We start from the raw sequence: 56,349 nt of genomic DNA on the forward strand, positions 1-56,349 counted from the left end.
TTCTCCGTATTTAAGTCGGGAACGTGTCAACGCTATTCAGGACGGGTCACCGGAATTGAAAAAGCCGCCAGAAACGAAGGCGGCTTTTTTTCGATAGCTTTCAGATGCTGAAACTACTTCTCTTCGTTAAACACCTGACCAATCTGCCGACGCACTTCATCCATTGCCGCCAGCGTATCAATAGACGCAGAGAGCGGGCGAACCGGCGACTCGGTTTTACCCTGTCCCACGCACCAGGCAAAGTGAACGGCTTCATGGAACAGCTGGTCGTAGCGGTTACGCGGCTCATCGAAGTGCAGTACTTTTCCACCTTGGCTTGAGGTGAGGGTAAACGGCCCCGGCGCGTAGAAGGATGCACCGCCGATCTCCAGCGTGGCATCACGTCCGGCAATCACCGCCGCGCACGGCGTATTACTGAACAGGGTGGTATTCAGCACAGAATGCATGCCGTTGTTGTGGGTCAGCAGCATTGAGGTCTGACCGTTCACACCGCCCGGCACCTGCTGTCCGGTGGCGTGGATGGACACCGGCGCACCGGCGACTTTCACGCTGAAGCCGATCAGATAGCTGCCGAGATCCATCATCGGCCCGCCCGCTAAATCTGCGTTGAAAATACGGTGATCGGGGGTGAAAAATTCACCGTGGTCGGCAAGCAGGGTATGCAAATCGCCCAGTGCACCATCCTCCAGCAGCTGGGTGATAATGTCGTATTTTGGCAGGAAGTCGCACCACATCGCTTCCATACACAGCAAACCTTTAGCTTTTGCCAATTCGGCCAGGCCGCGCGCCTGCTGCGCGTTGAGCGCCAGCGGTTTTTCAATCAATACGTGCTTACCGGCGTTCAGCGCCTGTAGTCCGTCGGGATAGTGATGGTTATGCGGTGTAGCGATGTATACCGCATCAATATCCGGTGAGGCCAGCAGCTCGGCGGCACTGCCAAAAGCCTGAGGAATGCCCATTTTGCTGGCGAAGGCGCTGGCCCTGTCCTGCGAACGGGAGGCTATCGCCACCAGCTGCTGTGAGGTGAATTCTTTCAGCGCGCGGGCAAAGCGTTCGGCAATCCAGCCCGGACCGATAATGCCCCAGCGCAGCGAGGGAACGGCGTGGGGATCGAGCGTACGGGCCTTGGGTAATGAAGACGGAAACATGGCAGCTCCTGATTATTAGGTGTAGGGCATCAAGCGGATTGAGTGGCCGCCGGGCGGCGCTATTTCACTATAGTCAGCGGATTTTACGGAGGAAACCGCTTTTATGATGGAAATCCATCAATCTGCTCAGGGAACCAACAATCAATAATCTTCAAGCAAAAACAGCGCATTGCGCGCTGTTTCGGGATGGAAAGTGAACGGTTGAATTCAAATCAGATTGAATCGGTCATCAGGTTTAAGCGGCGGCGGTAGCGCTTCATTGTTCATATCGCGCAGGGTGCGTTCGATGGTATTGCAAATGGCATTCAACGGCAGATCGTTGGAATCGACGCCAAACGGGTCTTCCAGCTCTTCCGCCAGCGATTCCAGCGACAGGAAGGTGTAGGAGATAAACATCGACACTACCGGCGTCATATAGTGCAGGTCGGTGACCAGCGCAAAGGGCAGCAGGGTACAGAACAGATACACCGTGCGCTGAAGTATCAGGCTGTAGGCAAACGGAATCGGCGTGTTGCTGATGCGCTCGCAGCCGCCCAGCACCTGCGACAGGGTATTCAGATTATGGTCAATGCCGTTATACAGTAGGTCGGAGATCGCACCGCGATCGCGCTGCTGCGCCAGCCACTCGCCGAGGGCGAGCAGCAGCCGGTTAGCGCGAAATGGGCTGTTGAGCACCTCATTTTGCCAATCGGCAGGGAGCAGACGCCGGATATCGTCACTGCTGTCCGTGCCGCGCAGCTGATGTTTCAGCGCCCAGCTGAAGGCCAGCAGCAGGGCGGTAAATTCGGCCACCGCCGCCGGATCGCGACGCAGCGCGCCTTTAGCCTGACGCAGCAGCGAGCGGCTGGTAATCAATAGCGTTCCCCACAGCGTGCGTGCTTCAACGAATCGGGCATAGCTGGCGCTGTTGCGAAAACCGAGGAAGATCGCAATCGCCACACCCAGCAGGCTGAACGGCGCAGTGGTCAGATGCACGCCCAGCGTTTCGTACCATTGCAGGCTGATTACCGCAATAATCGACATCAGCAGATTCAGGCCAAGGCGAAACATAATTTTGGACAGCACCGCGCCGCGCCAGGAAAACAGACGGCGGAACCAGTGCTGATGAGGACGAACGATCATGGCAATATTTCCAGTGAGTTAGACACAAAGCGGCAATGCAAAGCCAATATTGATATTTAAATCTGCGGCAATTTTATGGAAATCTGAAGGCATATCTTATTACCACGGATTACCACGGAGTTAGCTTATGAGCCAGATTGCACGCCGGATTAAACTCGGCCTGATGTTACAGGGAGCAGGTGGTCATATGAATGCCTGGCGGCACCATAACGTACCTGCTGACGCCAGCGTCAATGTTAACTGGTATCACCAGCTGGCGCATCAGGCAGAAGACGCCGGACTGGTTTTTTTATTCGTTGCCGACGGTCTGCACATTAATGAGAAGTCGCTACCGCACTTCCTTAACCGCTTCGAACCGATAGCCCTGCTGTCCTCGCTGGCCTCGGTGACACACCGCATTGGCCTGGCCGGAACCATTTCCACTTCGTACAGCGATCCCTTCACCGTTGCACGGCAGGTGGCATCGCTCGATCTGCTCAGCGGCGGTCGCGCGGGCTGGAACGTGGTGACCTCACCGCTGGAAGGATCGGGCCGCAACTTTGGCCGCGCGCATCCGCAGCATTCAGAGCGCTATCGCATTGCCGAAGAGTATTTACAGGTGGTGCAGGGGCTGTGGGACTCGTGGGAAGACGACGCCTTTATTCGCGACAAGCAGAGCGGCGTGTTCTTTGATGCCTCAAAACTGCACGCGTTGAATCATAAAGGCGAATACTTCTCGGTGGCCGGGCCGCTGAACATTCAGCGTTCGCCGCAGGGACAACCGGTCATTTTCCAGGCCGGTGCCTCCGATACCGGTATTGCTCTGGCGGCCAAAACCGCCGATGCGGTGTTTACTAACGCCCGCACGCTGGAAGAAGCGGAAAGCTATGCGCACAAGCTGGACGCTGAAGCCCGCGCTCAGCAGAAACCGACCCCGGGAATTTTCCCCGGCATCACGCCGATTGTCGGCAAAACGGAAGCCGAGGCGGAAGAAAAATATCGCTATCTGCTGTCGCTGCTGTCGCTGGACGATGCCCTCAGCTATCTGGGGCGCTTCTTCGATCATCATGACTTCAGCCAGTACGATCCTGACGGTCCGTTCCCGGAACTGGGCACGCTGGGAGAAAATACCTTCCGTTCAACCACCGATCAGATCAAACGGCTGGCGAAAGAGGAACAGCTGACTGTGCGTGAAGTGGCCTATCGCACCACACTGCCGAAGGGGGAATTCTTTGGTACGCCGGAGCAGGTGGCGGACACCTTTATTCGCTGGGTGGAGCAGGGCGGAGCCAGCGGTTTCATCATCTGTGGTCCGGTACTGAACGAGGCGCTGGAAGACGTGACCCGTTACGTGCTGCCAATTCTGGCCGAACGCGGCTACTGGCAGCAGGACGACCGCACCACGCTGCGCGAGAGGCTGGATTTACCGGTGCGGGAAAACCGTTATGCGGGAAGCACCGAACAGCAACTGACTCACGCAGGCTGATTTTTTAACCCGCGCAGCAGTTCAAGCAGCCAGCGGCAGGCGTCGCGCTGGCTGTTTTTCTGCCAGCTGTAAATTTTGACCGTGTAGCGCAGAATGGCAAACGGCAGCGGATGGATCACGTACTCCACGCTGTGCTGCAAACGCTCTGCGGCATAGCGCGGAATGGTCATCAGCAACGGGCTTTGCGCGATGATAAACGGTGCACCGAGCACCGACGGCATTCGCAGAGCAATATGTCGTTCCAGCCCCAGCAGCGCCAGCTCGCTATCGATATACCCCGTTTCCTCATTCCACGGTGTGACCACCAGATGCCGGGCGGCAATATACTGCGCCAGGTTAACAGGTCGATCCGCGGGGAAAAAACGCGGCGAGGCGATCACCACGTATTCATCTTCCATCCAGTCCATTTCTTCAATGTCCGGCAGCCGGCGATCGTGGATCTCGCTGAATCCTAATGCGAAGTCCACCCGCCCGGCCATCAGTTCGTGCAGCGCCACTTTCTGTTCGCTGTGAATCAACTGAAAGCGAAGCCACGGCGCGAGCTGCTGGACTTTCGCCATCAGCGCAGGGAACAGACTGAAGGTGGTGAAGTCGGTGACCGCAAAGGTGAATTCGTGCTGGCTGGTTGCCGGATCGAAGCGGGGGCGTTTCTGTACGCTCTGGTTAAGCTGCGACAGACTGTTATTGACCGATTCCGCCAGCGCGGTGGCAAAAAGGGTGGGCTGCATTTCGTGGCCCACCCGGTAAAACAGTTCATCGCCAAGATGGCGGCGCAGGCGGCTAAGCGCATGGCTCAGTGCCGAATTACTCAACGCCAGCTCCTCCGCCGCGCGAGCGACCGACTGGTGCCGCCAGACCGCGTCAAATACCAGCAACAGATTGAGGTCGAGGTTACGTAAATTTGGATGCATAAAATTCACTATATACTGATAACAATGCACTTCATTCATCCGAGATTAGCGGGTATTCTGCCCGCCATCAACTCAATGTAAGACGGGAATATCAATGAAACTTGTTATCCGCCGCGCTGAACGCAGCGATGCCGCACTGATCCTCGCGATGATCGCCGAACTGGCCGAATACGAAAAAGCGCTGCATGAAGTGATTGCCACACAGCAGGATATTGAGCAGACGCTGTTTGCTGATGACAGTAAATCGGAAGGGCTGATTTGTGAGATCGATGGTGTCCCGGCGGGCTATGCGGTGTTCTTTACCAGCTACTCTACCTGGCTGGGGAAAAACGGTATTTACCTGGAAGATCTGTATATTTCACCGCGTTTTCGTGGACAAAAGGCCGGGAAGCAGCTGCTGCGCCACATTGCCAAACTGGCGGTAGAGCGGGGCTGCGGTCGTCTGGAGTGGAGCGTGCTGGACTGGAATCAGCCCGCCATCGATTTCTATAAAAGTATCGGTGCTGCACCGCAGGATGAGTGGGTGCGCTACCGCATGGAAGGTGCGGTGCTGACGGACTTCGCCGCCTCCTGATTATCTGCCAATCCTGCCCGGCTGAGGGTAAGCCGCGCGATTGTTCACACGAAGCCAGCCTTGCCGCTGGCTTCGTCGTATTGCTCTATTGCACACTTCAATGACATCGCAACGTTTTCTCAGCGAAAAAGTTCCGCGACAAATTGTAAATAATTATTAATTTGAGATTGATAATGGTTATCATTTATATATGATGTCGCAAAATATAAAGATTCACCTGCAATACCCTTTTAGATTCGTTACACACCCGTTTGTACAGGAAGCCGATGCCGGGCAAATACAAATAAAATAGATCAGGGTATTTGACATGCTCAAATTTTCATCCCGCAGGGGATTGCTGCAGACGTCTCTCGTCATGGGAACGTTTTTTACCGCTGCCGTTAACGCCGCAGAATCGCCTGCTGCGCAAAACGACGTAGCGACCAGCGCTAACACCAGCCAGAAACAGAATCTGGTCAAACCGGTTACAAACAACGAACCGGTAATGACCGTGACCGCCCCGGAGATCAAAAAAGTCGCCGGGACCAAAACCACCATCACCGCTGACGAGCTGCAAAAGCGCGGCAGCAACGATTTCGGATCGGTGATGCGCAACCAGCTGGCGATTAGCGCCACCGGTTCCAGCGGCGGTTCTTCCGACGGTAAAAGCGGCTTCGACCGCGGCGGCTACACCGGCTACAACATTCGCGGCCTGGAAAGCAACCGCGTGGCGCTAGACGTTGACGGCATTCCACAGCCGGATGCGACCGGCCGCAGCTACGCCAGCCGTGCGGGCGTGAACACCTTCGGGATTGGCCGCGACTACATCGATCCTTACGTCTACGGGCAGATCGATATCGTTGCCGGTGCCACCGAAACCTCCTACGCCAACAACGCCATGGGCGGTTCCGTCTCCTTCCAGCCAAAGTCTGCCGATGATTATCTGCAGCCGGGCAAAGACACTTATTTCGGCTATCAGAGCGACTACGATTCTTCCAGCCGCAGCTGGCACAACGGCATTACCGCTGCCGCAGGCGATCAGACCCTGCGCGGCCTGATTGCCTACAGCCGCCGCGACGGTCAGCAAACCCGCAATAACAGCGGCGTGCATGATGCCTACCCGGCTAACTGGCACTCCGACGCGCTGTTAACCTCGGGCATCTGGCAGCCGAACGACGAGCATAAATTTACCGGCGTGCTGGATTTTTACAGCAAGGTTAAACACACCAACTACGACAGCTGGAACAGCAGCGGTTCTGCGATCCTAGGCCCGGCCAACCAGCAGAGTAATACCCGCCGCTGGGGTGCTTCGGTGAAGGATGAGTGGACGCCGTCGAGCCAGTGGGTCGACAGCCTGACCACCAAAGCGTACTGGCAGAGCACCGAAGCCCATGACAACACGCTGATGCCGGATGAAATGACCGGCAACATGCAGCGTGTCTACTCCGACTACAATGTGAAAACCTGGGGGCTGGAAACGCAGCTGGCGAAAACTCTGGGTCGCCATAACCTGAGTGCCGGTCTTAACGGCCGCATCAGCGATGCAGAACGCCCGTTCAGCCAGTCTCCGGCACCGGGTCCGTTCAGCGTGGTGATGAAGCCGCAGGGCGACAGCCGCACCACGGTGCTGGGTGGCTTCGTGCAGGACGATATTCAGTTCGATCTCAGTGGCCACAACTTCTCGGTGGTGCCTGGCGTACGCGTCGCCCATCAGGAAACCAAACCGCAGAATCTGGATAATCTGACCGCCAACAGCACCGCGCTGAACGGCGCATCGGTGGAAACGCTGTACGGTAAAACCAATAAAGATACTCAGGTGCTGCCGTCAATCAGCTTCAACTACGATCTGACGCCAACCCTGATGACCTATATCCAGTACAAGCGCGGCGCACAGTTCCCGAACGCCAGCCAGCTGTACGGTTCGTGGAACCTGGGTTCAAGCTATGCCGGTCCGGCACAGTATGCGCTGATCGGTAACACCAGCCTGGATACGGAAACCAGCAACAACTTCGAGTGGGGCGTGAAGGGTGAGGCGGTTGAAGGCGTGACGCTGAACTCCTCGCTGTACTACAACAGCTATAAGAACTTTATTGCCTATTCCCGCTACCGTCGTGCGGCGAACCCGGACAAGTTCGTTAACGTACCGTCAAACATCTACACCACCTATCAGGCTGAAAACCGTGATAAGGCTTATATCTGGGGCGGTGAGATAAGCACCAAAGTTAACTTTGGCACCTGGTTTGAAGAGGTTAACGGCCTGAGCGCTAACCTTGGCCTGGCGTACAGCAAAGGTCAGTCGAAGTCGAGCTACAGCGGCGACAAGTACATCGACATGGAAAGCGTTGCACCAATGAAAGCGATCGTTGGCGTAGCGTGGGACGATCCGGCCCAGCGTTACGGTGCTGCGGTGACCGCCACCTTTGTTAAGGGCAAGCAGGCTGAAGCCACCAACCGCGAAAGTTACACCAACGTGGGTACGCCAATCACCGATTCCACCGCAAAATATATGCGCGTGCCGGGCTATGGCATGGTGGATATGACCGCATGGCTGCGCGTGAGCAAAAACGTGAAGCTGAGCGGCGGCGTATATAACCTGACCGATCGCAAATACTGGGATTATCTCAGCAGCCGTGAGCTGACGGAAAGTACCGCGCAGGATGGCTACGACAATGCACTGGCCGTTATGCCGGGCCGCAGCTTCCAGCTGGGTGTAAATGTCGACTTCTAATCGTTGTTAGTACCGCATTAATACTCAACCCCGCGTTTACACGCGGGGTTTCTTTCTGTGGGGCAAAAAATAGAAATAGTTAATTGCGTGTCGTAATAAGATTTATTACTGATAGTTTCACCTGAACTTGATTTTTTATTATATTAAGAACGTTCTTATTTCTATCTTTTATCGACAGACTTTGACTGTGCGGATAATCTTAATTTTTTAAAAATCCTGTACAAGACGGAATCCAGAGGGTAGTTTTTCACTTTTCACGGAGACGCTTACCTTCAGGATCAATTCATCATCAGTCTCTGTCAATAAGGACTGAAAAATGAAGCACCACTCCAAAATCACCCTCGCTATTTCAGCCGTTATTATTATTGCCGCTGCGTCAGTGCTTACCTGGAAAATCAAAGCAGACAATAAGCAGCGCTATATTTTTCAACAGGCTGAATCCGGCGTATTGAAATATCAACTTGCACTGGGGAATCGGTATTTAAACGACCATGATATGCAGCATTCAGCGTACTGGCTGAGCAAAGCCGCGAAGCAGGGAAGTCATGAGGCGATGGATCAATTAGGCATTATTGCCTATTACCTCAAGAGTAAGACCACCCCCTCAACTGAAGATAAGCAGCTTTTTACTGAAGTGGAACAGACGCTCAACGCCAGCCGTCGGCCGCAAACTATACTGGACGTTTATCAGCAGCGGGCCGAAGACGGCGATATGGAAGCGGTGCTCTCTCTCGGGCTTATGTATAAGCGCGGTAATGGCGCACCGGAAGACTATGCTCTGGCGCGAAAGTATTTCGAACGCTATGCGGCAGCGGATAACACCGCTAACCCCGGCAACGGTGAATACTATCTTGCTTCGATGTATCTGGCAGGGAGTGGTGTTGCGGTTGATGGCAAAAAGGCGCTGGCATTACTGCAAAAATCCTGCGATTTGAAATTCAAACTCTCCTGCTATGAACTCGGCGATCTCTATTATCAGGGTGGGGAGTCCTGGGCGAAAGATTATAAAAAAGCAACGGAACTGCTGGATGTTTACTCTGAGGGAAACAGCCCTGATTCCCGCGCAATGACTTACATTCAAAGTTTATTTACGATGTATCGCGAAGGGGGATATGGCATTAAGCCTAATCCACAGCGAATTCAAGCGATTAAAACCCAGCTGTGCCGCTCCGACGACTTTTACGGGGATGATTGTGAGGGGATAGCACAGCAGTAGAATTAACAGTGGCAGTGGCAGTGGCAGTGGCAGTGGCAGTAATTATGACGCAGGCTCGCCTGTAAAAGCCGGGTATTTATCCACCCGGCTTTAACGCCTGAGCGACGTATTATTCCGCAGGTTTGACGTGCTGATCGATATGGCCGAGATCGCGTTCCGGGAAGCAGATAGCCCGCAGCCGACGCTTAATCTCGGCGGCATCCGGGAAGCCATTATCGGTTTTACGGTTCCAGATAACCTCATCGTTGACGGTAATCTCATAAATCCCACCGGTGCCCGGCACCAGAGTGACGGAGGCCAAATCGGTGCTGAAGGTGTGCAGCAGCTCCTGGGCCATCCAGCTGGCGCGTAGCATCCAGTTGCACTGGGAACAGTATTGAATTTTAACAGCGGGCAGGGTGCTCATGGTTGCGGGCCTTCCAGTCGGTAAGAGATAAGGTGAAGTGGTTACCGGCATAATTTTATCCCGAAGCCTGAGTTTTGTCCTGCTGATTGTTATTTCAGACAGCTCTTAAATGGATTGAATAGAATTTTGGCTAACATCAAAAAAACAGTTCATGGAAAGAAAAATGAAAAAAATTAATCAATCACTGTTATTAATATCATGTCTGGCATTGGCCTCCTGCTCAACGTTTCATAAATATGCTACCGGTCGTTATTATGAGATATACCGTACGGAAGGCCTGGGTGCCTGTGAATTTAAAACTAAATTTAACGCCTGTGCGGATACCTATTCATTTGACGTAAAAATTTCGGATGATAACGACCGCATTGCCCTTGCTGAATACTTCAGCCCGTCTGACGATGCCAGCTATTTTGGTTTTATTCGCGGCGACTATGCCAGAGAGACCCAGCCCATCCGAGATTTTATCATCTGGTCGAAGGCGAACAGCGCAGGCGGCAAGCGAGTTACCGTCAAACGCAAAGCGGGAAATGCCGTAGGTTACCTGTTTGAACACAGCGATGTGGTTTACGTTTTCGACTATATCCACTCGCGGGAAGATATACCGATGCTGATGCTGAATATTGAAGGCAGAGGGCGCTACTTTGGTTTTACCACTGAACAGGCGGAGAATCTGCTGCAGGTACTGGATGCCTGGTACGCCGGGAAGTTCACCGGTGAAAAGCTCACCGGTTAAACGCTCACTTGTTAAAACCGGCGGCGCTGGCGAGGGTTAAAACTTCTGGAATCTGAAGCTACCGTCGTCGCAGTTTTTTAGCTGTAAATCGGTGACCGGTTTTTTATCGTAGTAACCTTTTTCGGTCTTATAGACTTCATAAACAAACACCTCGCCGGATTTATACGATCCGGTCACGTAGTAATAAGAAGTCAGATTGGGTTTAAAGGAAACCGTATGGAAACTGCCGTTATCGGCAATCATACGGATAGCGATATTACCTTTCGCGCTGACCCAGAACTCGCGCCGCATCACTGGCGTTTCCGGGATCTCCGGGAAACCAAGCAGCTTGTTATTCAGCCTCGTCTGGAAGCCAATCGCGTTATTCGTATAGCCATTATCTGGGGAGTCAAGATTAATGCACTCGGCGGTATTCGGATATACACGCATATAGTCGAGATTTCTGTTATCAAAACTTATTCCCACGCGATCGCCGGATTCAACGTCCTGCAGTTTGTGGCTATAAGTCGCCACGGAACATCCGGTTAATGTGGTGAGTAACATTCCAGCCAGTAAGGTTTTTTTTATCATAACTATTCCGCTGTTATATTGATAAGGGTGTGAATAATAACGGCAAAGACATTATTTCCGGCCGTTATTAATTTTATGGCAATAAATGATGGTAGGATATTCTGGCAGCAGAAAGGGGACTCAAAAATAAGATGTCTCTGATTACGGAGTTAACGATAGTTTTGATGTGCGTAACGCTTATTCGGGCGATCGCCGATCGATAATTAAACGCTCCGTTAAATGGCGCCCGAATCCAGGCGCTGTGTAAAACTCAGGGATACTGCTCGTCGCTGACGTGCTCCAGCCAGTCAACCACTTTACCGTTTTCAGCTTCGGCAATGGCGATATGGGTCATTGCGCTGCCTGCCGATGCGCCGTGCCAGTGCTTAACGCCGGGGCGTATCCAGACGATATCACCGCTGGCGATCGCCTGAACTTCCTTATCCCACTCCTGCACCCAACCCTGACCGGCGGTGACGATCAGCGTCTGGCCAAGTGGATGGGTATGCCACGCGGTGCGTGCACCAGCGCTAAACGACACCGTCGCGCCGCCTACACGAGCAGGTTCGGTCGCCTGAAAAGGGGCATTAATGGTGACTGAACCGGTGAAATAGTCGGCGGGCCCGGCTGCGGGGGCTTTGCTGCCGTTTTTAATGATATCAATCATGGCGATTCCTCTGCTCAAATGAAAATCGGGCATCCGTTAACGGATACCCGACAATAATAGGCCATTTAGCCGCAGAGATTGAGGCGGCAGCCCACATAGCAGTTATGAGTAAATCTCATTAATAGCGGGGTTAAATCGCTTCGTACTCACCTGTGCCGTCTGGCCATGGCGTCAGCAAATCAAACCCGGTTTCGGTGACCGCCACGGTGTGCTCCCACTGTGCCGACAGCGAGCGGTCTTTCGTTACGACCGTCCACTCATCGGCCAGCACGCTGACCGCCGCTTTACCGGCATTAATCATCGGTTCGATGGTAAAAATCATGCCCGCCTTCAGTTCCGGCCCCTGGCCCGCAATACCGTAGTGGAGGATCTGCGGGTCATCATGATAAATCTGACCGATGCCGTGGCCGCAGTATTCACGCACCACGCTGAAACCCGCACCTTCGGCGACTTTCTGAATTGCTGCGCCAATGTCGCCAAGGGTACTGCCGGGGCGCACGGTCCTGATTCCGGCCACCATTGACTGATAGGTGACTTCCACCAGACGTTTAGCGCGAATTGACGGGGTGCCAACGTAGTACATGCGGCTGGTGTCGCCGTACCAGCCATCGCAGATCAGCGCCACGTCAATATTGACGATATCGCCATCGCGCAGCGCTTTTTTCGAGTTCGGAATACCGTGACACACCACATGGTTCACCGAGGTGCAGGTGGTTTTGGTGTAGCCGTGATAGCCGATATTGGCCGGGATGCATTTGAGCGTATTCACAATATAATCATGGCAAATATCATCGATTTGCTCGGTAGTGATACCGGGTTTAACGTGCTCACCGATCATCGCCAGCACTTTTGCCGCAAGGTTTCCGGCGATCCGCGCCTTCTCAATTCCCTCGGCCGAGTGAATTTTAATATTTCGCATAACGGTTCCTGAAGTTAAGTATCTGATAGCTATTCTAGTTTCCGACAAGCGATGAAACAATCACTGACGTAATGAATCTCGTTTCAATCGGCAACGGTTTCTGTTTATCCAGCCGTGCTGCACCGAATACGTCAGCACGACAGGCGGCTACCGGATGGTTTATTCTGGTTTCTACCTCGTCACATCACGCTCATCGAGAAAATTTATGAACGAATTTATTGCCCCTGTAGCGCTGGAAAAAGCCTACCGCCTGATTAACCATGGCCCGACGGTACTGGTTTCAGCCCGTCACGATGGCGTACAGGATGTGATGGCCGCCGCCTGGGCCACCGGGCTGGATTTCTCACCGGCCAAGATCCTGGTGGTACTGGATAAGATTGCTAAAACACGGCAGCTGGTGGAGGGCAGCGAAACTTTCGTTATCCAGGTACCCACGGTAGCGCAGATCAAGCTGACTCACGCCGTGGGCACCCGCAGCCTGTTTACCGAACCCGATAAGCTGGCGAACTGCGGTGTTGAACTGTTCTCGTTTGACGGTTTCGATTTGCCGTTTGTCGCGGGCTGTTCGGCGTGGCTGGCTTGCCGCTTGATTAACGAACCGCATAACCAGCAGGCCCACGATCTGTTTATCGGCGAAGTGGTCGGTGCATGGGCCGACAGCCGGGTGTTCAGCGAAGGGCACTGGCATTTCGATCGTGCCGACCCGGCGCTGCGCAGCCTGCACTATGTTGCGGGCGGGCAGTTTTACGCGACCGGTGAGTCGCTGAACGTACTGGACGGCAGCGAAGGGAATTAATTGGCAGGCGGTTCGCAAACAGTGAGTGCCGTTCAGTGGTTCAGCACTCCCGTTTTAACAACGATGTGCCCAGCTGGCCGCAGCGATAAGTTCGTGATTCAGGCTCTGCTCAGTTCGCCCAGCGTCGTTTGCGTAATACGTTGCCAGGCCGCGGCGACGTCCTGCGGGATAGCAACATGGCCGATAAACCCGGCACCTTTCGGCCCGTAGCCGCTGGCATCATTATTCAGCCGCCGCATCTCGCCCAGCACCATTGAAATAAAGCGTTCGACATCCCAAATCCCCGCGCTTTGCGCGCCGGTAATTAACGTGCTATCGGCAACAGAGACGAGGCGGGGGACAAAGACCGGCCAATTAATAAACCCGGCCGTCATTGCTCGCTGTTGCCAGCTAAATTCGAACGTTTCCCGCGTGCGGCGCTGCATCAGCGGGTCCTGCGACAGGATGATTTTTTCCGCTTTTAGCCCCAGGTCGGCAATCATATCGCGAGTAAAATCCGCGTTCTGCCCGCAGTTTGCTGAGCGGTTCTCAACGTAAAGCTGCGAAGGGGGAATCGCGAAGAAGTCGGTGGCCAGGGCGAAAAAGATATCCGCTTCGCCCTGCTGGTCGAAGGTGGCGTTTCGGGTTAACGCGTTTTCAGCCAGCGCCTGCTTCAGTAAAACCGTAGAGTGCCCCACGCCGCCGGTAAACAGTAGCGGAATGCCGGTTGAGGCCGCCAGCTGCAACACGCCCAGGATCGCCGGTACGACGGCATGCCCGGCCAGCACGATCAGATCGGCATCAACGTGGCCCGCCATCGGCAGTTCATCCCACGAAAGCCACTCGCTGATAAGGTTGATATCGCTAAGGGTGCTGCTATCTGTCTGCATTGGTACTCCCCCGATTAACTTGAAAGCCGCTGAACAAAACGCCACGCCAGCCGCGATCTTTCCGGTGGCCCGGACGGGTCGTTAATCTTATTCAGCAGCAGTGTGACCGCCTGGCGGCCAATCTGATGCGAGGGCTGCTCGATGGTGGAAAGCTGCGGGGAGGTCATCTCGCCCAGTTCGGTGCCGTCAAAACCAATCACGGCAATATCCTGCGGGATGCGCAGCCCGGCCTCGTCAATGGCGCGAATCGCCCCGGCGGCCAGCGTATCGGAAATGGCGAATACCGCATCGGGCCTGACCGGCTGTGCCAGCAGGTTCTGCATCGCTGCTTTTCCGGCGTTAAAGCTCAATTCGGCGGCATATTCCACCGGGAAGCCGTAGAGCTGATGCTCGTGCAGCATATCGCGATAGCCCTGTTCGCGCTGGCGGGCATATTTGTAGGTCAAATCGTGGTTGATCATCGCCACGTTCCGGCGGCCGCCCGCAATAAACTGGCCGACCACATGGCGCGATGCCTGATAATCGTCAATGCCAACGCTGGATACCGACGAGTCTTCATCATACTCCGCACACTGCACCCAAGGCGCATCGGCAATCAGCGTGCTGAGCTGCGGCAGGGCGGAGATGGCATCCATAGTAATAACGCCGTCAACCATTTTGCCGGAGAGCAGCTGCAGGCTGGACTGCGAACGTTTAACGTCGGAACCGGAGTTGCACAGCAGGATGCGATAGCCGTTGCTTTCCGCTTCGGCCTCAATGCCTTTCACTACGTCGGCGCAAAACGGGTTGCTGATATTGGACACCATCACCAGCAGCATATTGCTGCGCGCGGTGCGCAGCTGGCGGGCGAGCAGGTTGGGCTGGTAATTACTCTCTTTGATTGCGCTAAGTACGCGCTCGCGATTCTGCGGTTTGACCGTACCCTGGTTATTTAACACGCGGGAAACGGTGGCTACGGATACACCGGCAAGGCGCGCAATTTTCTGAATCGACATCCCATCACTGTCCACGCTGATCGTTATTCGGCACAGATTAACACAGTTTAAGCAGGCTGTGCCGGAGCGGCATAAACCACCGTGCCGGATGAATCACCGGAAATATTCCCTGCGCACCATCATTGCGCACCAATTCTTTGCACTGCATCACACTTATTTTCTTCGCAAACACCTTCTTCGTTGATTCTTAACGCTTTTCAAATCTGGCACGCTTCCTGCTTTATCGCTCTGTATACACAGCGGTGTATCCAGATGAAGACAGCAGGGATTTGGCATTAACAGGTATCGATTGGGAAATGTGCGAAACAAATAAGCGCCCGTAAGAAAAGTGGCCTGACCACGGCGGGATAACAGAGCGTAATTTTGGAGATATATCAATGACCTCGATAAGCGAACCGGTGGTAATAGCGAAACACAGTAAGTGGGTACAGCTCCTGCTTGGGTTACTTTGCATGGCGGCGATTTCCAGCCCACAGTACGTCTGGACACTGCTGACCAAGCCGATGATTGCCAAACTCGGCGTCGGGCTGGCTGAACTACAGGTCACGTTCTCGCTGCTGATTATCCTGCAAACCTTTTTCTCACCGTTCCAGGGGCGCCTGGTCGAACGCTTTGGTCCGCGTCTGCTGATTTCCATTGGTACGCTGATGGCCGGTTTCAGCTGGGTGATCGCCGCCCGGGTGGACAGCCTGACGTCACTGTATCTGGTGTATGGCTGCCTTGGCGGGCTGGGCACCGGTATTGTTTATATCGGTGTGGTGGGGCTGGTGATGAAGTGGTTCCCACAGCAGCGCGGTTTTGCCGCCGGAACCGTGGCGGCGGGTTACGGCATGGGGGCGATTTTTACCACCTTCCCGATCTCCATTTCTCTCGGCAGCTACGGGCTGGAACAGACGATGACGATGTTTGGCCTGATCTTCGCCGCCGTCGGTTTCCTCGCCAGCCAGGGGCTGAGGCTGCCTGAAACCAGCGCGATGATGCCGGTCAGCACAACGCCGTCACCGGTGTCGGGCCAGCGCCAGTTTAAATCCGGGGAGATGCTGCGCCAGCCGCTGTTCTGGCTCATGTTCCTGATGATGACCATGATGTCGACTTCAGGGCTGATGGTGACCTCGCAGATGGCGATTTTCGCCGAAGACTTCGGCATCAGCAAAGCGGTGATCTTCGGTATGGCCGCGCTGCCGCTGGCGCTGACCATCGACCGCTTCACTAACGGCCTGACCCGCCCGCTGTTTGGCTTTATCTCCGACCGCTACGGCCGCGAAAATACCATGTTTATTGCCTTCGCGCTGGAAGGCGTGGCGATGACGCTGTGGCTGGCCTGCCGCGAAGATCCGCTGCTGTTCGTGCTGCTTTCCGGCGTGGTGTTCTTCGGCTGGGGTGAGATCTTCTCGCTGTTCCCGTCCACGCTGACCGACACCTTCGGCAGTGAAAACGCCTCAGCGAACTACGGCTGGCTGTATATTTCGCAGGGCATCGGCTCAATTTTTGGCGGCCCGCTGGCGGCGCTGATGTACCAGCATACCCATAACTGGCATCTGGTATTTGGCTGCGCGATTACCTTTGACTTTATCACCGCCGGTCTGGCGTTGTGGGTTCTCAAGCCATGGCGCGCCCGCTTTATGCGCGCGCAGAAATAATCTCACGCATTGATTAACGGGTAAGGAATATCGGTAAATGGCATCAGAACTGACCAGGCTTCTTCCGCATTCTGTCCGCGTTTATCGCCAGCTCAGGCAGGAGATTTACGAGTTTATTCTGATGCCGGGTGACCGCTTCACCGAAGTGGATATCGCCAGCCGCCTGGGGTGCTCGCGCACCCCGGTACGCGAGGCGCTATTAACCCTGCAGAACGACGATCTGATCCGGCGCTGTTTTCGCAACGGCTGGGAGGTTTGCCCGATTGATTTCGACGTTTACGAAGATCTCTATGCCACGCGTATCCTGATTGAGGTCGATACGGTGGCGCGCCTGTGCAGCTCCGACTCGGCAAAAACAGACCGCAGCGTCCTGGCCAGGTTGCGGGCGCTGTGGATCATTCCGCCAGAACAGCAGGAGCAGGCGGGAGAGAAAATTGCCACCATGGATGAACAGTTCCATATCGCGCTGACCGAGGCCGCGGGCAACCGCGAGCTGACGGCCATCCTCAGCAATATCACCGACCGGATACGGATTATGCGGCGACTGGATTTTGAATATGACACGCGTATTGCACAAACCTACGCCGAGCACGCAGAACTGCTGGAGGCGATTGAAAACCGTGAGCAGGAGCGGGCGGTCGGCCTGATGCGCGAACATATTGAAGATGCACACACCGGTGCCTGCGCCATTACCCTTCGGCGTCTGCAAAAAGTCAGGGCAAGAAATCTGCCCTGACGTAACGTTCAATGTGGTGGCGAGCGGGGCAATCAATCCAGCGTGGCTACCTCCACCCAGCGCTGCTGCTGATGGCTTTGCAGCATTGCTTCAACGATCAACAGCACGCGGGCTCCTTCATAGAAGGTAGCGAAGTTAGCGGCATCCACGCCCGGCTGTTTACCCTGCTGAATAAAGCGGTAGTAGTTCAGCATCATATTTTTAAACGCATCCGGCCAGCCCTCAATATGTCCTCCGGGGAAGTGCACGGCGGCCGCCACGTCGCGGTTTACCAGCGAAGGATCGTCACTCAGCGTCTGATTCGCACTGTCACGATGCCCCAGCCACAGCTGCTGCGGTACTTCCTGATCCCAGGCTATCGACATCTCGCTGGCGTTCACCTCAAACGCCAGGCGGTTTTTACGCCCGGCGCTGACCTGCGAAACCGTCAGGCTGCCCCGGCTACCGTCGTCAAAGCGCAGCAGGATCGAGGCGAAATCTTCGGTGTCCACGGCCACCTGGTCATACCCGGCATTCTCCTCTGCGGCGGCAAAGGTGGTGCTGGCTCCGCGCGCCACCCGGCGAACGGGATGAACGATTGAAAAATCCGCCATCACCGCACTGATGCGTCGCCCGGTAACGAACTGCAGCGTATCGCACCAGTGAGAGCCGATATCCGCCACCGCCCGGGATGCGCCACCCTGGGTTGCGGATACGCGCCAGTTGAAATCGCTGTCGTACAGCATCCAGTCCTGCAGATAGCTGCCGTGTACGGCAAAGATACGACCCGCCTGCTGCTGGCGGATCAGGCTGGCTGCCTGCTGCACCATCGCGAACTGGCGATAAACAAAGCTGACGCCGTGCACCACGCCAGAGTCCTCCGCCAATTTCACCAGCTCGCGCGCCTCCTCGCCGGTCATACACAGCGGCTTTTCTGAAAACAGATGTTTGCCCGCTGCCAGTACCTGACGATTGATCGCCGCGTGCAGATGGTTGGGGGTGCAGTTATGCACCACCTGTAGCCCGTCGTGGCGCAGCAGTTCCGCCACATCGGCATAGGCGTGCGGCACGTTAAGCTGCCGCGCTTTCTCCTGTGCTTTTTCCAGCGAGCTGTCACAGATGGCCACCACCTCCACGAATCCCAGACGGCGGATCGCTTCAAGGTGCGCCGGGCCGATAAAGCCCGAGCCGATAATCGCCGCCTTAATCATTTTTTGGCTCCGCATCCAGCCCCAGCATAGTGCGGATACTGTTGTCTTCGCTGCCGGTGGCGGCAAAGTCATCAAACGCGCGTGCGGATACCGGAATAATGTGCTCGCTGATAAACTGTGTGCCTTCCCGTGCGCCACTCTCTGCATCCTTCAGACAGCATTCCCACTCCAGCACCGCCCAGCCGTCATAGCCGTACTGCGCCAGTCGGCTGAAAATGCCTTTGAAATCGATCTGACCGTCCCCCGGCGAGCGGAAGCGGCCGGGGCGCTCGCTCCATGGCTGATAGCCGCCGTACACGCCGCTGCGCCCGGAAGGGGTGAACTCGGCATCCTTAACGTGGAACGCTTTAATGCGCGGGTGATAGAGGTCGATAAAGGTCAGGTAGTCCATCTGCTGTAGCAGCATATGGCTTGGATCGAACAGAATATTGCAGCGCGGATGATGGTCGACCGCCACGAGGAAGCGGTCGAAGGTCACGCCATCGTGCAAATCTTCCGACGGATGCAGCTCGTAGCACACGTCGACGCCGTGCCTGTCGAAGCAGTCAAGAATCGGCTTCCAGCGTGCGGCCAGCTCGTTAAAGGCCGCATCGATCAGCGCCTCTTTGCGCGGCGGCCACGGGTAGAAGTAGGGCCAGGCCAGCGCGCCGGAGAAGGTGGCATGGGATTTCAGCCCCAGCTTTTCCGATGCCGCTGCCGCCTGCTGGAGTTTTTCAGCTGCCCAAAGCTGGCGCGCTGCCGGATCGTCACGCAGCGCCGCCGGGGCGAAGTCACGGAACGCCAGTTCGTAAGCCGGATGCACCGCCAGCAGCTGCCCCTCAAGATGGGTCGACAGCTCGCTAATCACCAGCCCGTAGCGCGCCAGCAGGGCAGTGACCTCATCACAATACGACTGGCTGCTGGCTGCCTTTTCCACATCAAAAATTGCCGGATGATTACAGGGGATCTGCAACGCCCGGAAACCCAGCCCCGACGCCCATCTGGCGAGTTTTTCCAGGGTATTAAACGGTGGCATATCACCGATGAACTGGGACAAAAACAGGCCAGGCCCTTTTAACGTTTTCATTGCTTACTCCTGAAGTTGATCAAAAACTATTCCTGCTCTTTGTACTTGAAGGTGAAGAGGAATATGACCGCGATAACCGCAGCGGCAACCGCCGGGATCAGCCAGAACGTGGTCCAGTTTTCCGGCTGATGCACGCCGCCGTGGTTAATTAGCTGGTTGTACAGCGCGCCGGAGATCTGCGATCCCAGCAGCATGCCGATACCGTAGGTGAACATCACGATCAGGCTCTGCGCCTGGCCTTTTACCTGGCTACCGGCGATGCGGTCGGTATAGATAAAGCCGATAACAAAGAAGAAGTCGTAGCACACGCCGTGCAGCAGGATGCCGATGTACAGCAGCCAGCGCGTTTCTTCACTCACGCCGTAGGCAAACAGCGTGTAGCGCACGAACCAGGCCGCCATACCGATCAGCAGCATGTACTTCACCCCCAGCCGACGGAACAGCAGCGGGATAATCAGCATAAAGAAGATTTCGGACATCTGGCCGAACGACATCGCGGTACTGACGTCCGCAATGCCCACGTCGGAAAGGAACGATGCGGTAAAGGCGTAGTAGGTGCCCAGCGGGATGGAGATCAGCGTGGCGCAGATGGCGAAGATCAGGAAGTGGCTTTTCTTCAGCAGCGCGAAGGCATCGGCGCACAGCAGATCGCGCAGGGCAAACGGCTGGCCCTTAGCCGGGGCCGGCGTGTGCGGCAGCGTCAGGCTATAGACGGCCAGCACTGCGGAACACGCAGCGGCCAGGCGGAAGATATCGGTGCTGGCGGCAATGCCGCTAACGCCAATACAGATTCCGGCGACAATCCAGCCGATGGTGCCGAACACCCGCACCACCGGGAAGCTTTTCTCGCTGTTGCTCAGGCTGTGGAAGGCGATGTTATTGGTCAGCGCCAGCGTAGGCATATAGCACAGCGTGTAGGCAAACAGCAGGGCGATCAGCAGCGAGCCGTTCTCGGCCAGCAGCGCCTTCGGTACAAACCACAGAATCACCGCACCGGCCAGATGCAGCAGGGCCACCACCTTCTGCGACGGGAAGAAGCGGTCAACCACCATCCCCAGCACGAACGGCGAGAGGATCGAGGCAATCGGCCCGGCGGAGAAGGCATCGCCGATGATGCTGCCAAGATTATGCTGGGTCATCACCAGGCCCAGCGTGACCGACCACGTTCCCCAGATAAAGAACTGTAAAAACATCATTAATGACAGCCGTGGGACCAGCATCACATGCTGCCGCGAGCCGTTGCCAGCGGTAAGTGAAGAAACCATCGTAAGACCCCTTCTTGAAAAGTAATCGATTACATTATTGTGTTAGGTGAATGTAATCGATTACTTTTCAGGTTTCCTGGATCTTTTATCGATCTGCGAGGTGGCTCACAAGCTTAATTTTTTACTGAAGGGTTGTTCGTTATGGCTCAGACTTGCCGCCCTGGAAGGTACGCCGATCATTTTCTCTCCCTGTTAGTGCCAGAGGGGGCAATTTGCCTCCTCTTAAGACCTTAATCAGGCGCAACAACGATCGTTCCATGAATCACGATAGATGATATTACCTTCCGTATACTTCCAGGTGATCGCCTCATAACGCAACTCGAGTGTTTCAAGGTGAGTGATACTCATACCGTTAGGAGCCAGATAGGGCGGTGAACGCGAGTACCTGTAAGCTTTCCCCAGCTCGGATCAACGGGAATAGTGACGCCGTGGGAAAATGATTTTAACTCGATAGAGCCCAGACGCAGTGGCATTGAACAACTACCCACAATCGGAGAACCATTTTCATCTTCAAGCCATAGATGTGCGGGAGTAGACATGTAATTTCCTTATTACTGAGTATTAAATATTGGGGTAGTCAGCGTTTCACCACTTCACATAACGACCAAAAATAATCATTACTACTATGAAGAAAAGACCGATTGGCCAGACTGGACTACCGGGGAAAAAATGCGCCTGAACCAGGGCAAAAATGATGGTTAATACGGTTGGGCCGTAGACAGAAAAGAAGAACCGCCCCTGCCACCGTAAAAAACGTTTGATATACATCATCATGGTTATTGGGTCATCCTTCTTATGTATTTTCCTTATTACTGATGATTTAAGTAACTGTAATGTTGACGCTATTACCATTTACAGTAACGCGTGAAAACAACAATCATAATGATGGCGAATACGCCTATAGGCCAGACAGGGCTATCAGGAAAAACATACCCCTGGAGCAGGGCGAAAACGATCGTAAAAATTACAGGTCCGTACAGTGACGATAAAAATCTGAGCTGCCACAGTAGAAATTTCTTTAGTGATCGAATCATAGTTATCCGATCATCCGAGTGATGATATTTGGTATACCAGAATCAGACGACCATTGCACTTCGATAGCACCCGCCTTTTGGAATACCGGCTCAATGAGGAAGTAAAGCATTTCCAACCCTTGCGCATAGAGCGCAGAATAATAGGGAGGGAATTGAATATGCAGGCGATGAGCACTGTCCGCAGATTTCTGAACAATGCCATAAACCCCGACAGCTGCAATACCACGGGAGGCCCATGTACCTGCAAGGGCGCTGATCTCGAGGCTGAGGTTTAACCCCAGGCGAACGCTGCTGGCGACTGCTAATGTAAACCCAGCACTAGTGAGAGAACTGGCAGCGATATGGACATTCACTGCCATCAGACACTGTTTGATGTGCTCTAACTGCTCAGATGTTTTGTATTTGAAAATTTCTTCGAAATAGATCCGAAGCATGTCATAGAGCACATCGTCGTGGCGTACTATCTTGTAAACGGCATCTCTGAAACGGATATCTTCGGTCTTTTGTCTCTGGCAAACGTCATTATATTCATCGGTGAAACAGGATGTGTAATACAACAGGCGGGTCGTGCCTTTCCCTAATGTATCAACTTGTTTTCTGACCTGATCACCGACGGCAGAAACAGCATGATCGAGTTTAAGTGCTAGAATCTTATTGGCCTGTAAATAACTGATAACTTCATTGTTACCATACATAATCGCTCCTTGCGTATTTTCATTAAACCCAGTTATTCATTATTTCCACGGGAGGGGGCATTAAAGAGATTGGTACCGTACCAGTTATATGAAATAACGTCAGTAGCGATCTTGCTGAGTTTCATCGGTGGCTCTCCATCTGCGAGGTGGCTCACAAGCTTAATTTTTTACTGAAGGATCGTCTGCTACGGCTCAGACTTGCCGCCTTGGAAAGTACGCCGCCATTCGCTGGGACTGACGGTGTAGCGCTGCTTAAAGCTCTGACGGAAGGAAATCACCGATTGATAGCCGCTCAGGGCGGCGACGGCCTCAATGGAATGTTCGGTCATTTCCAGCAGCTGCTGACTGTTGTGCAGGCGTTCGGCGTTCAGCCATTCGCCCACCGACATGCCGGTGGCGCGCAGAAAGTGGCGGGTAAAGGTGCGGCGGCTCATCATCACCCGGGCCGCCAGCGAATCGAGATCGTGCTGGCAATCAAGACTATCGCGCAGATAGCCGAGCAGGGCGTTGATGCGCTCATCCTGGGTCGTTTGCGGAATAGGGTGAGAAATATACTGCGCCTGACCGCCGTCGCGGTGCGGCGGGATCACCATTCGCCGCGCAACCCGGTTAGCCACGGCGCTGCCGTAAAACTGCCGCAGCAGGTACAGGCAACAGTCCATCGCTGCGGCGGTCCCTGCGGAGGTGATCAGCCGCTGCTCGTCAACATAGAGCGCGTTGGTATCCAGCTGTACCTGCGGGAAGCGCGCACTGAAGTCCTGCTCGAACTCCCAGTGGGTTGAAGCCCGCTTTCCGTCAAGCAGACCGGCGTACGCCAGCACATAGGTGCCGAGGCACAGACCCACCACTCTGGCACCGCGCTGCCATGCCTCATTTAATGACTGACATAATGCCGCAGAGGGCCGCTCGCCGGGATGCGGCCAGTAGGGCACGATAATTAAATCGGCCTGCGCCAGAGCTTCCAGCCCGTGCGGAGTTTCAATACTCATGCCCATCAGCGATTTCAACGTGCCGGGCTGCTCGGCGCACAGCGTCAGCTCAAACAGCGGGCGATCGGCCAGCACCGGGCCAAAAATCGTGCAGGGCACCGAGAAATGGAACGGGCTGAATCCTGGCGTCACCAGCACGGCAACGGACGGTAACGACATTTTTTTCTCCTGATGACGGCGCAAGGACAGCTATCTTACCACTCAGAACGCCCGGCTTTCGCCATCTTCCGCTACCCACAGGCGATGGGCGAAGCCGTTGCGCTGCGCATAATCGCGCAACTGCTGGCGGCCGAGCAGGCAGTGGTTAATCGCCTCCATATGGCTGGCAATAATATGACTTTCCGGCAGCAGGCGGTGAACGCGCAGCGTATCCTCCTCGCCCATGATAATTGCGCCAAAGCAGTCAATCTGTGCACTTCCGGCATTCAGCACCACCACGTCGGGTTTGAACGCTGCCAGCGCCTGCTCAACGGCCGGAACCCAGACGGTATCCCCGGCGATATACAGCGTTGGTTCTTCGGGGTGCTGGAACACCAGCCCGCAGGCCTTGCCCAGCCGTTTTGCCAGCGGCGGCAGCGCATAGGCGGCGTTGCTACCGTGCTGGCCGTCGGTTTTCCATACGCTGATGTCGCCAATCTCTGTGCGATCGTCCAATACCGTCACCGCGCTGAAGCCCTGCGTGCGGATCTGCTCGGCATCCTGGTGATTCTGGCTGAACAGGGGAATAGTCGAAGCAATCAACCGCCGAGCCGCCTCATCCCAGTGGTCTTCGTGAGTGTGGGTAACGATGACTGCATCGGTATTAATGATGTCTGCAACCGGCAGCGGCAGCTCGACCAGCGGGTTGCGCAGATGGCTGCGGGCGGTGCCGGGGAAGCCGGGCAGCGCACCTTTATCCGCCAGCATCGGGTCAATCAGAAAGGTTTTACCGGCATAGTCCAGTTTGAGCGTGGCATTGCGAATTTGGGTGAGTTTCATCGGTGGCTCTCCATCTGAGCGGCAGCGGAATACCGCCGTACCGCGCCAGTATAGAGAAGCGGGAAAACCGCAATAAGTAGCCTGATGGACAATAAACGATGGGATTGGGACAAACTTATCCCGGGGATGCATCGATCAGAGGGGGCAGTGTCTGCCCCTCAGGCGTAGCGACGAACGGCGGGGGCGCGCAGCTGGGCGAGAATACAGGCGCAATTTTCGTACAGCGTGCGAATACGGCGCTCCAGCACCTCCGGCGGATGGGTTTCCACTTCCGCATACATACTGAGAATTTCGCTTTTGCAGTGAGAGCGGCAGCTGCGCTTTTTCTGCCGGGCGTCCAGCCAGCGCAGCAGCATCAGCTTTTTCTCTGCATCACGATGCAGCATGCTGCCTCTGATGCTGCGAATGGCCTGCAAAAAATCCTGATAGAAGTCGGTGATATCCTGCATTTTATCGATATTCATCATCGTTGCATCATCCTGCCCGGTTAAGCGGCAGCCGGATTGTTCCCGGCTGCCGGGTCGTCAGTCAGCGGCACGTGCCGCCGGTGATGGAGTCATGATTGTTCTGCTACCGTTCAGCGCTTTGCGGGCGGCTCGATGGCGTATCCGGCTTTGGTCAGCGAAGATTTCAGGCTGGCATAACCAATTCGCGCGTATTCCAGCGGCGGAGCCAGCGCCGGGTCCTGCTCGGCCTCGACCACAAACCAGCCCTGATAGCCGATACCGGCCAGCCGTGCGATCACCGCATCGAAGTCAATGCTGCCGTCACCGGGCACGGTGTAAACGCCTTTCAATACCGCATCAAGAAACGAGTCGCGCTGCCAGTCCAGCCCGGCACGCACATCCGCGCGAACATCTTTGGTATGCACGTGGTTAATGCGCTTACCGTGTTTGCTCAGCACGCTCAGCGGATCGACCCCGGCAAACACCAGATGCCCGGTATCAAACAGCAGCCCCACCTGCGGGCCGGTAGCCGCCATCAGCAGATCGATATCGCGTTCGTCTTCAATCACCGTGCCCATATGGTGATGGAAGGCCAGCGGTACGCCGAAATCACGGCACCAGCTGGCGAACAGGTTCAGCTTCGCGCCGTACTCGCGGATTTGCTCCTCCGTCAGCCTGCGGCGCTGGCTCAGCGGCACCTGCTGCTGGTTCTGAATGGTGCCCGCCGTTTCGCCGTACACCAGACAGGCCGCACCGCACTCTTTAAACAGCTGCATCTGCGGCGTCGCTTTGGCGATTTCGCTCTCCAGATCGTTATCCAGCAGGGTGCCGGAGTACCAGCCGGAGACCAGCTGTAGCTGATATTCCGCCAGCTGCGGCTGCAGTTCAGCGCGGGTTCGTGGGAACTTGCCGCCGGTTTCTACGCCGGAAAAACCGGCCAACCGGCTTTCGGCCAGGCAGACGGAAAGCGGTGTGTCGCCGCCGAGCTGCGGCAGGTCGTCATTGGACCAGGCGATAGGGGCAATACCCAGTTTTGCGTGCAACGTCATGTTCTGATTCCTCTGGCTGAAAGTTAAATACCTGTACGCTGTTTTTTACGGCCCGCAACGTGTTCGGCCCGCGCCTGATTCACGCTTTCGCGCTGGCTGACTTCCGGCACGCCGACGTCCCACCAGGCATCGCCCGGCGTCCATTCGTGTGGGTGTGTGTCGATGCAGATGACCGTGGTGCGATCGTTACCCTTCGCCCAGTCCACGGCATCGGCCAGTTCATCCAGGCTGCTGACCTTGCGGGCGAGCGCGCCCATCGACTGCGCGTTGGCAACGAAATCGACGTGGAACGGTTCGGTAACCCGGCAGTCCTTGAGCAGGTTGTTAAACGACGCGCCGCCCTTGGCGTTTTGCAGACGGTTAATCACCGCGTAGCCGCCGTTGTCGCACACCAGCAGGATCAGCTTGTGGCCGGAAAGCACGCTGGAATAGATATCGGAATTCATCATCATGTATGTGCCGTCACCGATCAGCACGAATACATCGCGATTCGCGTCGATCATTGCCGTACCCCAGCCCGCAGAGATTTCATAGCCCATGCAGGAGAAACCAAATTCGCAGTCGAAAGTCCCGGGGTTTTTTACCTTCCATCCTTTCACCAGCTCGCCCGGCAGTCCGCCCGCCGCGCTGATCACGTAGTCTTCGGCAGCGGCGCGTTCATTGACCACGCCAACCACCTGCGCGTAGGTCGGTACGCCGGTTGTTACCGTGCGCTGCTGGCGTGCGGCGATCAGCTGATTCCACGCGGCAAAGGCGGTTTTACCGCTGTCCAGCCAGCCCGCATCCACCGCATAGTTGCCGAGCGCGGCATTGAGCTCGCGGATACCTTCGCGGGCATCGGCGACCAGCGGCAGCGAGAAGTGCTTATGGGCGTCAAAGCGCGCGGCGTTAATGGCAATAAAGCGCGCATCGGGTGAAAACACCGTCCAGGAGCCGGTGACGAAATCCATCAGTCGGGTGCCGATGGCGATAATCACATCGGCTTTTGCCGCCAGCGCGTTGGCGGATGTCGACCCCAGAATACCGACCGGGCCGATATGCAGCGGATGATCGTGGGTCAGCGTGCCTTTTCCTGCAATGGTTTCCACCACCGGGATGCCGCGCTGGCGGGCGAACGCTTCCAGCTCGGCCTCAGCCCGCGAGTAACGTACGCCGCCCCCGGCGATAATCAGCGGATGCCGGGCGGAAGCCAGCAGTTCGGCCGCCTGCTCCAGCAGCTGCTGGTCCGGGCGAGGGCGCGGGATGGTATGAGCGCGGCGGGCGAAAAACGCTTCGGGGTAGTCGAAGGCCATCTCCTGCACGTCCTGGCACAGGCCGATAAAGGCCGGGCCGCAGTCCGCCGGGTCAAGCATGGTTGCCACCGCCTGCGGCAGGGAAGAGAGGATCTGCTCCGGCCAGGTGATGCGATCCCAGTAGCGGGTTACCGCTTTAAAAGCGTCGTTGACCGTCTGGCTGGGATCGCTGAAGTGCTCCACCTGCTGCATGACCGGGTCCGGCACGCGGCGAGCGAAGGCATCACCGCAGATCATCAGCATCGGCAGGCGGCTGACGTGGGCCACCCCGGCCGCCGTCAGCAGGTTTGTGGTTCCCGGGCCGATAGAGGCGGTTACCACCATAATCTGCTGGCGCAGGCGCGCTTTGGCAAAGCCGACGGCGGCGAAGGCCATCGACTGTTCGTTCTGACCGCGCCAGGTCGGCAGCACGTCCTGTGCGCTTTCCAGCGCCTCACCAATGCAGGTGACGTTGCCGTGGCCGAAGATGCCGAACACACCGGGGAAAAGCGGGACCTCTTCACCGTCTACGTGAATAAACTGATTGCTCAAATAACGGACCACCGCCTGTGCAGTGGTGCAACGATAGGTCGACATAGTTTCTACCTGCTGTAGGGCCCGTAATCAGGCTGGTTATAGAAATTAATTTGCTAAAAACACAAACAAGCAATTTTAGTTGCAAATCCGGACGTAGCCCTCCCAAAAGGGAGAGCGTTAAACCGGACTGCGGCTATTTATGACTGCTTTTCTTACCTTCCTCGCGGATTTGCGTGCGTTCCGTCAGCGTGGCAATACGCGGCTGCTCCTCTTCAGGATGCAGCTCGGCGGCCAGCGCCAGCGCGATGCACTGTACCAGGCACACCGGTGCGGCCAGCGAGCGGGAAAAACTGTATTCCTCTTCCGGGATGGTGAACAGCACCCGGGCGTCCTTGGCCAGCGGAGACAGTACGCTGTCGGTAATCGCAATCAGCGGCACCTTTTTCTGCCCGGCAATATCGGCGATCTGCACCACTTCCTGCGCGTAATGGCGGAAGGAGACGGCAATCAGCGCATCACGCGGGGTCATGTTCATCGCCATATGCGGGGCCAGTCCGCCGGACATATCCAGCAGCACGACCTTGCGGTTAAGCATGGTCAGCAGGTAGCGCAGCAAAATAGCCACCGGCTCAGAACGCAGCTGCCCGGCGATAAAAATCGTGTCGGCGCGGCCCATCAACTGAGCGCTGTGGTCGAGATCGGCGGCGGTGACGCTTTCCAGCATACCCTGGAGCGTGGCGATATCCCGCACCACTAAATCCTGCAGAAAACCGAGGTTGCCGAGCTGCTGGTTTTTTTGCAGATCGTTTTCCAGCGCCACAATGCGCTCGTTATAACCGGGCGCGGTGGTCGCCAGCCGGGTCTGAAACACCGCCTGCATCTGCTTAAAGCCGCTGTAGCCAAAGTGCTGGGCAAAGCGCACCAGCGTTGACGGGTGCAGCGCGCAGCGGGCGGCAATAGCGTTGATTGACTCCAGCGCCACGGCGTTAGGATTCTGGGTAATAAAACGCGCCACCTGCTGAAAACGATCCGACAGCTGCGGATAGCGGGCAGTGATGTCGTTCACCACCTGCTCGTAGTTTTTATGCGGCGGTGGGATATCTTTCCTGTCTGTCTCTTTACGGCTCGCCATCGGCTTTAACCCTTAACGTTTTATTCTGACCGCAGGCTATCGCAACTAAAATTGCATTACAATTTTCATTGCAATTGAAATTTCCAAAAGCGTGATCTGACTCAGAAGTTGCGCATTTCATTCTGTTCTAAAAAACGTAGAAACTCTCTCAGCGAGTGGGTTTTACTCTTTATAAATTTATTAAAAATCATATTGATAATTCATTTCAGATGCTGAAATACCCAGCGTAAACAGCGCTAAATTTGTTACTGCAATTTTTATTGCGTTTTTTTCTTGTTTGCAATTAAGTTAATAACCGGTGGCGGTGAACAGGCAACGACATCCGCCGAATTAACATCTCCGATCCCGGTCAGGGCGGCAGGAAAACAGGGTCAGGCTATGTATAACGACTACGGGCAGTTTATTAACGGCGACTGGCGACAGGGCCGCAGCGGCGAAACCATTGTGGTTACCGATCCGGGGCGCGACGAACGGCTGGGCGAGATCGCCGCCGCCTCCCGCGAAGATACGCTGGAGGCGATTGCCAGTGCGGAAGCGGCACTGGCACCGTGGCAGGCGCGGCCCGCCTGGGAACGGGCCGATACGCTGCACCGCGTGGCGGCAGAAATGGAGCAGGCCCGCGAGCAGGCGGCCCGGACGATCTCCCTCGAGAGCGGAAAACCGCTGGCGCAGGCCAGCCGCGAATGGACGCTGGCTATCGATCAGTTCACCTGGTACGCCGAAGAAGCACGCCGGGTATATGGACGTATTGTGGAAAGCCGCGTGCCGGGCGGGCGCTGTGAAGTCTCTCACCAGGCTGTGGGCGTAGTAGCTGCCTTTACCGCATGGAACTTCCCGGTGGTGCTGATCGCCCGCAAGCTGGCCCCGGCGCTGGCGGCGGGCTGCACCGTGGTGCTTCGCCCCTCCAGCGAAGTGCCCGGGTCTGCAATGGTCATCATGACCTGCCTGCAAAAGGCCGGACTGCCGGCGGGCGTGGTTAACATGGTGGTCGGACCCACGGCCAATACCTATCAGCCGCTGATTGAATCGCCGGTGGTGCGTAAAGTGACGCTGACCGGCTCCACGGCGATTGGGCAGCAAATGATCCGTGATTCAGCTGCCACCCTCAAACGCGTCAGCATGGAACTGGGCGGCAACGCGCCGATGATTGTCTTTGAAGATGCCGATATCGAGAAAGCGCTGGATCTGGCAGTACCGACCAAGTTCGCCAACTGCGGTCAGGTATGCGTGACCGCCGATCGCTTCTATGTTCATAAATCGGTTGCGCAGGCCTTTATTGAAGGATTCGCCCGTCGCGCAGCGGCAATTAAGGTTGGTTACGGGCTGGATGAGGGCAGTGAGATGGGGCCGCTGATCAACACGCGGCGGTTGAAGGCGATTGAAAACATCGTCGAGGACGCACGGCAGAAGGGCGCGCGGGTGGTGACCGGCGGGCAGCGCATTGCCGATAAGCCGGGCTTTTACTTTGCGCCCACCGTGCTGGCCGATGTACCGGACGATGCGCTGGCGCTGGCCGAAGAAAACTTTGGCCCGATCGCTGCCATCACCACTTTCACTGACGAAGCCGACGTTATTGCCCGCGTGAACCGCAGCGAGCTGGCGCTCTCCGCTTATGCCTTTACCCGCGATGCCGCACGCATTCGCCGCGTCGCTCAACAGTTGCAGGCGGGCATGGTGGGTATCAACAGCTTTGCCCTGGCCTCGGCCGACGTGCCGTTTGGCGGCATTAAGGCCAGCGGTATGGGCAGCGAGGGCGGTGCGGAAGGTATTTTCGAATATATGAATGTCAAACTGACGCAGGTGGTCCTGTAAGGAAGCCACAATGATAAATAGCAACGTTAAGCGTTTATGGGCAGAAGGGCACAGCGTGCTGAACGGCTGGCTGTCGGTTGCCAGCCCGTTCACCGCTGAGATTATGGCGGCGCAGGGCTACGACGCGCTGACCATCGATATTCAGCACGGTCTGGTCGGCTACGAGACGGCCACCACCATGCTGCAGGCAATGCGTGCCAGCGGCGTGACGCCGATGGTGCGTGTGCCCTGGCTGTCGCCGGGCGACATTATGAAAGCGCTGGACGCCGGGGCCTGGGGCATCATCTGCCCGATGATCAACAACGGCGAGGAAGCCCGACAGCTGGTGTCCTGCGTGCGCTACCCGCCGCTCGGTTCCCGCAGCTTTGGTCCGACGCGCGTCACCTTTGCCGCCGGGCCGGATTACGGCCAGCATGCGGACAGCGAGGTGGTGTGCTTTGCGATGATTGAAACCGCCGAAGCGGTGGAAAAAATCGAGGAAATAGTGCGAACACCGGGGCTGGACGGCATCTATATTGGTCCGGCGGATCTGACCCTGGCGCTGACCGGGCGCCGCTACCGTACCGGTTTTGACCGCGAGGAGCCGGAAATCATCGACGCCATCCGTCATATTCTGGATCGGGCGCACGCTGCCGGGATTCGCGCAGGTCTGCATAACGGCAGTCCGGAGTACGCCGCACGGGCGGTGGCGTGGGGTTTTGATCTGGTTACCGTCTCTAATGATGTTCAGCTGTTGCGCGGTGCGGCGGCGGCCAGCGCCACGCGCTTTCGCCAGCTGACCGGTACTGCGCCACAGGCTAAAGTCCAGCAGGGGGGATACTGAGATGCCGCATGTACTGATTGCCGGAAGTATTCATCAGGCCGGGTTGAGCATTCTGCAAAACACCCCCGGTTTTACTTACGAGCTGGTGAAAGAAGTGAGCACCGCCAGCTATGCGCCGTTTATCGAACACGCGGATGCGCTGCTGCTGCGTACCCAGCCGCTGACCGCCGCAGAAATTGAGCAGGCTCCACTACTGAAGGTCGTTTCCCGCCACGGCGTAGGTTACGACGCGGTTGACGTGGCGGCGCTGAACGAACGCGGTATTCCGCTAACCATCGTCGGTGACGTGAATTCGCTGTCGGTGGCGGAACACACGTTTGCTCTGCTGATGGGCGTAGCGAAGCAGCTGCGGGTTTACGATGAAAATCTGCGCAGCGGCAACTGGAACTGCCGCAACAGCTTCTCGGCGATGGAGCTGTCGGGGCGCACGCTGTTTGTGCTGGGCTTTGGCCGCATTGGGCGGGAAGTGGCGAGAATGGCGCGCTGCTTCAATATGTTCGTGGTGGCCTACGATCCTTACGTGGCCGATGAAATCTTCCACGCCCTCGGCGTGGAGCGCATTACCGAACTGGAGGCCGGATTAAAAATCGCCGATGCGCTGACCGTGCATTTGCCGCTCAGCGACAGCAAGCCGCTGATTGGCCGCCGCGAGCTGGCGCTGCTTAAACCGCAAGCGATTGTGATCAACACCGCGCGCGGTGGGATTATTGATGAACAGGCGCTGATCGACGCACTGAAAAACGACCGTCTGGGCGGCGCGGGGCTGGATGTTTTCAGTCAAGAACCGCCGCCGCGCGATTCGGCGCTGCTGCACGCCTCGTATCGTCTGATCCTCAGCCCGCACTCTGCCGGCCTGACCGAAGAGGCGGCGATGCGGATGTCGGTTTCCGCCGTGAATAATATTATTCATTATTTCAGCGGCGAGCTGGACGAAAACTTAATTGTTAATTACCGACAGATAAATAACACGCACGCTATTTAACGGCTGGCGAATAATAACTTACCCGTCCTCTACAGGAACTGACTATGTTGAAAATAGCCGTGCTCGGTGCTGGCCGCATCGGGAAAATCCACGCCGCGAATATTGCCACACACCCGCAGGCAACGCTGGTGGCGGTGGCCGATCCTTTTATTAATAGCGCAAACGCACTGGCAGATTTATATGGTGCTAAAGCCGTATCCGATCCGCTGGAATTAATTAATGACGCGGATATCGATGCGGTTATTATTGCCACACCTACCGATACTCACGTTGATTTAATGCTGGCCGCCGCGCGCCAGGGAAAGAAAATATTATGCGAAAAACCTGTCGATCTGGATTTAAAACGCGCCGCCGACGCCTGCCGTCAGCTTGAGGAAATTAACGCGCCGGTCATGGTGGCATTTAACCGTCGCTTCGACCCCAGCGCCAGCGAGCTGCAGCAGGCCATTGCCGGTGGTGACATCGGCGATTTGCACCAGGTGGTGATTACCAGCCGCGATCCGGATTTCGCGCCCATGGACTACCTGCGCCATTCCGGCGGTATTTTCAGCGATATGGTGATCCACGATTTTGATATGGCCCGCTGGCTGCTGGGCGAGGAACCGGTCGAAGTCTACGCCAGCGCCAGCCGCCTGCTGAAGCCGGAACTGGCGGAGTTTGACGATTACGACACGGTGATGGTGCAGATGACCACCGCATCCGGCAGACAGTGCCATATCAACTGCAGCCGCCGCGCGGTATATGGCTACGATCAGCGGCTGGAGGCCTTTGGCTCCGCCGGCATGCTGCTCAATAACAACCAGCGGGCCAACAGCGTGCGTCGCTATACCGCCGCAGCCACGGAAGTGCAGGCCCCGCTGGAAGCGTTCTTCCTTGAGCGCTATGAGCAGGCCTATCGGCTGGAGATGGATGCGTTTATCCAGGCCGCGCTGGGCAAGCGCGCCATCCCCGTTACCCCCTTTGATGGTCTGATGGCGCTGAAGCTGGCGGAGTGCGCCGCGCGTTCTGCCGCCAGCGGCAGGCCGGTAAGTGTTGACTGATTCCTGACGGAGAACGAAAAAATGAAAAAGATTGGCATTGGTATTATCGGCACCGGCTTTATGGGGTTATCACACGCGCTGGCCTATCGCGCGGCGGCGGGCATTTTTCCGGGTGACGGGGTGCCGGAACTGATTACGGTAGCTGATGTAGACGGTGCAGCGGCAGAGCGGGCGGCAAAACGCTTCGGCTTTCGTCGCCACACCGATGACTGGCAGTCGCTGATTAACGATCCGGAGATCGACGTGGTGTCGATTACCACGCCGAACCGTTTCCATCTGGAGCAGGCGCTGGCAGCAATTAAAGCCGGTAAGCACGTGCACTGCGAAAAGCCGATAGCGCCGACCAGCGAAGAGGCGCGGATCATGACCGATGCCGCCGAGGCGCAGGGGGTGATCACCCAGGTGGGCTTTAACTATCTGAAAAACCCGCTGATCAAGCTGGCCAGGGAGATGATCGACAACGGCGATCTGGGCGATATTGTTAGTTTCCGTGGTATTCACGCCGAAGATTTTATGTCCTCGCCGCTGACACCGTGGTCATGGCGGCTGGACCCTGCCGGCGGTGCGGGGGCGGTTGCCGATCTTGGTAGCCATATTGTGGCGATGGCGCGTTTTCTGCTGGGGCCGGTGGTAGCGGTGCAGGCGGATCTGGAGACGGTCATCAAGCAGCGCCCGGTGGCGGCAGGTGCGCATGAGCAGCGAGCGGTTGAGGTGGATGATATCGCCCGCCTGACCGTAGAATTTGCGCGCGGCTGCAAGGGTAGCATCGAGGCCAGCTGGGTGGCGATGGGCCGTAATATGCAGCTGGGCTTTGAGGTTTACGGTACGCGTGGGGCGTTGCATTTTACTCAGGAGCGTTTTAACGAGCTGCACTATTATCGTCACGATGCCGACGGTGGGGTGCGCGGTTTCCAGAAGATCGAAGCGGGTCCGCAGCAGCAACCTTACGGTGCGTTCTGCCCGGCACCTGGTCATCAGTTGGGCTTTAATGATTTGAAGACGATTGAGATTGCGGAGTTTCTGAGAGCGGTATCCGGTGGGGAGTTCAGCGGGCCGGGGTTCCGTGATGCGATGGAGATCCAGCAGGTGATTGATGCGGCGATTCGGTCTTCGCGTGAGCAGCGGTGGGTGGCGGTTTGATTTTGGGATGAAGGTATGGCGATGGCTGAAGGGACGGCTGGACGATCGGCGACGCTGAACGCTGAACGCTGAACGCTGGACGTTTGGCGATCGGCTTGAGCGGCTGTGCCCTCGCTCGGGCGGGTCCTCGCGCCGCTTCGCGGTTCCCTCACTTCGTACGTCAGCCTTCAGGACCAGTACAGACGGGGCGTCCTGCCCCGGCTGTACTTTTTGTCCGCGTCCATGCGGCCAAATCCTGGCTTCCTTTCTGCGTTCAGCGCTGCGGATTGCCCGTTCGAGGGCACAGCCACTCAGCCTGATGGCTCAGCGTGGTCTGCGGGAAGGTCTGGGATTTTTGGTTTTTCCTCTGCGTCCCAGTGGTCAAAGCAAGATTCTAAAAGCGATGAAAATTTCAAAAGGGACAGCCTCTGCTGCTGCGTAAGGGTATCCGCAGCGCTGAGGTGGAGCCATTGCACCAGGAGACGACAGCAGGGATGCTGGCGTCAGGCCGGGTTTGAACAGGGACGTTCAATCCTGGCCGATCCGTCGGCGCGATGGCGTAACCGAAGGCACCGCAACGCGCCGCGAGGACCGCCCTGGAGCAGCAGCAGAGGCTGAGCCCATAAACAAGTTCTCCAGCACCATCGGTTTGAACTCAGAATCATACTGGTGAATTAGTGTTGATTGACCTCGTGCTATCTGTTTGAGGCCATGCTACAGGCCCCATTGAGCAGCGGCTGTTTCATACCTGTTTCTTCCCATTAGTCGAGGTGCCTTCCAGTTTTAAACTGGCACTCAGCCCGATGAAGATTTAACCTTGTGTTTTGTGGTGTTAATAAGGAGAAGTCATGCGCCAGAGGACGATCGTTTGCCCGATTATTCAGAACGAAGGTGAGTATCTGTTATGCAAAATGGTGGCGGACCGCGGAGTATTTCCCGACCAGTGGGCGCTTTCCGGTGGTGGAATGGAACCGGGAGAAACGATGGAGGCCGCGCTCAGAAGGGAAATTCGTGAAGAGCTGGGGGACGAGCTGGAAATCACGGAGGTCAGGCCGTGGGCTTTTCGCGATGACATTCGTACAAAAACCTATGCAGACGGCTCAACCGAAGAGATTTATATGATTTATCTCATCTTTGACTGCATCAGTGCTAACCGCACAATTTCGTTTAATGAAGAGTTTCAGGAAGTCCGCTGGGTGCCTGCGGATAAGATAGGGGAGCTGGATCTGAATGAGGCCACGCGCGTGACCTTTAGCCAGAAAGGGCTGATTTAAATCGCGAGTCTGGGGTCGGTACCGCGCTATAATTTGCGCACAGGGCTGCTGAAGAAAACGCCGCGGCCATTAATACCGAAAGGGTTACATGCATACAAAACGGTGACACGGAGGAGAGCCTGTTATGTCATATTACATTAAGCCAAACAGGGGTGAGCGACTAGCACCGCTCGACGACGAGAAAACAGTGTTTCAGGCATTAGTTTGTGCGGAGCTGGAGATGTGCTCTGGCAATGCCCAGGAGCGTAAAGTTCAGTATAAAGCCAGCCTGGCTAAGGCTGCGAAGCAATCTTCCGCGAGCTTATTAAGACAAAAGCTGAAAGGTTGTCTTGTGCGTGAACGACAGGAAATGTAACCCTGTTTTTGTTGGTACAAAGGCCCATCTGCGGGCCTTTGTTGTTTTAAATTCGTCTAATCGAGAGTTGTTTAGCCAGGCATACGCTCAAGAAAGAAGTCGCGCCCTTTTTTAACCATACGCATGCCTTCGCGGCCAGAAGCGCTGGCGATGCGGAAAAACTCATCACTGCTGATATCCCAGGCCAGACGGACGCGCTCGCCGCCGGACTTAATGAAATTCCTTGCTTCATCCACGTTCAGTGCGTTGGTTTCAATAGCCTGGGTTGAATGACGACTCATAATTCTTCCTTAGTGACGTATGCAATGCCGTTCTCTTCGAGTGGACAGCATCTGATTTAGCTACAGGAAAACGTTTGCTCTGAGCTAACTGTCAATTTCCTGAAACATTTCCTTCATCTTACTCAGAAAATTTATTGCCTCAACTGACGATAACCTGCTGAAACTAAGATTATTCCTACCAGCCTCTGAAAGGGGTTGCAATGATAAGAGTAGCTCGATTAATTGTTATATTATAACATATCAAAAATTATCATCACGGACCGACTTATGCAGCGTATTCCCCTGACCATTCTCAATGGTTTCCTTGGCGCAGGGAAAACCACCTTACTGAAAAGTTTACTGATGCAGGCGCAGAATCAGCGGCTGAACGTTAGCGTAATCGTGAACGATATGAGCGAACTGGATGTTGACGGCGTGCTGATTGCCAACACCGAGCTGGTGGGGCAGCAGCGGCAGAATTTTATCCCCATCTCCGCCGACAGCATCAGCAGCCCGACCGGAGTTAACAAGCTGGCACAGGCGCTGGAACAGCTCGCTGCAAATCAGCCTGATATGATCCTGCTGGAAACCTCCGGCAGCAGCCATCCGCTACCGCTGATTAAGCTGTTGCGCGATCATCCGCTGGTGCAGCTAAAGGGCTTTCTTTCACTGATTGATGCCGTGATGCTGCAAAGCGACTATGACGGCGGTGAACAGCTGATCCCGCGCTGGCAGCGCAACCTTGAGCAGTGCCGTGGTGGCGTTGAAAACCTGCTGGCAGGGCAGATCCTGTTTTGCAGTCATCTGATGCTAACCAAAGTCGATCGACTGAATGCCGATGCCGTGCTCGATATAGCTCATGCAGTGCATCCCATTAACCCTGCGGTAGCGGTGATGGCGCTGCCGTGGGGAAATTTGCCGATAAGCGAGCTGTTGGCGTACCCCGAATATGATTTTTATCGCGTGGCAAAGCTCGTCGAGGAACTGGAGGAAGAGGTCGAGCAGTTCACCGATGCCGGCGCACCGTACGACATTGAATCGCGGGTGATTGCGGACGATCGTCCATTCCACCCGCAGCGGCTGTGGGACACTTATCAGCAGTTTCTCGGGGCCGGAATCCACCGCAGCAAGGGCTTTTTCTGGCTGCCGGGGCGGGACGATCTCGCTCTGCTGTGGAATCAGGCGGCGGGCAGCATCAGCCTGGAATTTATCAGCTACTGGAAAGCAGGCGTACTGCGACATGAAAACAGCCTGCTGAATAGCGAAGAACGACGCATTCTGCAGCAGCAGCTGGATGACATGCCCGGGCGTTTTGGCGATCGGCGATGTCGCCTGACGGTGATTGGTTTGTCCGGGCAGCTCGATCCCTTTGTCTCGGCGCTGCAGCGCTGTTTCCTCAGCGAGGAGGAAATTGACTGGTGGCAGCAGGGCGGCACTTTTGCTGACCCCTGGCCGAAAAGCGTTGCCAGACTGAAGTCGTAAACCGACCCGAATACTCATTATGGAGGCCCGTGTGCCACAGAGCAGTAAAGAAGAGCAGAAGCTACTGGCGATGTCGCCCGCAGATTATATGAATGCCCAACAGCTGGCGTTTTTTCAGCAGCGTTTATTGCAGGACAAACAGGATCTTTTGGCGCATATCGACCAGCTGAAAGCCAGTTTGCAGTGGGGAGATAACCAGGGTGATGAAGCCGATAAGGCAATGCGCGAAGAAGAACTGAGGCTGCTGCTGCGCCAGATCGATCGCGAAAGCCGCCTGCTACCGAAAATCGATGCCGCACTGATTCGTATCAGAAAGGGTGAGTACGGCTACTGTCAGGAGTCCGGCGATCCTATCGGCCTGCCGCGTTTGCTATTGAGGCCAACCGCCGAGCTGAGCATCGACGTGAAAATGACCCACGAAATGAAAGAAGCCGCCTGGCGTAAATAGCGTTGGTCGGCGCATTTTTTTTCTGCGCCATCGTGCTCGGATCCTGGTGCTGGTGGAACGGATGACTAAAGGCTTCACGCTTAAGGCTTAAGGCTTCAGCTGCGCCAGATAATTAATCGTCGGGGTCAGCATCTGTCTGACCGCCATTTGTGCCTGCTGCGGATCGCGGGCGGCAATCGCCTCATAAACCGCAGTATGCGCCTGTAAATTGGGCTCGGGGAAAAGGTTCAGCGCCAAAAACTGCTCAATATGATGCCGCACCGAAACGCTGAAATAGTGGTACAGAGCACGCATGGCTTCGTTGTGAGAAGCTTCAACCAGCGCCTGGTGAAAACGGCTGTCCAGCGTGACAAACTCCGCCATATCTCTGCCCGATGAGTAGTCGCCGCGCAATTTTAACGCGCGCTTCATCGCGGTTAAATCTTCCCGCGTACGCCGCTCGGCTGCGTATTTAGCTGCTTCGGATTCAATCATGCACTGTAATTCGAAGTGATCGCGCAGGCTGCTTTTGTCGACCTGGCGCATAATTTCCGCCGGGTCCAGCACGCTGCGCACCCAGGTTCCATCCCCCTGACGCACCTCCAGCATACCGGAGTGGGAGAGAACGCGTACCGCTTCACGAATCGTATTGCGGCCGACGTTATACAACTGCGCCAGTTCGCCTTCGGTGGGAATTCGCTCACCAACCGGCCAGCTGCCGTCGCCTATAGCGGCACGTAGCGCGTCGATAACCGTATTGACCAGCGGCTGGCGCATGATTGCCTGGGGTGATTTCATCGTTCAAAGCCTGATTGTTGATAAAAACATTATCCTATCATCCGATCAATTTCAGCACCATGCTGGCGTAATCGTTATTAAAAATCATTCTCATTGTCAGTTTAAACATAGGATGATAGGATTTTAAACATCCTATGTTTAAAGGATCGATGACGATCGATTTTATGATGTCGTCATAAAACACCCCCTTATCCGTTGTTCAACCTCTGTTCTAACGAGCTGAAAACCATGAATGATTTCAGGATTGACCCCGTACGCCGACCAATTGCGGTATTGATTGCCGCAGCGCTGGGCAACACATTGCTTTCTCCTTTTGCCAACGCCAATAACAACGGCGATGAAACGCTGACGGTCAGCGCCAGCACGGAGGAGAGTGCCTGGGGGCCGAGTGGGAGTCTGGTAGCTAAACGCAGCGCCAGCGCCACTAAAACCGATACGCCGCTGGTTAAAACGCCACAGTCGGTATCGGTAGTTACCCGTGAAGAGCTGGATCTGCTCGATCCGCCTACCGTTAAGGATGCACTGCGGTTTGCACCCGGGGTAATGGTAGAGAGCCGTGGGTCGGTGTCCGGGTTTAACTCGGTGAATATTCGCGGTTTCTCGCAGATTTCAGACAATGTCTGGCTGGACGGACTCAAGCTGGCGGGCGACGGCTACACAAATTTTCAGGTTGACCCCTACCTTCTGGAACGTGTAGAGCTGCTGCGCGGCCCGGCCTCGGTGCTCTACGGTGCCAGCGATCCGGGCGGTGTGATTGCGCTGGTCAGTAAGCGTCCGACGGCGGAGACGCTGCGTGAGGTGCAGTTCAAGATGGGCAATCACAATCTTTATCAGACCGGGTTCGATTTTGGCGGCGCGGCGGATGACAGCGGCGAATTTCTCTGGCGGCTGACCGGGGTGGCCAGCGATCGCGATGAACAGCAGGTGGGTGAAAAGGCGAAGCGCTATTCGCTGGCTCCATCGCTGACCTGGCAGCCGAACGACAATACGCGTATCACGTTCCTTAGCCAGTTCAGCGATGAACCGGACATTGGCTGGTTCGGCTATCTGCCAGCCGAAGGCACCGTCACCGGCGGGGCAGCGGGTAAACTACCAACGAGCTTTAACGATGGTGAACCGGGATATAACAAAATCTCCCGTAAGCAGATGCTGCTCGGTTATGACGCGGAACATCAGTTCGGCAACGGCTGGAGCCTGCGGCAAAATCTGCGCTACGCCACCGCAGAAATGGATTATCACACGATCTATGGCAGCAAAATTTCCACCACCGATGCCACACAGCTCACGCGCGGTGCGCTGGAGATGAAAGAGCAGCTCAGCACGTTTTCGGTCGATACGCAGTTGCAAAATCGCTACCGCACCGGCGAGATCGAACACACCAGCCTGCTCGGCGTAGACTATCGCCACCTTCGTAATGATATCTGGCACGCTTTCGGCAGTGCATCAAATCTCAGCCTGACTCAGCCGGTTTACGGCAACACCGACGTGTCGTATTTCAGTCTGAGCAGCCAGGTGGACCATCAGCAGCAAACCGGTGTTTATGTCCAGGATCAGGCACAGTGGCAGCGCTGGATGCTCACGCTGGGCGGGCGCTATGACTGGGCAAAAAGTGATTCAGTGAACCGCTCCGCAAGTAACGCGCTGACTGAACAGAACGACAGCGAATTTTCCTGGCGCGGAGGGCTGAACTATCTGTTTGATAACGGTATTGCACCGTATATCAGCTACAGCGAGTCGTTTTTACCAACCAGCGGGACTGATTATTACGGTCATACTTTCCAGGCCTCCCGCGCGAAACAGTATGAGGCAGGCATCAAGTATATCCCTGCCGAAGGATTGATTTCCGCCAGCGCGGCGGTGTATCAGCTGACCAAAGATAAAAATCTCAGCACCGATCTGGACCATATTTACAACTCAATTCAGAACGGCGAAGTCCGCTCGAGGGGGATTGAACTGGAAGCGAAAGCGGCGCTGACCTCCAGCGTCGATGTCATCGCCAGCTACAGCTACACGCAGGCAAAATTCACCCGCGACAGCCAGTATCAGGGCAACCAGCCGTATGAAATCCCGAAAAATATGGCCTCGCTGTGGGGAGATTATACCGTCCATAACACTGTACTGAGCGGACTGACGCTCGGCATGGGCGCACGCTACATTGGCTCTACGTGGGGTGATAATGCCAACTCCTTTAAGGCGGGGGCGGTAACGATTTGGAACACCGCGCTGCGCTACGATCTGGCACGGTTCAATCTGCCGGGCTCATCGCTGGGACTTAACGTCAATAACCTGTTTGATAAGCAGTATGTCGCCGGATGTTATGCCACGACGGCCTGCTACTACGGTGCGGAGCGCCAGATTACCGGTACTGCCACCTTCCGTTTCTGAGTCATAAAAGGGAGGAGGCAGTCCTCCTCCCCCAAACCGGGACAGATCCTTCATTAGGCAGATCGTCTATGGCGATTTTCTCTGCCCGGCCAGGGTCTGGCAGAGATTATTGCTGTACCGATAGCAGGCGATCGGCCGTCAACAGCGCCTCCGTTTCGCTGGCGACAATCAGCATGGGATATCCCCAAAACTTGCGGTATCCCACGGCAAACTCCTGGGCCGCGTCGCGCAGGGCGGCGTCCGGCTCGATAAAAATAGCCGCCAGTACCCGCTGACGCAGCAGCGCACGGTGGGTTTTACGCCACTGGGCAACGTACTGCATTTCGTCCTTGCTTTGTGGGTAAGCGGAAAAATCCAGTCCTTCGGCATTGAGTAGAACAAAAGATTCACCGCGTTCAAGCAGCTCCAGGTACAAAGCGAATCCTTCTTCCGTCGACTGTGTTTTGTCGATCAGATACAGCCAGACGCGGGGAAAATGAGAAGCGTTAATTAACATATGGATAATCCTAATGGCATCAGTTAAGCGCTTTAGCGTAAATCAACGGCTGCTGGCCGGCATTGGCGGGTTCGGTCATTCCGTTGCCCGTTTCGGCCATGACACTTGTGTGGCAAGGGGAAGAAGGGATGGCTGATACCCTAATCCGCTCCTCGCCATTAATTTCCGGCGCGGACGGAAGTGCGATAACCGCCTGTGGCATTACCCGCTGCGATAAGGACTGGCGAATCCCCGGACATCGCCACCGGTTCAGCCAGCTGATCTATGCCCTGAGCGGTGAACTGCGCTGTGAAACGCCGCAGGGGATCTGGTGGGTGCCGGCACGCGGTGCGGTGTGGATACCGCGCGGTGAGCAACACGCGGCCAGTGGCAGGGGGGAAATGGCCAGCTTTCACCTGTACGCGGACGAGTTGATGCCGCCACACTGCGCGACCCTGCAACTGACAACGCTGCTCGCCGAGCTGCTACATCACGCCGCACAATTTTCGCATCCTGCGTCGTTAAGTGCACGGCAGGTGCGCCTGCTGGCCACGCTGCGGGATGAGCTGGCGGCCGCCCCGGTTGATGTCTTCCCGCTGCCGCTGCCGTCCGATACCCGGCTTAACCGGCTGATCGCGCAACTGATGGCTTCACCGTCCGACAAGACACCGGCGGCAGAGTGGGCCAACCGCATCGGCATGAGCGAGCGCAATATGTCCCGGCAGCTGCTGCGGGAAACCGGTATGAGTCTGGGCCGCTGGCGACGACAGCTGCACATCGTGCTGGCTTTACGCCAGTTACGGCTCGGTGATGCAGTACAGAATGTCGCGCTGACGTTGGGGTACGAAAACGCCAGCGGATTTATCACCATGTTTCGTAAAATTACCGGAAAATCCCCGGGGCGCTATTTAGCGGAAGAGCGGTCGTCTCAATATTACCCCGGCTCACAGGGGGCACTGTAATGCTGAATGAACGATGCTTTTCACCGGATAACCGAACCACACTTTTTGACCCGGCCAGGCATTCTCCCAAACTGTTAGCCATGGCGTTCAGGCCTGAGAAATAGGAATTTTTACCTTTTACACTATTCGCACTGGCAGTAGATTTCAGCTATCGACAGCGCGGGTCAACACCGGGGATGCTGTCGGGAAAAAAACAATCATAAACACTATTTCTACCTGCCATTGTTGCTAATGGTAATGAGGTTAATCATGCTTTTAAAACGCAGCTTTTCTGTAGCAGTCGTGGTACTGCTGACGCTGTCAATCACTGCCTGTGGACATATGTCTAACCGGGGCAGAAACACGGCGATTGGTGCAGGTATTGGTGCGATTGGCGGTGCGGTACTGACCGGAGGAAGTTCTCTCGGCACCGTAGGCGGCGCGGCGGTGGGGGGCATTATTGGCCATCAGATTAGCCGCTGATTAATTCGCTGTGTCAGTCAGTTCGCAGAAAAAACTAACCTGCTGGTAAATGCTGGCGGGTTAGGTTGCTAAAACCAGCAGCAGTTCAATTTCCCTTCTTTTTCGCCAGTGCTTCCTCAATAAGTTGATCGATACCGCGAGCAGCGGCCATATCCACCGCTTCACTGCGGGTAATTTCATTGAGTCTGGAGAGGCGGTTGATTTTGCGCAGCAGCGACATGCGTAACGAAAGCGATATCGCTTTTTTCTTATCCTTATCGAGAAAGACACGACTAACCGTTTCAGCGGGTTTTGCTTCGGCATTTTCAGTCAGCGCTTCATTCATCCGGCGCAGTGCCTTTTTATCCAACTGGCCAATACCGGTTAACTGATAAGAGTGGCCTGCTTTACTGTATTTAATTTCAGCCGCGTAGGATTCGCGCAGTTCTTTCAGCGCACGAGTCAACGTGGGTTCGGAACAGTTCAGGGCAGTAATAATCGTCTCGGCAGCCACCGGTTTTCCAGAACCGAGAAGGATTGCCAGCTTATAAATTCGGGCCTGTCGCGTGCTGAGATGCATAATAAGTCGCTGCCTGGATTCATCATTATAGTTTTATGGCCCGCAGCATAGCACGGTACGCGCAGTTGCTGGCAGGATCGTCTGAGGGTTAGCTCAGCTTTTGGTCAGTGCGGTCATCAGCCTGATCGCATCCTGATTTTTCTCGCTAACAATGCCGTATACCTGAGCACGAGCAAGGATGGCTGAGGCCCAGCGGCGATGGGTGGCCGGTTCGCACATCGCGCCCTGCGACTTAAATACCGCCTGACTGGAATTAAGGATGCGCAATGCATCAGCGTGATCGCTGGCCGACACCATTAGCGCAGCTTCAATGATGCCAATCTGGCTGGGATGAATGGCGGTTTTACCCACCAGTCCGTGCAGCATATCCAACGCCAGTTCACGATCCATGATTTGCCGATCGTCAATGTGCTCACAAACCGGCGCGGTCAGGGCAAAATCCCGCGTGGCAAAGACTGAAACCAGCATTTTAATCACGTAGCCCATCGGGCCGTCGTACAGGGTGAACTCCCGCGAACGGCGCAGTGAGACGACATTCATTAAATCATTACCGCCGATGCGCAGGGCAATAATACGCTGACGACACGGATGATTCGCCAGTGCAGCAGCCAGCTCTCGCATCTGCACCACGTCGAACACTTCTTCAGTTTCCAGCGTTGGCATCATGCACAGGTGAGAATCTTTAAGCATTGCCCACCAGACAGGCAGGCAGTGGCGCGTGAATTTGGGCAGTACAAGACCATCGACACCGCTCAGGTCCCAGTCGGCAGCCAGTTCCGCCCCCATAGTGATATCGCGCGGGCGGACAAATACCAGCGGCCAGTTTGCGTTACCCTGTAACTTTTTAGCTGCTGCAAGGTGCGTCAAAACCTGGCGCAGGTTGCGGCGGGCCAGGGGAATATCGGCGTCACTGACGGCATCTTCAAGACAGATAACCAACGAACGCAACCCATCAATCTTATTGTGCAGCACGGCGTCAACGATATCGGTGCGGGTAGCGGGCATGTACAGCGTTGCGCCCAGGCGCCAGGGAGAAAGCCGTTCGTTCATCAGAGTACCTTCTTGATAATGGTGACCGCCCGATACTGACCAATGGCCTCGCCCACGGCGGTTACCGCGATGCCTTTCTCATGCGCCAGATGCAGCAGCAGTGCGACATCGGCATCGTCGGTCGAACGCACCAGCACGTGATCCGGCACGCGGCGCAGCACGGCTCGTGTGGCTTCAGCAATGCCGGGTTTGATGCGATTAATACTGGTGATGTCGTACTGCTCCGCCAGTTGCTTAATGACCGCTTCACTCTGCTGCCGCAGTCCGGCATTCTGCTCGGGAGCCCACGCGCAGGCTTTAACCTCACCCAGCATGCGACGGCGAGCGGCGACCGTCTCCACCAGGTGACGGCTGCATTCGAAGCGTTCGAGATGATGGCAAATCACGCAGCCGTGGAACCCTTCGCTACGCCAGATCGAGCGTGAAATCATGCCGGAAACCGGCGCACCCATAATGCCAAACGGAATCAGCCAGTCGTCGTCGCTGGCCGACAGCCAGGAGCGACCACAGGGATCGGCCAGCACCACAAGACGCGGATAAGCCGGATAGCCAGGGCGATCCTTGAGTGAACGGATTAACTCACCGGTGATAGCCCCTTTGCCGGTCCAGCCGTCAACGAAAACAAGGCCTTCCGTACCGTGGCGCTGTTCAATCCAGTCCAGCGCGGCGCTATCAATGCCGCGATCGCGGATAATGCTGATACCGTAATGATAAGATTCTTTTCCGCACTCACGCAGCGCCTGCTGCAGCATCACGCCCAGCGGCACCCCGGCACGGACCAGACTTGCCAGTACTACCGGCGTATCGGGAAAGCGCTCAATCAGCGCCTGCGCCAGCATCGCCACCTCTTTTGCCAGCCGCTCCGCTCCGCGATCCAGCGCGCGGGCAAACAAATCCAGATGCCATTCGGTTGGCTCCGGCTCCTGGCTCAGCATTTCTGAATAGTGCTTCGCCCCGGACTGGATCAGCGCTTCTTTGCGATCGACCGGCGTCATTTCCATTTCCACCGGCGTCAGCAGAAAATGAACGTCCTGCGGCTGGTAGGAGCCTGAAAACGGCAAAAAATCAGTCATGGTCGGCCTCCCTGAACAGCGCTTCGTTAATATGATCTGCAAACTGACTCTGACGCGGCAGGCCGTACCAGCTGCACAGCTTCATAAAGCGATGATCGCTCAGGCTGTCGCCGAGACCAATCACCGGAAACACGCCGCGCTCGGCGCGCAGTCGTTCCAGCAGGAAACTGACCGCCAGCCCTTTTTCCACCACCACCGGCAGCCAGGCTACATTGTTGCTGTTGCGATGGATATACCAGCCTGCGGTGGGGAACCGCTGCTCGATCTCATCGGCGATGGCGTACAGCTCATCCAGTTTGGTGCTGTCGCGATGCTTCATGACCAGATAGATCGGCGTCTGCTCGTATTCATAGTTGATACGCGCCCAACCGTTAATATTGCGCTCCGCCATCAGTTCGGTGATCTGCTGCTGCATGGCTAGCAGCTGCGCCGCATACGGTGCCAGTTTTGCCAGCATCAGTGCCTGCCATTCGGCATCCGCTTCACCCTGTGGATTAAGGATCACCGCACCGTGGGTAGCAACAGCCCAGGAGCGGAAGGGGATTTCAACGCGGGCGATCTCTTCAGTGCCGCGTGCGGTGACGGGAATTAAATCGCAGTGTTCCAGCATCCAGTCAACCAGCATTGCCTGTTCTTCGGTCATAAAGCTGCGCGGTTGCAGGCTGCGGTCCAGCGCGCCGGTGCGAAACGGCTCCAGAGCCAGCTCATCGACCATTTTGCGGCGGGTCTGAAACAGCGTGTCGTCAAGATCGGAGAAAATTACCGGCTTATTCATAGCTGAGTACCTCAACCTGAGGCGCAACCCGGGAGAGTGCGTCAATCAGCGCAGGATCGAGGCTGTCGGCAGGCGTTTCGCTGCACAGCAGAATTCGGTCAAACTGCTGATGGGCCACGTTGTAAACATAGTTCGGAATGCCCAGGCCATAGTTATCGCTGAAAGCAATTGCCGACTGAATGGCAAATCCGGTCGCTATCGGCGAGCGGGTGGTGGAGCTGTACTTTACCTCGGCACCCTGACGCTCCAGGCGTTCCGCCAGCAGGAAGGGTTCCCAGATGAATTCGCTGGTGCCGAGCACGAGGATCTTTTCACCCACGGACGCGACGATATCTTTGCCGAGATCGCCTGCCGGAGCATCCATGCCCAGACGGCCCCAGTTTTGCCGCCCGGTGACCGGTACGCTGCCGCTGGCGGTTACATTCACCGCCGGCATAATCGGGATCGGCGCATCCGGGTTTTTCTCCCAGTGCCAGTCGCCGCGCACCAGCGCCACGGTGGTCACCGGTAGCGGGCAGGCTCTGGCAATCGCGTCGCCGCTCCAGTCAGTGAGTGTCACGGTGATCACCCGCTCGATACCGGTCAGTCCGGCGTCGTTTCTCAGCGCGGCCAGCAGATTAATAAAGGTGTTGCCGGTGGTGGCTTCATCATCGATCAGAACCAGCGTGCGGGCATTCTGTACCCGGCGGCGTAACTCAACGTCAGCGGGTAAGTAGAGCAGGTGGTCGGTTGCGTGGCTGTGGTCTTCTTTAAACTCACATAGCAGCTCGCCGCTAACCGGATGGCGCGTTGAACTGAGATAGACCGACTCCGGCGCGCGCTGGCGCATCTCATCAAACACGCCCGCCCCCAGACCCACGGCGGTTTCCGCCATGCCGATAAACAGCACCGGGCCTTCAGGCAGCGCGGGGAACTGCGCGGCGAGCTGGCGATAAACACCGCGCATGGTGGCCGGGCTGACCGGAATATGGCGACCCAGCACTTTACTGACAAACAAAAAGGCGCGTTTCGGATTACGGCGTTCGGCTACGTCGAACAAATCATCCAGCGGGATGGTGTTACCGTTTGGCGTTACGCTCAGCGTGCCGCAGGTTAAGGTTTTGCGCCACAGTGGCGAAGAGATTGCAGTCATTCTCGTTTCCTTACGGGATCAGGTTGGTCAGCGGTTGATAACGCACGACGTCAGTTATCGATCGCACAGTGGCAGGCGAAAAATCACGGATAGCGCTGTCACGTACCTGCTGTGCGGTCATCAGACCCAGGCGTCGCATGGCGAACAGGCCGGGCAGATTGACGCCGCTAAAGCGGGTGTAGCCGATACCACCGGAAGGGCGCATGTTGATCTCCAACAGCAGTGGCTTCCCACTGGCATCATGGCGGGTTTGTACATTCACCAGCCCGTCGGCCTCCATCGCTTCGGCGCAGGCGCGTCCGAGTTCGTAAGCTTCACCACTGTTTTCCAGATGTTGCAGCGCGCCGTCCTTGCGTCGTGCTACCGCCGCCAGCACAGAACCTTTTTCAACCAGCATATCAACGGAATACTCCGGACCGGGCAGCCAGGGCATCAGCACCAGCGGCTCAACGCGATCGGCAGCGTCCAGCGCCTGTAAATAGAAATGCGGATGGACCCGGCGGCTGTCGGGGTGGGTAAATGCAGCCATCGGAGAGGCAGATTCATCAAAACGCCAGAAACCCATGCCATAAATACCCGTAACCGGCTTCACGCACAGGGGCGCATCGCCAAACGGTGAGTCCAGCAGCAGCTGGCGCAGCTGCGATGTGGAGTCAATGCGCATGGAGGGGACGACCGGCAGCCCGCGCTGCGCCATCGACTCAGCAAAGCTGACTTTGTCATCGGCGAGATCCAGCATTTCAACCCGGGTAGCGCCGGTGGTCAGACTGGCTCCACTGGTTTCAATCTCCGCGCGGCGGGATTCGAACCAGCGGGCATTGCGCCCGGTATGAATCGCCCGAATACCGTGCTGTTCGACCGTGGAAAGAATAAACGCCAGCCGCCGTTCGTCTTCCACAGGTTCAATCAGAGCAAAGTCGCCCTGCGAAAGAATTTCATTACGTTGATGGCGATGTGACGCGAAAATGGAAATCGGCTGCTGCGATGCTTCAGCAGCAGCAGAGATACCCTGAATAATATCGCGCTGTGAGGACAAACCTTCCATCAGCCAAATGTTCATTGTCATTCTATAGTTATCCGGTAGGGGCGAAGTTGCACAGCAAATAAGCATCGAGTGTAGGGAGCCAGAAGAATGTTGTCAATCATATTATGATTAACGTAAAGACGTACCAGTTTCATCTAAAGAAGTGTAAATAATACGATGTTATATTTATTTTTTAATCATTAAAGTTAATTAAAATCAACAAGTTAAATCAATGTCATAAATGAACAAAAAAAAGGATCTTGTGCAAGAACATCATCATGATATGATTTTCTACCTCAAGGATTGTGACGTAAAAGTCAGTCGCCTTTTTCATTACTCATCTTAAGGAATTATGACCATGGTTTCATTAAGCAAGAACCAGACTGTATCACTCAGCAAGCAGTCTTCCGCGATTAATAAACTGCATTTCGGCCTCGGCTGGGACCCAGTAAAGAAGAAAGGCCTGTTTGGTAAGATCTTTGGCGGCGATGGCGACATCGACCTCGATGCAGGCTGTGTTTTGCTGGATAAATCAGGTAGCGAAATCGACACCATCTGGTTCCGTAAACTCAAATCCGACTGCGGCTCAGTGGTTCACAGCGGTGACAACCTGACGGGCGAAGGCGACGGCGATGATGAAATCATTAACGTTGATCTGTCTCGTCTGCCTTCCGACGTTGAGTATCTGGCTTTTACCGTTAACAGCTTCCGCGGCCAGTCGTTTAACGATGTTGAAAACGCCTTCTGTCGCGTAGTGGATCAGGCGGGTAAAGAACTGGCACGTTATCAGCTGACCGAGCAGGGCGCTCATACCGGTATCGTTATCGCCTCTCTGCACCGCAATCACGGCCTGTGGGACTTCACCGCTCACGGTAAAGCGTGCAGCGGCCGCACTATCGATGCGATGCATACTGACATTGTTGCTACAGTGGTGCGCTAATGAATATGACTCCGGGGGGCAATGCCCCCGTTCCCGCTCAGACCCTGACAGTGCGCGTGCTGTCGGGCGCGTCGGTAGACGCCTCCGCTTTCCGCCTGTTTGAAAACGGCAAGGTACAGGGTGACGCCGATATGGTGTTCTACGGCCAGCCTGAAAACAACGATGGCACCATCAGCCTGAATGCGCAGGGTAATAACACCGCTTTTACTGTCGATCTCAGCCGATTACAGGCTGCCGTGCAGAAAGTGGCGTTTACCGTCACCTGCGACGGTGCGCAAACCGTCGCGGGCCTGCAACGTCTGGCGATTCAGGTCGAATCTTCAGGCGAAGTGCTGCTGAACGGCAACGTGGATATCAGCGGCCGTCAGGAAGCGGCTCTCATTCTCGGTGAGTTTTATCGCCGCAATGCAGAGTGGAAATTCCGCTTTATCGCCCAGGGCTTTAACGGCGGCCTGAAGCCGCTGGCCGAACATTTTGGCGTGGATGTGGCGGATACCCCGGCACCAGCTCCAGCGCCTGCTGCTGCTCCGGCCCCAACGCCCGCGCCTGCACCGGCCAGTAAAATCAACCTGAGCAAAGTCACGCTGACGAAAGAAAAACCGGCGATCAGTCTGACCAAGCGCGATAACTTCGGTGAGATCCGCATCAACCTGAACTGGCATCGCGCCCCGGCTTCATCGGGTGGACTGAAAGGGTTCTTCGGCGGCAATAAAGGCATCGACCTGGATATCGGCGCGTTTGTTGAGCTAAACGACGGCAGCAAGGGGGTGATTCAGGCGCTGGGCAACACCTTCGGTTCGTTTAACGACAAACCTTACGTGCACCTGAAGGGCGACGACCGCACCGGTTCGATCAGCGACGGTGAATGGATGCATATCAACGGCCGCGAGTGGAAGCATATTCGCGAGGTGCTGATCTATGCCTTCATTTACGAAGGCGTGCCGAGCTGGGATAAAACCGACGGCGTAGTGACGCTGCATATCCCGGACCAGCCGCCGATTGAAACGCGTCTGACCGAAGGGCAGGACCGCCGCAATATGTGTGCGATTGCCCGTCTGATGAACGAAAACGGCAGTATTAAAGTCGAACGTATTAACCAGTTCTTCAAAGGCCACTCCGACATGGATGAAGCCTTCGGCTGGGGATTTCGCTGGAAAGCGGGTTCTAAATAATTATTCACAGAGGAAAGTAGCGATGGGTTTCTTTGACAAGGTAAAAGGCGCATTCAACACCAGCCGTGACGAGCTGACCAGGCAGGTGAGCCGCTTTAAAAATAAAAAATTTATGCAGGGTACCGTGGCCGTTTGTGCGCGCATTGCGGTTGCCAGCGACGGCGTCAGCGCGGAAGAGAAGCAGAAGATGATTGGCTTCCTGCGCGCGTCCGATGAGCTGAAGGTGTTCGATACCACCGAAGTTATCGAATTCTTTAACAAACTGGTGACCAGCTTCGATTTCGATATTGAAATCGGTAAAGGCGAAACCATGAAGTATATCCTGGCCCTCAAAGACCTGCCGGAAGCAGCTCAGCTTGCGTTACGCGTAGGTATCGCGGTGGCGAAGAGCGACGGCAACTTTGACCAGGATGAGCAGCGCGCCGTTCGCGAGATTGCTATCGCGCTCGGTTTTGAACCGGCTGAATTCGGCCTTTGATGTCACACCTTTAAGGGTTAACTATGGTATCCACGCATATCGGCTTTCCGACAGAGACAGTCATTGTTTTCGTAGTACTGGCTGTCGGAGCCATTCTTATTGACCTGTTCATGCATCGCGATGACAAGCCAATATCGCTGAAAAGTGCAGCGCTGTGGTCTGTGTTTTGGGTTGCAGTTGCACTGGGTTTCGCCGGCTTCCTGTACGTTCACCACGGTGCAGAAGTAGCCAGCCTGTTTGTGACCGGTTATGCGCTGGAGAAAGTGCTGTCGGTTGATAACCTGTTCGTGATGATGGCGATTTTCTCGTGGTTTGCCGTACCGGACCGCTACCGTCACCGCGTGCTGTACTGGGGGATCATTGGTGCCATCGTCTTCAGGGGTATCTTTGTGGCGATTGGTACCGGGCTGCTCAGCCTGGGTCCCTACGTTGAGGTTGTCTTTGCCATTATCGTGGCCTGGACCGCGGTCATGATGCTGAAAAGCGGCGATGACAGTGAAGAAATCGAAGACTATTCGCAGCATCTGGCCTACCGCATGGTCAAACGCTTCTTCCCGATCTGGCCGAAAATCAAAGGTAACGCCTTTGTTCTGAGCCAGAAAGAAGTGGATGCCGAGCTGGCAAAACCGGAAAACAAAGACGTGACCATTGGTCGCGGTGCGAAAGCCTGGCGCTACGCAACGCCGCTGTTCCTGTGCGTGGCGGTGGTTGAACTTTCCGACGTGATGTTCGCCTTCGACTCTGTACCGGCAATCATCGCCGTCAGCCGCGAGCCGCTGATTGTGTACAGCGCCATGATGTTCGCTATCCTTGGTTTACGTACTTTGTACTTTGTTCTGGAAGCGTTAAAACAGTATCTGGTACATCTGGAGAAGGCGGTTATTGTCCTGCTGTTCTTTATCGCGGCGAAACTGGGCCTCAATGCCACCGACCACATCTGGCATCATGGTTACAGCATTTCGGCGACAACCAGCCTGTTTGTGGTTCTGGGTGTACTGGCGGTGGGGATTATCCTCAGCGTGATGTTCCCGGGCAAACCCGACGCCGAGGAAGAAAAGTAAGGGCGGTAGTCCGCGTCTACTGAAAACGAATTCGAAAATCTAATTATGAGGAAAATATAATGAGCGTTTCTTTATCCAAAGGCGGCAACGTATCTCTGAGCAAAGCAGCACCAACCATGAAAAATGTTCTGGTTGGTCTGGGTTGGGATGCACGTTCTACCGATGGTCAGGACTTCGACCTGGATGCGTCAGCGTTTCTGCTGTCCGCCAGCGGCAAAGTTCGCGGCGATGCTGACTTCATTTTCTACAATAATCTGACGTCTGCCGACGGTTCCGTCAGCCACACCGGCGACAACCGTACCGGCGAAGGCGACGGCGATGACGAATCACTGAAAATCAAACTGGACCTGATCCCGAGCGACGTCGACAAGATCGTCTTCGTGGTCACTATCCACGATGCGCAGGCGCGTCGTCAGAGCTTTGGCCAGGTTTCCGGTGCGTTTATCCGCCTGGTTAACGACGACAACCAGAGCGAAGTGGCCCGTTACGATCTGACCGAAGATGCCTCTACCGAAACCGCAATGCTGTTCGGCGAACTGTATCGCCACGGCGCCGAGTGGAAATTCCGCGCGGTCGGTCAGGGTTATGCCGGTGGTCTGGCATCCGTGTGTGCCCAGTACGGCATCAACGCATCCTGATAGTTTTATTCATTGTTCCAACCGGGCAGTAAGACGCTGCCCGAATCACCCATTATCAGCAGGAGCATTAAAATGGCAGTTTCTCTCGTAAAAGGCGGCAACGTATCCCTCACCAAAGAAGCACCAACCATGAACATCGCCATGGCCGGTCTGGGCTGGGATGCTCGCGTAACCGACGGTCAGGACTTTGACCTGGATGCTTCAGTCTTTATGGTTGGCGAAGATGGCAAAGTGCTGAACGACAGCGGCTTTATCTTCTTCAACAACAAGCTGAGCAGCTGTGGCTCCGTTGAGCACCAGGGCGACAACCGCACCGGTGCGGGTGATGGCGACGATGAGCAGGTGAAAGTTGAACTGAGCAAAATCCCGGCCGAGGTGAAAAAACTGGTCTTCGCGGTCACCATCTATGATGCGGAAGCGCGTAAGCAGAACTTCGGCATGGTCAGCAACAGCTTTATGCGCATTTACAACAACGACAACGGCACTGAAATCGCCCGTTTCGACCTGTCTGAAGATGCCTCTACCGAAACCGCGATGGTCTTCGGTGAGCTGTATCGCCACGGCGCAGAGTGGAAGTTCAAAGCGGTAGGCCAGGGCTTTGCCGGTGGCCTGTCCGCGCTGGCTTCCCAGCACGGCGTTAACGTCTGATAATCAGTTAATAATCAAACCCGGCGAGTCCGGGTTTTTTTTCGCCTTCCTGCGCCGATATGCGCTTCAATCAACAAAGGATCTGTTTATGCTGCTTCAGTCTGGCCAGAACCTGGTCGTCAATACGACACGGCTTACCCTGAACCTGCACTATCCCACGGTGCCGGGTTTTCGCGGTGATCCGGATACCTCCGTTTTTCTGCTGAACGCCGCCGGTAAGGTTGGCGGTGACAGCGACTTTATCTTCTACAATCAGCCCGCAACGCCCAATCGCAGCGTGGTGCTTAACGTGGCCGCGCAGGGCAGTACGGTCACGATTGATCTGGCGCTTATCACGCCAGCGGTCAGTAAGATTGCCGTGACCCTGGTGATTGACGGCGCGGACTCTGTTGCCGGGCTGAGCGGCCTGTCGCTGGATGTACCGGGCATTGCCCGCTTCGAACCGGAAACCCATGGTCGCCGCGAAAAAGCGCTGATCGTCGCTGAAATTTATCGCCACGGCGGCAACTGGAAACTGCGCGCGCTGGGCCAGGGCTTTAACGGCGGGCTGGAGCCGCTGGCACTGAACTACGGGGTGGATATCGCCAGCCCGCCGGCGGATGCGCCCGCAGCGGCCCCTGCGGCCTCTTTCGGTGCCGAGAGATCGCCTGCTGCCGCCCTGGGTTCTGTGACACCGTCACGCAGCGCTGGCCCCTCCGCAGCACCCACCGTCAGCCTGGAGAAAAAGCTGGAGGCGAAAGCTCCCCGGCTGGTCAGCCTGGCAAAAAATGCCACCGTCAGCCTCAGCAAGCACCGCCTGAACGATATTAAAGCGCGGGTGGCCTTCGTGCTGGATGCCTCCGGTTCGATGACCAAACAGTTTAAGCAGGGTAACGTGCAGGCGGTACTGGACCGCATTGCGGTGCTGGCCGTGCAGTTCGATGACGACGGCTCGATGGATGTCTGGGGCTTTGCCGAACGTCATGCCAAGTACCCGGACGTGACGCTGGATAATCTCGACGGCTACATCGATGCCATTCGCACCGGCGGTAAACGCGGCTGGCTGGAGCTGCTGCCGGGACTCGGCGGCACCAATAACGAACCGCCGGTGATGGAAGAGATTGTCGACAGCTTCCGCCACAGCGATCTGCCAGTGTACGTGGTGTTTATCACCGACGGTGGCATCAGCAAAACGCGGCAGATTAAAGAGGCGATCCGCCGTTCGGCAAACTATCCAATCTTCTGGAAGTTTGTCGGCCTCGGCGGCAGCAATTACGGCATTCTGGAGAATCTGGACGATTTCAGCGATCGCCGGATCGACAACAGCAACTTCTTCGCTATCGACGACTTCGCCAAAATGTCATCCGAGCGTCTGTACGATCTGCTGCTGGAGGAGTTCCGCCAGTGGTACGATGCGGCGAAAGCGGACAGGGTCTTCTGATCATTGCCTGCCGCGAATGCGGCAGGCAGTGCCACTCAGCGCAGACTCTCTTCCAGCCACGCCGCCAGCTGCATCAGCTCCTCCCGCTGCGTCGGAAACTCAACAATCAGTGCTTCCGCCAGCCGCGAAACGCTCTGCGGCTGATATTTCACGCCCTGTAGCTTTTCCTGCAGCGCTTCCAGCGGAGCCGGGTTCAGGCTGTCGGTGTAAATCCGGCAGCGCTGAATGATGCCGCGCTCAACGTCAACGTGGATCTCCACGCCGCCCCAGCTGAAGCGGGTATCCAGCTGATGGGCGAAATCCGGGGCCTGACCAAAGTTCCACTCCCAGCTGCTCTGACGGGCAAAGGTTTCGGCAAAGCCGGGGAGGTCGGGGAACGCTTCCGGTGAAATCAGCTCCGGCTCACAGCGGTCTCCGTAGTAGTCGAAGAAGGATTGTGTGACAGCGTCACAAATTCGCTCATAGCTGATATCCGGCTGAAGCTCTTGCAGATTAGCCACGCGGGAACGTACCGAGGTGATGCCCTTGGCCTGTAGTTTTTTCTCGTCGGGGTTCAGATAGTCGGCCAGCCGTGACAGATCGGCGTTCATCAGCAGAGTACCGTGATGAAACCCGCGA

The 56,349-nt window shown here is 56.0% G+C and carries 57 protein-coding genes and 1 pseudogene (1 of these 58 only partly in view); 27 read left to right on the forward strand and 31 right to left on the reverse strand.

Going from position 1 to position 56,349, the window contains the following annotated elements; genetic code table 11:
• Positions 1 to 113: 113 nt before the first annotated feature.
• Positions 114 to 1,148 (reverse strand): Gfo/Idh/MocA family protein, encoded by a 1,035-nt coding sequence (locus IBT46_RS15145; protein WP_200546354.1) that lies wholly within the window; start codon positions 1,146 to 1,148, stop codon positions 114 to 116.
• 207 nt (positions 1,149 to 1,355) lie between these two features.
• Entirely contained in the window at positions 1,356 to 2,270 is a 915-nt protein-coding gene (locus IBT46_RS15150; protein WP_200546355.1) for a bestrophin family protein, read from the reverse strand.
• Between the two features lie 127 nt (positions 2,271 to 2,397).
• Between IBT46_RS15150 and IBT46_RS15155 the strand changes: the two genes are divergently transcribed.
• Complete coding sequence (locus IBT46_RS15155; RefSeq protein ID WP_200546356.1) at positions 2,398 to 3,735, forward strand: LLM class flavin-dependent oxidoreductase; 1,338 nt, start codon at positions 2,398 to 2,400, stop codon at positions 3,733 to 3,735.
• Here IBT46_RS15155 and IBT46_RS15160 read toward each other — a convergent pair.
• Positions 3,723 to 4,658 (reverse strand): LysR family transcriptional regulator, encoded by a 936-nt coding sequence (locus tag IBT46_RS15160; RefSeq protein WP_200546497.1) that lies wholly within the window; start codon positions 4,656 to 4,658, stop codon positions 3,723 to 3,725. The genes IBT46_RS15155 and IBT46_RS15160 overlap by 13 nt on opposite strands.
• A gap of 82 nt (positions 4,659 to 4,740) precedes the next feature.
• Between IBT46_RS15160 and IBT46_RS15165 the strand changes: the two genes are divergently transcribed.
• From IBT46_RS15165 to IBT46_RS15175, 3 genes are all read left to right on the forward strand, one after another.
• Positions 4,741 to 5,220, forward strand: a complete 480-nt coding sequence (locus IBT46_RS15165) for a GNAT family N-acetyltransferase (RefSeq protein ID WP_200546357.1) — start codon at positions 4,741 to 4,743, stop codon at positions 5,218 to 5,220.
• A 307-nt stretch (positions 5,221 to 5,527) separates the two neighbouring features.
• Positions 5,528 to 7,927 (forward strand): TonB-dependent receptor domain-containing protein, encoded by a 2,400-nt coding sequence (locus IBT46_RS15170; RefSeq protein ID WP_200546358.1) that lies wholly within the window; start codon positions 5,528 to 5,530, stop codon positions 7,925 to 7,927.
• 316 nt (positions 7,928 to 8,243) lie between these two features.
• On the forward strand, positions 8,244 to 9,143 hold the full coding sequence (locus IBT46_RS15175) for a tetratricopeptide repeat protein (protein ID WP_200546359.1): 900 nt from the start codon (positions 8,244 to 8,246) through the stop codon (positions 9,141 to 9,143).
• Positions 9,144 to 9,252: 109 nt separating this feature from the next.
• On the opposite strand, the gene IBT46_RS15180 is transcribed toward IBT46_RS15175, so the two are convergent.
• Positions 9,253 to 9,549, reverse strand: coding sequence for a SelT/SelW/SelH family protein (locus tag IBT46_RS15180; protein WP_200546360.1), 297 nt, complete (start codon positions 9,547 to 9,549; stop codon positions 9,253 to 9,255).
• 163 nt (positions 9,550 to 9,712) lie between these two features.
• Between IBT46_RS15180 and IBT46_RS15185 the strand changes: the two genes are divergently transcribed.
• On the forward strand, positions 9,713 to 10,282 hold the full coding sequence (locus IBT46_RS15185; protein WP_200546361.1) for a hypothetical protein: 570 nt from the start codon (positions 9,713 to 9,715) through the stop codon (positions 10,280 to 10,282).
• Positions 10,283 to 10,318: 36 nt separating this feature from the next.
• Here IBT46_RS15185 and IBT46_RS15190 read toward each other — a convergent pair whose 3' ends face one another.
• The 3 genes from IBT46_RS15190 to map all read right to left on the reverse strand — a co-directional run bounded on the left by IBT46_RS15190 (position 10,319) and on the right by map (position 12,417).
• On the reverse strand, positions 10,319 to 10,795 hold the full coding sequence (locus tag IBT46_RS15190; protein ID WP_370569470.1) for a hypothetical protein: 477 nt from the start codon (positions 10,793 to 10,795) through the stop codon (positions 10,319 to 10,321).
• Positions 10,796 to 11,102: 307 nt separating this feature from the next.
• A complete protein-coding gene (locus tag IBT46_RS15195) occupies positions 11,103 to 11,495 on the reverse strand; it encodes a cupin domain-containing protein (protein ID WP_105595674.1) in 393 nt (130 codons plus the stop codon).
• A 133-nt stretch (positions 11,496 to 11,628) separates the two neighbouring features.
• Complete coding sequence (map, locus tag IBT46_RS15200) at positions 11,629 to 12,417, reverse strand: type I methionyl aminopeptidase (RefSeq protein ID WP_200546363.1); 789 nt, start codon at positions 12,415 to 12,417, stop codon at positions 11,629 to 11,631.
• A 205-nt stretch (positions 12,418 to 12,622) separates the two neighbouring features.
• Between map and IBT46_RS15205 the strand changes: the two genes are divergently transcribed.
• Complete coding sequence (locus IBT46_RS15205) at positions 12,623 to 13,213, forward strand: flavin reductase family protein (protein WP_200546364.1); 591 nt, start codon at positions 12,623 to 12,625, stop codon at positions 13,211 to 13,213.
• Between the two features lie 98 nt (positions 13,214 to 13,311).
• On the opposite strand, the gene IBT46_RS15210 is transcribed toward IBT46_RS15205, so the two are convergent.
• Together IBT46_RS15210 and IBT46_RS15215 are read right to left on the reverse strand one after the other, a co-directional pair.
• Positions 13,312 to 14,082: a YdcF family protein gene (locus tag IBT46_RS15210; protein ID WP_200546365.1), complete on the reverse strand. Its 771-nt coding sequence runs from the start codon at positions 14,080 to 14,082 to the stop codon at positions 13,312 to 13,314.
• Between the two features lie 14 nt (positions 14,083 to 14,096).
• Positions 14,097 to 15,077, reverse strand: coding sequence for a LacI family DNA-binding transcriptional regulator (locus IBT46_RS15215; RefSeq protein ID WP_200546366.1), 981 nt, complete (start codon positions 15,075 to 15,077; stop codon positions 14,097 to 14,099).
• Positions 15,078 to 15,454: 377 nt separating this feature from the next.
• Between IBT46_RS15215 and oxlT the strand changes: the two genes are divergently transcribed.
• Positions 15,455 to 16,717, forward strand: coding sequence for an oxalate/formate MFS antiporter (gene oxlT, locus IBT46_RS15220; protein WP_105595655.1), 1,263 nt, complete (start codon positions 15,455 to 15,457; stop codon positions 16,715 to 16,717).
• A 37-nt stretch (positions 16,718 to 16,754) separates the two neighbouring features.
• Positions 16,755 to 17,453 carry a GntR family transcriptional regulator gene (locus IBT46_RS15225; protein WP_105595654.1) on the forward strand — a complete coding sequence of 233 codons (699 nt, stop codon included), beginning with the start codon at positions 16,755 to 16,757 and terminating at the stop codon, positions 17,451 to 17,453.
• 32 nt (positions 17,454 to 17,485) lie between these two features.
• Here IBT46_RS15225 and IBT46_RS15230 read toward each other — a convergent pair whose 3' ends face one another.
• The 12 genes and pseudogenes from IBT46_RS15230 to IBT46_RS15280 all read right to left on the reverse strand — a co-directional run bounded on the left by IBT46_RS15230 (position 17,486) and on the right by IBT46_RS15280 (position 29,105).
• Positions 17,486 to 18,643 carry a Gfo/Idh/MocA family protein gene (locus IBT46_RS15230; RefSeq protein ID WP_200546367.1) on the reverse strand — a complete coding sequence of 386 codons (1,158 nt, stop codon included), beginning with the start codon at positions 18,641 to 18,643 and terminating at the stop codon, positions 17,486 to 17,488.
• Positions 18,636 to 19,709: a sugar phosphate isomerase/epimerase gene (locus tag IBT46_RS15235; RefSeq protein WP_200546368.1), complete on the reverse strand. Its 1,074-nt coding sequence runs from the start codon at positions 19,707 to 19,709 to the stop codon at positions 18,636 to 18,638. Before IBT46_RS15235 ends, IBT46_RS15230 begins: the two co-directional genes overlap by 8 nt.
• A 26-nt stretch (positions 19,710 to 19,735) precedes the next feature.
• Complete coding sequence (locus tag IBT46_RS15240; protein ID WP_200546369.1) at positions 19,736 to 20,974, reverse strand: MFS transporter; 1,239 nt, start codon at positions 20,972 to 20,974, stop codon at positions 19,736 to 19,738.
• Positions 20,975 to 21,208: 234 nt separating this feature from the next.
• A pseudogene (locus IBT46_RS15245) lies at positions 21,209 to 21,513 on the reverse strand (hypothetical protein).
• A gap of 46 nt (positions 21,514 to 21,559) precedes the next feature.
• Positions 21,560 to 21,748, reverse strand: a complete 189-nt coding sequence (locus tag IBT46_RS27300) for a hypothetical protein (RefSeq protein WP_234480143.1) — start codon at positions 21,746 to 21,748, stop codon at positions 21,560 to 21,562.
• A 262-nt stretch (positions 21,749 to 22,010) separates the two neighbouring features.
• A complete protein-coding gene (locus IBT46_RS15250) occupies positions 22,011 to 22,703 on the reverse strand; it encodes a hypothetical protein (RefSeq protein WP_200546370.1) in 693 nt (230 codons plus the stop codon).
• 185 nt (positions 22,704 to 22,888) lie between these two features.
• Entirely contained in the window at positions 22,889 to 23,851 is a 963-nt protein-coding gene (locus tag IBT46_RS15255) for a GlxA family transcriptional regulator (protein WP_200546371.1), read from the reverse strand.
• A gap of 42 nt (positions 23,852 to 23,893) precedes the next feature.
• Positions 23,894 to 24,670: an MBL fold metallo-hydrolase gene (locus tag IBT46_RS15260; protein ID WP_200546372.1), complete on the reverse strand. Its 777-nt coding sequence runs from the start codon at positions 24,668 to 24,670 to the stop codon at positions 23,894 to 23,896.
• 158 nt (positions 24,671 to 24,828) lie between these two features.
• On the reverse strand, positions 24,829 to 25,137 hold the full coding sequence (locus IBT46_RS15265) for a hypothetical protein (RefSeq protein WP_105595644.1): 309 nt from the start codon (positions 25,135 to 25,137) through the stop codon (positions 24,829 to 24,831).
• Positions 25,138 to 25,247: 110 nt separating this feature from the next.
• Positions 25,248 to 26,159 (reverse strand): myo-inosose-2 dehydratase, encoded by a 912-nt coding sequence (gene iolE, locus IBT46_RS15270; protein WP_200546498.1) that lies wholly within the window; start codon positions 26,157 to 26,159, stop codon positions 25,248 to 25,250.
• A gap of 29 nt (positions 26,160 to 26,188) precedes the next feature.
• Positions 26,189 to 28,033, reverse strand: a complete 1,845-nt coding sequence (iolD, locus tag IBT46_RS15275; protein WP_200546373.1) for a 3D-(3,5/4)-trihydroxycyclohexane-1,2-dione acylhydrolase (decyclizing) — start codon at positions 28,031 to 28,033, stop codon at positions 26,189 to 26,191.
• Positions 28,034 to 28,166: 133 nt separating this feature from the next.
• Positions 28,167 to 29,105, reverse strand: coding sequence for a MurR/RpiR family transcriptional regulator (locus IBT46_RS15280; protein WP_200546374.1), 939 nt, complete (start codon positions 29,103 to 29,105; stop codon positions 28,167 to 28,169).
• Positions 29,106 to 29,483: 378 nt separating this feature from the next.
• Between IBT46_RS15280 and IBT46_RS15285 the strand changes: the two genes are divergently transcribed.
• The 7 genes from IBT46_RS15285 to IBT46_RS15315 all read left to right on the forward strand — a co-directional run bounded on the left by IBT46_RS15285 (position 29,484) and on the right by IBT46_RS15315 (position 36,510).
• Positions 29,484 to 30,917 carry an NAD-dependent succinate-semialdehyde dehydrogenase gene (locus IBT46_RS15285; RefSeq protein WP_200546375.1) on the forward strand — a complete coding sequence of 478 codons (1,434 nt, stop codon included), beginning with the start codon at positions 29,484 to 29,486 and terminating at the stop codon, positions 30,915 to 30,917.
• Positions 30,918 to 30,927: 10 nt separating this feature from the next.
• Entirely contained in the window at positions 30,928 to 31,740 is an 813-nt protein-coding gene (locus tag IBT46_RS15290) for an HpcH/HpaI aldolase/citrate lyase family protein (protein ID WP_200546376.1), read from the forward strand.
• A 1-nt stretch (position 31,741) separates the two neighbouring features.
• The gene (locus tag IBT46_RS15295; protein ID WP_200546377.1) at positions 31,742 to 32,722 is read left to right on the forward strand and encodes a hydroxyacid dehydrogenase; all 981 of its coding nucleotides are present in this window, start codon (positions 31,742 to 31,744) and stop codon (positions 32,720 to 32,722) included.
• A 44-nt stretch (positions 32,723 to 32,766) separates the two neighbouring features.
• On the forward strand, positions 32,767 to 33,762 hold the full coding sequence (gene iolG / locus IBT46_RS15300; RefSeq protein ID WP_200546378.1) for an inositol 2-dehydrogenase: 996 nt from the start codon (positions 32,767 to 32,769) through the stop codon (positions 33,760 to 33,762).
• Positions 33,763 to 33,783: 21 nt separating this feature from the next.
• On the forward strand, positions 33,784 to 34,902 hold the full coding sequence (locus tag IBT46_RS15305) for a Gfo/Idh/MocA family protein (protein WP_200546379.1): 1,119 nt from the start codon (positions 33,784 to 33,786) through the stop codon (positions 34,900 to 34,902).
• Positions 34,903 to 35,729: 827 nt separating this feature from the next.
• Complete coding sequence (gene nudI, locus IBT46_RS15310; RefSeq protein WP_200546380.1) at positions 35,730 to 36,155, forward strand: nucleoside triphosphatase NudI; 426 nt, start codon at positions 35,730 to 35,732, stop codon at positions 36,153 to 36,155.
• A 124-nt stretch (positions 36,156 to 36,279) separates the two neighbouring features.
• A complete protein-coding gene (locus IBT46_RS15315) occupies positions 36,280 to 36,510 on the forward strand; it encodes a hypothetical protein (protein ID WP_200546381.1) in 231 nt (76 codons plus the stop codon).
• Between the two features lie 71 nt (positions 36,511 to 36,581).
• On the opposite strand, the gene IBT46_RS15320 is transcribed toward IBT46_RS15315, so the two are convergent.
• The gene (locus IBT46_RS15320; protein WP_205064639.1) at positions 36,582 to 36,791 is read right to left on the reverse strand and encodes a hypothetical protein; all 210 of its coding nucleotides are present in this window, start codon (positions 36,789 to 36,791) and stop codon (positions 36,582 to 36,584) included.
• A gap of 267 nt (positions 36,792 to 37,058) precedes the next feature.
• Here IBT46_RS15320 and IBT46_RS15325 point away from each other — a divergent pair, with 267 nt between their 5' ends.
• Positions 37,059 to 38,252: a GTP-binding protein gene (locus IBT46_RS15325; RefSeq protein ID WP_200546382.1), complete on the forward strand. Its 1,194-nt coding sequence runs from the start codon at positions 37,059 to 37,061 to the stop codon at positions 38,250 to 38,252.
• A gap of 70 nt (positions 38,253 to 38,322) precedes the next feature.
• A complete protein-coding gene (dksA, locus tag IBT46_RS15330) occupies positions 38,323 to 38,700 on the forward strand; it encodes an RNA polymerase-binding protein DksA (RefSeq protein WP_105595671.1) in 378 nt (125 codons plus the stop codon).
• An 87-nt stretch (positions 38,701 to 38,787) separates the two neighbouring features.
• On the opposite strand, the gene IBT46_RS15335 is transcribed toward dksA, so the two are convergent.
• The gene (locus tag IBT46_RS15335; RefSeq protein WP_200546383.1) at positions 38,788 to 39,477 is read right to left on the reverse strand and encodes a FadR/GntR family transcriptional regulator; all 690 of its coding nucleotides are present in this window, start codon (positions 39,475 to 39,477) and stop codon (positions 38,788 to 38,790) included.
• Positions 39,478 to 39,705: 228 nt separating this feature from the next.
• Here IBT46_RS15335 and fhuA point away from each other — a divergent pair, with 228 nt between their 5' ends.
• On the forward strand, positions 39,706 to 41,862 hold the full coding sequence (fhuA, locus tag IBT46_RS15340) for a ferrichrome porin FhuA (protein WP_200546384.1): 2,157 nt from the start codon (positions 39,706 to 39,708) through the stop codon (positions 41,860 to 41,862).
• A 106-nt stretch (positions 41,863 to 41,968) separates the two neighbouring features.
• Here fhuA and IBT46_RS15345 read toward each other — a convergent pair whose 3' ends face one another.
• Positions 41,969 to 42,358 (reverse strand): hypothetical protein, encoded by a 390-nt coding sequence (locus tag IBT46_RS15345; RefSeq protein WP_200546385.1) that lies wholly within the window; start codon positions 42,356 to 42,358, stop codon positions 41,969 to 41,971.
• A gap of 128 nt (positions 42,359 to 42,486) precedes the next feature.
• Here IBT46_RS15345 and IBT46_RS15350 point away from each other — a divergent pair, with 128 nt between their 5' ends.
• The gene (locus tag IBT46_RS15350; RefSeq protein WP_200546386.1) at positions 42,487 to 43,299 is read left to right on the forward strand and encodes an AraC family transcriptional regulator; all 813 of its coding nucleotides are present in this window, start codon (positions 42,487 to 42,489) and stop codon (positions 43,297 to 43,299) included.
• 249 nt (positions 43,300 to 43,548) lie between these two features.
• Positions 43,549 to 43,761 carry a glycine zipper 2TM domain-containing protein gene (locus IBT46_RS15355; RefSeq protein ID WP_105595629.1) on the forward strand — a complete coding sequence of 71 codons (213 nt, stop codon included), beginning with the start codon at positions 43,549 to 43,551 and terminating at the stop codon, positions 43,759 to 43,761.
• A gap of 85 nt (positions 43,762 to 43,846) precedes the next feature.
• On the opposite strand, the gene IBT46_RS15360 is transcribed toward IBT46_RS15355, so the two are convergent.
• The 6 genes from IBT46_RS15360 to IBT46_RS15385 form a co-directional block, all read right to left on the reverse strand.
• Complete coding sequence (locus tag IBT46_RS15360) at positions 43,847 to 44,320, reverse strand: tellurium resistance protein TerW (RefSeq protein WP_200546387.1); 474 nt, start codon at positions 44,318 to 44,320, stop codon at positions 43,847 to 43,849.
• A gap of 93 nt (positions 44,321 to 44,413) precedes the next feature.
• Entirely contained in the window at positions 44,414 to 45,370 is a 957-nt protein-coding gene (locus IBT46_RS15365; RefSeq protein ID WP_200546388.1) for an HpcH/HpaI aldolase/citrate lyase family protein, read from the reverse strand.
• Positions 45,370 to 46,443, reverse strand: a complete 1,074-nt coding sequence (locus IBT46_RS15370; protein ID WP_200546389.1) for a cysteine protease StiP family protein — start codon at positions 46,441 to 46,443, stop codon at positions 45,370 to 45,372. Before IBT46_RS15370 ends, IBT46_RS15365 begins: the two co-directional genes overlap by 1 nt.
• Entirely contained in the window at positions 46,436 to 47,218 is a 783-nt protein-coding gene (locus IBT46_RS15375) for a hypothetical protein (protein ID WP_200546390.1), read from the reverse strand. The genes IBT46_RS15370 and IBT46_RS15375 overlap by 8 nt, the downstream gene beginning before the upstream one ends.
• The gene (locus IBT46_RS15380) at positions 47,211 to 48,350 is read right to left on the reverse strand and encodes a phosphoribosyltransferase domain-containing protein (protein ID WP_200546391.1); all 1,140 of its coding nucleotides are present in this window, start codon (positions 48,348 to 48,350) and stop codon (positions 47,211 to 47,213) included. Before IBT46_RS15380 ends, IBT46_RS15375 begins: the two co-directional genes overlap by 8 nt.
• Positions 48,351 to 48,360: 10 nt before the next feature.
• A complete protein-coding gene (locus tag IBT46_RS15385) occupies positions 48,361 to 49,416 on the reverse strand; it encodes an ATP-grasp domain-containing protein (protein WP_200546392.1) in 1,056 nt (351 codons plus the stop codon).
• A gap of 316 nt (positions 49,417 to 49,732) precedes the next feature.
• On the opposite strand from IBT46_RS15385, the gene IBT46_RS15390 reads away from it, so the two are divergent.
• The 7 genes from IBT46_RS15390 (at position 49,733) to IBT46_RS15420 (ending at position 55,731) form a co-directional block, all read left to right on the forward strand.
• A complete protein-coding gene (locus IBT46_RS15390; RefSeq protein ID WP_105595622.1) occupies positions 49,733 to 50,314 on the forward strand; it encodes a TerD family protein in 582 nt (193 codons plus the stop codon).
• Complete coding sequence (locus tag IBT46_RS15395) at positions 50,314 to 51,486, forward strand: TerD family protein (RefSeq protein ID WP_200546393.1); 1,173 nt, start codon at positions 50,314 to 50,316, stop codon at positions 51,484 to 51,486. The genes IBT46_RS15390 and IBT46_RS15395 overlap by 1 nt, the downstream gene beginning before the upstream one ends.
• Before the next feature lie 22 nt (positions 51,487 to 51,508).
• The gene (locus tag IBT46_RS15400; RefSeq protein WP_200546394.1) at positions 51,509 to 51,964 is read left to right on the forward strand and encodes a tellurite resistance TerB family protein; all 456 of its coding nucleotides are present in this window, start codon (positions 51,509 to 51,511) and stop codon (positions 51,962 to 51,964) included.
• 23 nt (positions 51,965 to 51,987) lie between these two features.
• Positions 51,988 to 53,025, forward strand: a complete 1,038-nt coding sequence (locus IBT46_RS15405) for a TerC/Alx family metal homeostasis membrane protein (protein ID WP_200546395.1) — start codon at positions 51,988 to 51,990, stop codon at positions 53,023 to 53,025.
• 59 nt (positions 53,026 to 53,084) lie between these two features.
• A complete protein-coding gene (gene terD, locus IBT46_RS15410; RefSeq protein ID WP_200546396.1) occupies positions 53,085 to 53,663 on the forward strand; it encodes a tellurium resistance membrane protein TerD in 579 nt (192 codons plus the stop codon).
• A 72-nt stretch (positions 53,664 to 53,735) separates the two neighbouring features.
• A complete protein-coding gene (locus IBT46_RS15415; protein ID WP_200546397.1) occupies positions 53,736 to 54,311 on the forward strand; it encodes a TerD family protein in 576 nt (191 codons plus the stop codon).
• 88 nt (positions 54,312 to 54,399) lie between these two features.
• Positions 54,400 to 55,731 (forward strand): VWA domain-containing protein, encoded by a 1,332-nt coding sequence (locus tag IBT46_RS15420; RefSeq protein ID WP_200546398.1) that lies wholly within the window; start codon positions 54,400 to 54,402, stop codon positions 55,729 to 55,731.
• Positions 55,732 to 55,766: 35 nt separating this feature from the next.
• On the opposite strand, the gene IBT46_RS15425 is transcribed toward IBT46_RS15420, so the two are convergent.
• A protein-coding gene (locus IBT46_RS15425; protein WP_200546399.1) for a lipoate--protein ligase A crosses the window boundary here: on the reverse strand, positions 55,767 to 56,349 show its 3' portion. The gene runs 434 nt beyond the window's last position; the window shows 583 of its 1,017 coding nt (coding positions 435-1,017); its start codon lies off the right edge, out of view — the gene reads right to left on this strand; the stop codon is at positions 55,767 to 55,769.

Origin of the sequence: Erwinia sp. S38 (assembly GCF_016624545.1) — a bacterium.
Classification (GTDB): domain Bacteria; phylum Pseudomonadota; class Gammaproteobacteria; order Enterobacterales; family Enterobacteriaceae; genus Erwinia; species Erwinia coffeiphila.

Bases quoted from the DNA above. Each gene is read 5' to 3' on its own strand.
- IBT46_RS15145 (WP_200546354.1), bottom strand. From the start codon at position 1,148: ATGTTTCCGTCTTCATTACCCAAGGCCCGTACGCTCGATCCCCACGCC.
- IBT46_RS15150 (WP_200546355.1), bottom strand. From the start codon at position 2,270: ATGATCGTTCGTCCTCATCAGCACTGGTTCCGCCGTCTGTTTTCCTGG.
- IBT46_RS15155 (WP_200546356.1), top strand. From the start codon at position 2,398: ATGAGCCAGATTGCACGCCGGATTAAACTCGGCCTGATGTTACAGGGA.
- IBT46_RS15165 (WP_200546357.1), top strand. From the start codon at position 4,741: ATGAAACTTGTTATCCGCCGCGCTGAACGCAGCGATGCCGCACTGATC.
- IBT46_RS15170 (WP_200546358.1), top strand. From the start codon at position 5,528: ATGCTCAAATTTTCATCCCGCAGGGGATTGCTGCAGACGTCTCTCGTC.
- IBT46_RS15175 (WP_200546359.1), top strand. From the start codon at position 8,244: ATGAAGCACCACTCCAAAATCACCCTCGCTATTTCAGCCGTTATTATT.
- IBT46_RS15180 (WP_200546360.1), bottom strand. From the start codon at position 9,549: ATGAGCACCCTGCCCGCTGTTAAAATTCAATACTGTTCCCAGTGCAAC.
- IBT46_RS15185 (WP_200546361.1), top strand. From the start codon at position 9,713: ATGAAAAAAATTAATCAATCACTGTTATTAATATCATGTCTGGCATTG.
- map (WP_200546363.1), bottom strand. From the start codon at position 12,417: ATGCGAAATATTAAAATTCACTCGGCCGAGGGAATTGAGAAGGCGCGG.
- IBT46_RS15205 (WP_200546364.1), top strand. From the start codon at position 12,623: ATGAACGAATTTATTGCCCCTGTAGCGCTGGAAAAAGCCTACCGCCTG.
- IBT46_RS15210 (WP_200546365.1), bottom strand. From the start codon at position 14,082: ATGCAGACAGATAGCAGCACCCTTAGCGATATCAACCTTATCAGCGAG.
- IBT46_RS15215 (WP_200546366.1), bottom strand. From the start codon at position 15,077: ATGTCGATTCAGAAAATTGCGCGCCTTGCCGGTGTATCCGTAGCCACC.
- oxlT (WP_105595655.1), top strand. From the start codon at position 15,455: ATGACCTCGATAAGCGAACCGGTGGTAATAGCGAAACACAGTAAGTGG.
- IBT46_RS15225 (WP_105595654.1), top strand. From the start codon at position 16,755: ATGGCATCAGAACTGACCAGGCTTCTTCCGCATTCTGTCCGCGTTTAT.
- IBT46_RS15230 (WP_200546367.1), bottom strand. From the start codon at position 18,643: ATGATTAAGGCGGCGATTATCGGCTCGGGCTTTATCGGCCCGGCGCAC.
- IBT46_RS15235 (WP_200546368.1), bottom strand. From the start codon at position 19,709: ATGAAAACGTTAAAAGGGCCTGGCCTGTTTTTGTCCCAGTTCATCGGT.
- IBT46_RS15240 (WP_200546369.1), bottom strand. From the start codon at position 20,974: ATGGTTTCTTCACTTACCGCTGGCAACGGCTCGCGGCAGCATGTGATG.
- IBT46_RS27300 (WP_234480143.1), bottom strand. From the start codon at position 21,748: ATGATGATGTATATCAAACGTTTTTTACGGTGGCAGGGGCGGTTCTTC.
- IBT46_RS15250 (WP_200546370.1), bottom strand. From the start codon at position 22,703: ATGTATGGTAACAATGAAGTTATCAGTTATTTACAGGCCAATAAGATT.
- IBT46_RS15255 (WP_200546371.1), bottom strand. From the start codon at position 23,851: ATGTCGTTACCGTCCGTTGCCGTGCTGGTGACGCCAGGATTCAGCCCG.
- IBT46_RS15260 (WP_200546372.1), bottom strand. From the start codon at position 24,670: ATGAAACTCACCCAAATTCGCAATGCCACGCTCAAACTGGACTATGCC.
- IBT46_RS15265 (WP_105595644.1), bottom strand. From the start codon at position 25,137: ATGATGAATATCGATAAAATGCAGGATATCACCGACTTCTATCAGGAT.
- iolD (WP_200546373.1), bottom strand. From the start codon at position 28,033: ATGTCGACCTATCGTTGCACCACTGCACAGGCGGTGGTCCGTTATTTG.
- IBT46_RS15280 (WP_200546374.1), bottom strand. From the start codon at position 29,105: ATGGCGAGCCGTAAAGAGACAGACAGGAAAGATATCCCACCGCCGCAT.
- IBT46_RS15285 (WP_200546375.1), top strand. From the start codon at position 29,484: ATGTATAACGACTACGGGCAGTTTATTAACGGCGACTGGCGACAGGGC.
- IBT46_RS15290 (WP_200546376.1), top strand. From the start codon at position 30,928: ATGATAAATAGCAACGTTAAGCGTTTATGGGCAGAAGGGCACAGCGTG.
- IBT46_RS15295 (WP_200546377.1), top strand. From the start codon at position 31,742: ATGCCGCATGTACTGATTGCCGGAAGTATTCATCAGGCCGGGTTGAGC.
- iolG (WP_200546378.1), top strand. From the start codon at position 32,767: ATGTTGAAAATAGCCGTGCTCGGTGCTGGCCGCATCGGGAAAATCCAC.
- IBT46_RS15305 (WP_200546379.1), top strand. From the start codon at position 33,784: ATGAAAAAGATTGGCATTGGTATTATCGGCACCGGCTTTATGGGGTTA.
- nudI (WP_200546380.1), top strand. From the start codon at position 35,730: ATGCGCCAGAGGACGATCGTTTGCCCGATTATTCAGAACGAAGGTGAG.
- IBT46_RS15315 (WP_200546381.1), top strand. From the start codon at position 36,280: ATGTCATATTACATTAAGCCAAACAGGGGTGAGCGACTAGCACCGCTC.
- IBT46_RS15320 (WP_205064639.1), bottom strand. From the start codon at position 36,791: ATGAGTCGTCATTCAACCCAGGCTATTGAAACCAACGCACTGAACGTG.
- IBT46_RS15325 (WP_200546382.1), top strand. From the start codon at position 37,059: ATGCAGCGTATTCCCCTGACCATTCTCAATGGTTTCCTTGGCGCAGGG.
- dksA (WP_105595671.1), top strand. From the start codon at position 38,323: ATGTCGCCCGCAGATTATATGAATGCCCAACAGCTGGCGTTTTTTCAG.
- IBT46_RS15335 (WP_200546383.1), bottom strand. From the start codon at position 39,477: ATGAAATCACCCCAGGCAATCATGCGCCAGCCGCTGGTCAATACGGTT.
- fhuA (WP_200546384.1), top strand. From the start codon at position 39,706: ATGAATGATTTCAGGATTGACCCCGTACGCCGACCAATTGCGGTATTG.
- IBT46_RS15345 (WP_200546385.1), bottom strand. From the start codon at position 42,358: ATGTTAATTAACGCTTCTCATTTTCCCCGCGTCTGGCTGTATCTGATC.
- IBT46_RS15350 (WP_200546386.1), top strand. From the start codon at position 42,487: ATGGCTGATACCCTAATCCGCTCCTCGCCATTAATTTCCGGCGCGGAC.
- IBT46_RS15355 (WP_105595629.1), top strand. From the start codon at position 43,549: ATGCTTTTAAAACGCAGCTTTTCTGTAGCAGTCGTGGTACTGCTGACG.
- IBT46_RS15360 (WP_200546387.1), bottom strand. From the start codon at position 44,320: ATGCATCTCAGCACGCGACAGGCCCGAATTTATAAGCTGGCAATCCTT.
- IBT46_RS15365 (WP_200546388.1), bottom strand. From the start codon at position 45,370: ATGAACGAACGGCTTTCTCCCTGGCGCCTGGGCGCAACGCTGTACATG.
- IBT46_RS15370 (WP_200546389.1), bottom strand. From the start codon at position 46,443: ATGACTGATTTTTTGCCGTTTTCAGGCTCCTACCAGCCGCAGGACGTT.
- IBT46_RS15375 (WP_200546390.1), bottom strand. From the start codon at position 47,218: ATGAATAAGCCGGTAATTTTCTCCGATCTTGACGACACGCTGTTTCAG.
- IBT46_RS15380 (WP_200546391.1), bottom strand. From the start codon at position 48,350: ATGACTGCAATCTCTTCGCCACTGTGGCGCAAAACCTTAACCTGCGGC.
- IBT46_RS15385 (WP_200546392.1), bottom strand. From the start codon at position 49,416: ATGACAATGAACATTTGGCTGATGGAAGGTTTGTCCTCACAGCGCGAT.
- IBT46_RS15390 (WP_105595622.1), top strand. From the start codon at position 49,733: ATGGTTTCATTAAGCAAGAACCAGACTGTATCACTCAGCAAGCAGTCT.
- IBT46_RS15395 (WP_200546393.1), top strand. From the start codon at position 50,314: ATGAATATGACTCCGGGGGGCAATGCCCCCGTTCCCGCTCAGACCCTG.
- IBT46_RS15400 (WP_200546394.1), top strand. From the start codon at position 51,509: ATGGGTTTCTTTGACAAGGTAAAAGGCGCATTCAACACCAGCCGTGAC.
- IBT46_RS15405 (WP_200546395.1), top strand. From the start codon at position 51,988: ATGGTATCCACGCATATCGGCTTTCCGACAGAGACAGTCATTGTTTTC.
- terD (WP_200546396.1), top strand. From the start codon at position 53,085: ATGAGCGTTTCTTTATCCAAAGGCGGCAACGTATCTCTGAGCAAAGCA.
- IBT46_RS15415 (WP_200546397.1), top strand. From the start codon at position 53,736: ATGGCAGTTTCTCTCGTAAAAGGCGGCAACGTATCCCTCACCAAAGAA.
- IBT46_RS15420 (WP_200546398.1), top strand. From the start codon at position 54,400: ATGCTGCTTCAGTCTGGCCAGAACCTGGTCGTCAATACGACACGGCTT.